47 protein-coding genes (1 of these 47 cut by a window edge) are annotated in these 57,671 nt (G+C 69.9%); 25 read left to right on the top strand and 22 right to left on the bottom strand.

Annotated features, from left to right (window positions below; all coding sequences use genetic code 11):
• Window positions 1-61: 61 nt before the first annotated feature.
• From U5C87_RS03695 to U5C87_RS03670, 6 genes are read left to right on the top strand one after another with little or no spacing between them, the layout of a single operon-like run.
• Window positions 62-826, top strand: a complete 765-nt coding sequence (locus U5C87_RS03695) for a DeoR/GlpR family DNA-binding transcription regulator (protein ID WP_330475295.1) — start codon at window positions 62-64, stop codon at window positions 824-826.
• Window positions 827-879: 53 nt separating this feature from the next.
• Complete coding sequence (locus U5C87_RS03690) at window positions 880-2,307, top strand: sugar ABC transporter substrate-binding protein (protein WP_330475294.1); 1,428 nt, start codon at window positions 880-882, stop codon at window positions 2,305-2,307.
• 43 nt (window positions 2,308-2,350) lie between these two features.
• Window positions 2,351-3,232 (top strand): carbohydrate ABC transporter permease, encoded by an 882-nt coding sequence (locus U5C87_RS03685; protein ID WP_330475293.1) that lies wholly within the window; start codon window positions 2,351-2,353, stop codon window positions 3,230-3,232.
• Window positions 3,233-3,258: 26 nt separating this feature from the next.
• Window positions 3,259-4,092 carry a carbohydrate ABC transporter permease gene (locus U5C87_RS03680; RefSeq protein ID WP_330475292.1) on the top strand — a complete coding sequence of 278 codons (834 nt, stop codon included), beginning with the start codon at window positions 3,259-3,261 and terminating at the stop codon, window positions 4,090-4,092.
• Window positions 4,092-5,171, top strand: a complete 1,080-nt coding sequence (locus U5C87_RS03675) for an ABC transporter ATP-binding protein (protein ID WP_330475291.1) — start codon at window positions 4,092-4,094, stop codon at window positions 5,169-5,171. The genes U5C87_RS03680 and U5C87_RS03675 overlap by 1 nt, the downstream gene beginning before the upstream one ends.
• Window positions 5,168-6,418: a CehA/McbA family metallohydrolase gene (locus U5C87_RS03670; protein WP_330475290.1), complete on the top strand. Its 1,251-nt coding sequence runs from the start codon at window positions 5,168-5,170 to the stop codon at window positions 6,416-6,418. The genes U5C87_RS03675 and U5C87_RS03670 overlap by 4 nt, the downstream gene beginning before the upstream one ends.
• Before the next feature lie 152 nt (window positions 6,419-6,570).
• Here the strand turns inward: U5C87_RS03670 and U5C87_RS03665 are convergent, their stop codons facing one another.
• The 4 genes from U5C87_RS03665 to U5C87_RS03650 form a co-directional block, all read right to left on the bottom strand.
• The gene (locus tag U5C87_RS03665) at window positions 6,571-9,363 is read right to left on the bottom strand and encodes a hypothetical protein (RefSeq protein WP_330475289.1); all 2,793 of its coding nucleotides are present in this window, start codon (window positions 9,361-9,363) and stop codon (window positions 6,571-6,573) included.
• 111 nt (window positions 9,364-9,474) lie between these two features.
• Window positions 9,475-9,864, bottom strand: a complete 390-nt coding sequence (locus U5C87_RS03660; protein WP_330475288.1) for a tautomerase family protein — start codon at window positions 9,862-9,864, stop codon at window positions 9,475-9,477.
• Between the two features lie 169 nt (window positions 9,865-10,033).
• Entirely contained in the window at window positions 10,034-11,707 is a 1,674-nt protein-coding gene (locus tag U5C87_RS03655) for an HNH endonuclease signature motif containing protein (RefSeq protein WP_330475287.1), read from the bottom strand.
• 109 nt (window positions 11,708-11,816) lie between these two features.
• On the bottom strand, window positions 11,817-12,182 hold the full coding sequence (locus U5C87_RS03650; protein WP_330475286.1) for a hypothetical protein: 366 nt from the start codon (window positions 12,180-12,182) through the stop codon (window positions 11,817-11,819).
• A 76-nt stretch (window positions 12,183-12,258) separates the two neighbouring features.
• Between U5C87_RS03650 and U5C87_RS03645 the strand changes: the two genes are divergently transcribed.
• Together U5C87_RS03645 and U5C87_RS03640 are read left to right on the top strand one after the other, a co-directional pair.
• Window positions 12,259-15,492: a fibronectin type III domain-containing protein gene (locus U5C87_RS03645; RefSeq protein ID WP_330475285.1), complete on the top strand. Its 3,234-nt coding sequence runs from the start codon at window positions 12,259-12,261 to the stop codon at window positions 15,490-15,492.
• A gap of 65 nt (window positions 15,493-15,557) precedes the next feature.
• A complete protein-coding gene (locus tag U5C87_RS03640) occupies window positions 15,558-16,769 on the top strand; it encodes a glycosyltransferase (protein WP_330475284.1) in 1,212 nt (403 codons plus the stop codon).
• A gap of 7 nt (window positions 16,770-16,776) precedes the next feature.
• Here U5C87_RS03640 and U5C87_RS03635 read toward each other — a convergent pair whose 3' ends face one another.
• Window positions 16,777-17,799, bottom strand: coding sequence for a LacI family DNA-binding transcriptional regulator (locus U5C87_RS03635; RefSeq protein WP_330475283.1), 1,023 nt, complete (start codon window positions 17,797-17,799; stop codon window positions 16,777-16,779).
• Between the two features lie 223 nt (window positions 17,800-18,022).
• Between U5C87_RS03635 and U5C87_RS03630 the strand changes: the two genes are divergently transcribed.
• The 7 genes from U5C87_RS03630 (at window position 18,023) to U5C87_RS03600 (ending at window position 32,494) form a co-directional block, all read left to right on the top strand.
• Window positions 18,023-19,315, top strand: a complete 1,293-nt coding sequence (locus U5C87_RS03630) for an ABC transporter substrate-binding protein (RefSeq protein ID WP_330475282.1) — start codon at window positions 18,023-18,025, stop codon at window positions 19,313-19,315.
• A 9-nt stretch (window positions 19,316-19,324) separates the two neighbouring features.
• A complete protein-coding gene (locus tag U5C87_RS03625) occupies window positions 19,325-20,311 on the top strand; it encodes a carbohydrate ABC transporter permease (RefSeq protein WP_443082097.1) in 987 nt (328 codons plus the stop codon).
• Window positions 20,308-21,282 carry a carbohydrate ABC transporter permease gene (locus U5C87_RS03620; protein ID WP_443082096.1) on the top strand — a complete coding sequence of 325 codons (975 nt, stop codon included), beginning with the start codon at window positions 20,308-20,310 and terminating at the stop codon, window positions 21,280-21,282. Before U5C87_RS03625 ends, U5C87_RS03620 begins: the two co-directional genes overlap by 4 nt.
• Before the next feature lie 3 nt (window positions 21,283-21,285).
• Window positions 21,286-22,263, top strand: a complete 978-nt coding sequence (locus U5C87_RS03615) for a glycosyl hydrolase family 32 (protein WP_330475280.1) — start codon at window positions 21,286-21,288, stop codon at window positions 22,261-22,263.
• Window positions 22,264-22,645: 382 nt separating this feature from the next.
• The gene (locus U5C87_RS03610; RefSeq protein WP_330475279.1) at window positions 22,646-24,613 is read left to right on the top strand and encodes a site-specific DNA-methyltransferase; all 1,968 of its coding nucleotides are present in this window, start codon (window positions 22,646-22,648) and stop codon (window positions 24,611-24,613) included.
• A complete protein-coding gene (locus tag U5C87_RS03605) occupies window positions 24,597-27,395 on the top strand; it encodes a restriction endonuclease (protein ID WP_330475278.1) in 2,799 nt (932 codons plus the stop codon). The genes U5C87_RS03610 and U5C87_RS03605 overlap by 17 nt, the downstream gene beginning before the upstream one ends.
• A 1,634-nt stretch (window positions 27,396-29,029) precedes the next feature.
• Entirely contained in the window at window positions 29,030-32,494 is a 3,465-nt protein-coding gene (locus U5C87_RS03600; protein ID WP_330475277.1) for a TM0106 family RecB-like putative nuclease, read from the top strand.
• A gap of 649 nt (window positions 32,495-33,143) precedes the next feature.
• Here the strand turns inward: U5C87_RS03600 and U5C87_RS03595 are convergent.
• Window positions 33,144-33,845, bottom strand: a complete 702-nt coding sequence (locus U5C87_RS03595; protein WP_330475276.1) for a response regulator transcription factor — start codon at window positions 33,843-33,845, stop codon at window positions 33,144-33,146.
• On the bottom strand, window positions 33,833-35,197 hold the full coding sequence (locus tag U5C87_RS03590) for a sensor histidine kinase (protein ID WP_330475275.1): 1,365 nt from the start codon (window positions 35,195-35,197) through the stop codon (window positions 33,833-33,835). Before U5C87_RS03590 ends, U5C87_RS03595 begins: the two co-directional genes overlap by 13 nt.
• Window positions 35,198-35,369: 172 nt before the next feature.
• Between U5C87_RS03590 and U5C87_RS03585 the strand changes: the two genes are divergently transcribed.
• Together U5C87_RS03585 and U5C87_RS03580 are read left to right on the top strand one after the other, a co-directional pair.
• Window positions 35,370-36,023, top strand: a complete 654-nt coding sequence (locus tag U5C87_RS03585; RefSeq protein WP_330475274.1) for a DUF4352 domain-containing protein — start codon at window positions 35,370-35,372, stop codon at window positions 36,021-36,023.
• Window positions 36,024-36,169: 146 nt separating this feature from the next.
• Window positions 36,170-36,772 carry a PASTA domain-containing protein gene (locus U5C87_RS03580; protein WP_330475273.1) on the top strand — a complete coding sequence of 201 codons (603 nt, stop codon included), beginning with the start codon at window positions 36,170-36,172 and terminating at the stop codon, window positions 36,770-36,772.
• A 99-nt stretch (window positions 36,773-36,871) separates the two neighbouring features.
• Here U5C87_RS03580 and U5C87_RS03575 read toward each other — a convergent pair whose 3' ends face one another.
• Window positions 36,872-37,168 carry a hypothetical protein gene (locus U5C87_RS03575; RefSeq protein ID WP_330475272.1) on the bottom strand — a complete coding sequence of 99 codons (297 nt, stop codon included), beginning with the start codon at window positions 37,166-37,168 and terminating at the stop codon, window positions 36,872-36,874.
• Here U5C87_RS03575 and U5C87_RS03570 point away from each other — a divergent pair.
• Complete coding sequence (locus U5C87_RS03570) at window positions 37,152-38,189, top strand: S1C family serine protease (RefSeq protein ID WP_330475271.1); 1,038 nt, start codon at window positions 37,152-37,154, stop codon at window positions 38,187-38,189. The two genes, U5C87_RS03575 and U5C87_RS03570, sit on opposite strands and share 17 nt — an antisense overlap.
• 31 nt (window positions 38,190-38,220) lie before the next feature.
• Here U5C87_RS03570 and U5C87_RS03565 read toward each other — a convergent pair whose 3' ends face one another.
• The 3 genes from U5C87_RS03565 to U5C87_RS03555 all read right to left on the bottom strand — a co-directional run bounded on the left by U5C87_RS03565 (window position 38,221) and on the right by U5C87_RS03555 (window position 41,546).
• Complete coding sequence (locus U5C87_RS03565; protein ID WP_330475270.1) at window positions 38,221-38,772, bottom strand: hypothetical protein; 552 nt, start codon at window positions 38,770-38,772, stop codon at window positions 38,221-38,223.
• A 75-nt stretch (window positions 38,773-38,847) separates the two neighbouring features.
• Entirely contained in the window at window positions 38,848-39,915 is a 1,068-nt protein-coding gene (locus U5C87_RS03560; RefSeq protein ID WP_330475269.1) for an NYN domain-containing protein, read from the bottom strand.
• A 113-nt stretch (window positions 39,916-40,028) separates the two neighbouring features.
• The gene (locus tag U5C87_RS03555; protein WP_330475268.1) at window positions 40,029-41,546 is read right to left on the bottom strand and encodes a M28 family metallopeptidase; all 1,518 of its coding nucleotides are present in this window, start codon (window positions 41,544-41,546) and stop codon (window positions 40,029-40,031) included.
• A gap of 311 nt (window positions 41,547-41,857) precedes the next feature.
• Here U5C87_RS03555 and U5C87_RS03550 point away from each other — a divergent pair, with 311 nt between their 5' ends.
• Window positions 41,858-42,463, top strand: coding sequence for a hypothetical protein (locus U5C87_RS03550; protein WP_330475267.1), 606 nt, complete (start codon window positions 41,858-41,860; stop codon window positions 42,461-42,463).
• 21 nt (window positions 42,464-42,484) lie between these two features.
• Here U5C87_RS03550 and U5C87_RS03545 read toward each other — a convergent pair whose 3' ends face one another.
• Together U5C87_RS03545 and U5C87_RS03540 are read right to left on the bottom strand one after the other, a co-directional pair.
• Entirely contained in the window at window positions 42,485-44,374 is a 1,890-nt protein-coding gene (locus tag U5C87_RS03545; RefSeq protein ID WP_330475266.1) for a glycoside hydrolase family 15 protein, read from the bottom strand.
• A gap of 585 nt (window positions 44,375-44,959) precedes the next feature.
• Window positions 44,960-45,487, bottom strand: coding sequence for a glycine cleavage system protein R (locus U5C87_RS03540; protein ID WP_330475265.1), 528 nt, complete (start codon window positions 45,485-45,487; stop codon window positions 44,960-44,962).
• A 278-nt stretch (window positions 45,488-45,765) separates the two neighbouring features.
• On the opposite strand from U5C87_RS03540, the gene U5C87_RS03535 reads away from it, so the two are divergent.
• Complete coding sequence (locus tag U5C87_RS03535) at window positions 45,766-48,141, top strand: Ig-like domain-containing protein (protein ID WP_330475264.1); 2,376 nt, start codon at window positions 45,766-45,768, stop codon at window positions 48,139-48,141.
• 99 nt (window positions 48,142-48,240) lie between these two features.
• Here the strand turns inward: U5C87_RS03535 and U5C87_RS03530 are convergent, their stop codons facing one another.
• The 4 genes from U5C87_RS03530 to U5C87_RS03515 form a co-directional block, all read right to left on the bottom strand.
• Entirely contained in the window at window positions 48,241-48,669 is a 429-nt protein-coding gene (locus U5C87_RS03530; protein WP_330475263.1) for a hypothetical protein, read from the bottom strand.
• A gap of 10 nt (window positions 48,670-48,679) precedes the next feature.
• Window positions 48,680-49,207 carry a hypothetical protein gene (locus U5C87_RS03525; protein WP_330475262.1) on the bottom strand — a complete coding sequence of 176 codons (528 nt, stop codon included), beginning with the start codon at window positions 49,205-49,207 and terminating at the stop codon, window positions 48,680-48,682.
• 91 nt (window positions 49,208-49,298) lie between these two features.
• Complete coding sequence (locus U5C87_RS03520; RefSeq protein WP_330475261.1) at window positions 49,299-49,562, bottom strand: hypothetical protein; 264 nt, start codon at window positions 49,560-49,562, stop codon at window positions 49,299-49,301.
• Window positions 49,563-49,578: 16 nt separating this feature from the next.
• Window positions 49,579-49,833, bottom strand: coding sequence for a hypothetical protein (locus U5C87_RS03515; RefSeq protein WP_330475260.1), 255 nt, complete (start codon window positions 49,831-49,833; stop codon window positions 49,579-49,581).
• Between the two features lie 177 nt (window positions 49,834-50,010).
• Between U5C87_RS03515 and U5C87_RS03510 the strand changes: the two genes are divergently transcribed.
• Window positions 50,011-50,985, top strand: a complete 975-nt coding sequence (locus tag U5C87_RS03510) for a helix-turn-helix transcriptional regulator (protein ID WP_330475259.1) — start codon at window positions 50,011-50,013, stop codon at window positions 50,983-50,985.
• 134 nt (window positions 50,986-51,119) lie between these two features.
• On the opposite strand, the gene U5C87_RS03505 is transcribed toward U5C87_RS03510, so the two are convergent.
• Together U5C87_RS03505 and U5C87_RS03500 are read right to left on the bottom strand one after the other, a co-directional pair.
• The gene (locus tag U5C87_RS03505; protein ID WP_330475258.1) at window positions 51,120-52,067 is read right to left on the bottom strand and encodes an oxygenase MpaB family protein; all 948 of its coding nucleotides are present in this window, start codon (window positions 52,065-52,067) and stop codon (window positions 51,120-51,122) included.
• 140 nt (window positions 52,068-52,207) lie between these two features.
• Window positions 52,208-52,612, bottom strand: a complete 405-nt coding sequence (locus U5C87_RS03500; RefSeq protein WP_330475257.1) for a PPOX class F420-dependent oxidoreductase — start codon at window positions 52,610-52,612, stop codon at window positions 52,208-52,210.
• A 41-nt stretch (window positions 52,613-52,653) separates the two neighbouring features.
• On the opposite strand from U5C87_RS03500, the gene U5C87_RS03495 reads away from it, so the two are divergent.
• Window positions 52,654-53,178, top strand: a complete 525-nt coding sequence (locus U5C87_RS03495; RefSeq protein ID WP_330475256.1) for a 2'-5' RNA ligase family protein — start codon at window positions 52,654-52,656, stop codon at window positions 53,176-53,178.
• A 295-nt stretch (window positions 53,179-53,473) separates the two neighbouring features.
• Window positions 53,474-54,106 (top strand): SRPBCC family protein, encoded by a 633-nt coding sequence (locus tag U5C87_RS03490; RefSeq protein WP_330475255.1) that lies wholly within the window; start codon window positions 53,474-53,476, stop codon window positions 54,104-54,106.
• A gap of 3 nt (window positions 54,107-54,109) precedes the next feature.
• Here the strand turns inward: U5C87_RS03490 and U5C87_RS03485 are convergent, their stop codons facing one another.
• Together U5C87_RS03485 and U5C87_RS03480 are read right to left on the bottom strand one after the other, a co-directional pair.
• Window positions 54,110-54,757 carry an Hcp family type VI secretion system effector gene (locus tag U5C87_RS03485; protein ID WP_330475254.1) on the bottom strand — a complete coding sequence of 216 codons (648 nt, stop codon included), beginning with the start codon at window positions 54,755-54,757 and terminating at the stop codon, window positions 54,110-54,112.
• A gap of 134 nt (window positions 54,758-54,891) precedes the next feature.
• Complete coding sequence (locus tag U5C87_RS03480) at window positions 54,892-55,140, bottom strand: PLDc N-terminal domain-containing protein (protein ID WP_330475253.1); 249 nt, start codon at window positions 55,138-55,140, stop codon at window positions 54,892-54,894.
• Between the two features lie 155 nt (window positions 55,141-55,295).
• Between U5C87_RS03480 and U5C87_RS03475 the strand changes: the two genes are divergently transcribed.
• Complete coding sequence (locus U5C87_RS03475; protein ID WP_330475252.1) at window positions 55,296-55,646, top strand: hypothetical protein; 351 nt, start codon at window positions 55,296-55,298, stop codon at window positions 55,644-55,646.
• Window positions 55,647-55,766: 120 nt separating this feature from the next.
• Here U5C87_RS03475 and rocD read toward each other — a convergent pair whose 3' ends face one another.
• Window positions 55,767-56,972: an ornithine--oxo-acid transaminase gene (gene rocD / locus U5C87_RS03470; RefSeq protein WP_330476653.1), complete on the bottom strand. Its 1,206-nt coding sequence runs from the start codon at window positions 56,970-56,972 to the stop codon at window positions 55,767-55,769.
• Window positions 56,973-57,207: 235 nt separating this feature from the next.
• On the opposite strand from rocD, the gene U5C87_RS03465 reads away from it, so the two are divergent.
• Window positions 57,208-57,671 carry the 5' end (the start) of a cyclic 2,3-diphosphoglycerate synthase gene (locus tag U5C87_RS03465; RefSeq protein ID WP_330475251.1) on the top strand. 952 nt of this gene lie beyond the right edge of the window, so the window shows 464 of its 1,416 coding nt (coding positions 1-464); it begins with the start codon at window positions 57,208-57,210; the stop codon falls past the right edge of the window.

Below are 57,671 nucleotides of genomic sequence, written 5' to 3'. Positions count from 1 at the left end.
AAACGCGCATCGGACGCGCAACAACGCGCATTTCCGCTCATTCATGTGTCACTGTGCTTGGGTGCGCTACGCGCGGCATCGGGCCATCACCGACGAGCTACGAGACGGGGCCGTCTCCGTGCAGGACCTCGTCGCGCGTCTGGGCGTCTCGGCCGCGACCATCCGCCGTGACCTCGCCGAGCTCTCCGACGCCGGCCTCGTACGCCGCGTGCACGGGGGCGCTGCGCCGCTGACCGTCGCCGACGTGCCGGCCGAGGTGGACCGTCCCTACGAGGAGGTCGCCGACGACGCCGCGGCGGACAAGCAGGCCATCGCCCGGCGGGCGGCCGAGCTCGTGCGCGACGGCGACACGATCCTGCTCGACATCGGCACGACCACGGGAGCCCTGGCCCACGAGCTCAAGGGCCGCTCCATCACCGTCATCACGCCCAGCCTCGCCGTGCTCGACGCGTTGAGAGGCGACCCGGCCGTCGACATCGTGCTGCTCGGTGGTGCGCTGCGGCGCTCGTACCACTCGCTCGTCGGGCCGCTCACCGAGGAGGCGCTGCGCCGGGTGCGCGCGTCGACCGTCTTCCTCGGCACGAGCGGCGTCGACGCGCAGGGCTGGGTGCTCGACACGACCTCCGTCGAGGTGCCCACCAAGCGCCTCCTGCTCGAGGCCGGCGGACAGGTGGTCCTGCTCGCCGACCGCACGAAGTTCCCCGGCCAGGGCTCCATCCGCGTCTGCGACTTCGGCGCGGTGTCGACCCTCATCACCAACGCCGACGCCCAGCACCCGACCCTCGGGCTCGCCAGAGCCCACGGGACCGACGTCCTCCTCGCCTGACCCGCCCCACCGCTCTTGACCACCTTCCACCACCCCAGAGAAGGAGCTCACCGATGAAACCCACCACGACCCCCGGTGTCCGCAAGCGCGTGCTGGCCGTCGTCGCGACGTCGCTCGCCCTCGTCGGGGCCGCGGCCTGCGACCGCAGCTCCTCCGCCGGGACCAGCCCCTCGCAGAACGCCGGCGCCAAGGACGTGACGCTGACGATCACGTCCAACTCCATCGCCGGCGGCAAGAACGCCGACGAGGCCGACTGGTACGCCAAGTACGTCATCCCGACCTTCACCAAGCAGCAGAAGGCCAAGGGCGTCAACGTCACGCTGACCTTCCAGCCCTCGGGTGTCGACGACGAGCAGTACAAGACCAAGGTCGCGCTCGACCTCAAGAGCAAGGCCGGCGCCGACGTCATGGCGCTCGACGGGATCTGGGTCGGCGAGTTCGCTCAGGCCGGCTACCTCAAGCCGCTCAGCGACGTCGCGGGCGCCGGCGTGACGTCGTGGGAGGGCTGGTCGCAGATCCCCAAGGCCGTGCAGGCCAACGTCTCCTTCGAGGACAAGACGTACGGCATCCCGGCCGGCACCGACGGTCGCGTCCTCTACTTCAACAAGAAGCTCTTCGCCCAAGCGGGCCTGCCCGCTGACTGGCAGCCGAAGTCGTGGCAGGACATCATCGACGCCGGCACGAAGCTCAAGTCGATCTCGGGTGTCGACCCCATCCAGATCAACGCCGGCACGGCCATGGGCGAGGCGACGACCATGCAGGGCGTGCTGCCGCTGCTCGTCGGCGCCGGCTCGGAGATCTACGCGGACGGCAAGTGGCAGGGCGACACCAAGGCCGTGCGCGACGTGCTGACCTTCTACAAGCAGCTGCTCGACCAGGGCCTGGAGAACAAGAACTTCCAGCAGGCGGCCAAGGGCCGGGACCAGTCCTTCGCAGCCTTCGCCGAGGGCAAGGTGGGCATCCTGCTCGAGGGTGACTACTTCTGGCGCTCGGTCATCAACCCCGACAACGGCGATGCCCCGATGGCCTCGCGCAACACCGACGTCGGCTGGGCGTTCATCCCCGCCCGCGAGCCGGGCAGCGGCGTGGGCGGCAGCAACGAGGTCTCGATGTCGGGCGGTGGCGGCTACTTCCTCAACCCGAACACGAAGTACCCGCAGCAGGCGTGGGAGCTGCTCCAGTTCATCGGCTCCCCGGACGCCATCAACGCCCTGCTCCACGGCTCGGCGAAGATCACCGCCCGCCAGGACGTCAACGCGCAGGTCCTCTCCAAGGACCCGTTCCTGTCGTTCGTGTCGCAGAAGGTGCTGCCGGTGACGCACTACCGTCCTGGCCTCGCGGTCTACCCGCAGGTCTCGCAGGCGCTGCAGCAGGCCACCGCCGACATCGTGTCGGGCAAGAGCGTCGAGGAGGCAGCAAAGGCCTACGGGGCCGCGGTCGAGAAGGCCGTCGGCGGCGCCGACAAGGTGTCGTCATCGTGATGACGTCCGGGCACCTGCCCCTGCAGGGGGAGGCAGGTGCCCGGTGACCGTCACGTCCGTGGACGCGGCGGGACTGGGGCGCCGGCGCGCCGTGGGGCTCGTCGCGCCGGCGCTCATCCTCGTCACGGCCTTCCTCGTCGTGCCCGCGGTGTGGACGGTCTACCTCGGCATGACCGACTACCGGCTGACCGGCATCCAGGCGGCCAACCCGCAGTTCGTCGGGCTGGAGAACTTCAGGGCGGCCATCGTCGACCCGGACTTCCGCAACTCGCTGTGGCTGACGCTGCTCTTCGTGCTCGGCTCGGCGATCATCGGCCAGACGGTCGCCGGCTTCGCCCTCGCCTGGACCCTGCGCAGCGTGCCGCGCCTCGTGCGCGGCGGGGTCGAGGCGCTCGTGCTGCTGGCGTGGATCCTGCCGAGCTCGATCGTCGCGTTCCTCTGGGTGGCCTACCTCTCCGGTGACGGCGGCACGCTCAACGCGGTGCTCCAGACCGCCGGCACCGAGTGGCTGCTCGAGCACCCGATGGCCTCGATCATCGTCTTCAACACCTGGCGTGGCACTGCCTTCTCGATGCTGCTTTTCTCCGCCGCCCTGGGCGCCGTGCCGCCGTCGCAGCTCGAGTCGGCCCGGCTCGCGGGGGCCGGCACGTTCGCCCAGCTGCGGGACGTCGTGCTGCCGCACATCCGGGGACACGTGCTGACCAACACCCTGCTCATCAGCCTCTGGACCTTCAACGACTTCTCGCCCTACCTGCTGACCGCAGGCGGCCCGAACCACGCGAGCGAGACGCTGCCGGTCTTCATCTACAACAAGGCGCTCTACGGCGGCCAGCTCGGCTACGGCTCGGCGATCTCCTTCATCATGCTGCTCATCAACCTGATCATCGCGCTCTTCTACGTCCGCCTGCTCCGGGAGCGCCGATGAGCGCGCGGACGAGGACGAGGTCATCCGTGAGGGCGCCGATCCGGGCGCGATCGGTCGTCGGCCGCCTCGCGATCGTCGCGTTCGTCGCGGCTGCTGTCGCGTTCTGGGCGCTGCCGATGCTCTGGCTCGTGACGGCGCCCTTCGACGCCCACCCGGGCCTTGACGTCAGCTGGCCGGACTGGACGCTCGAGAACTTCCGCAAGCTCTCGGAGAACCCGTATGCGTTCTCCTCCCTCAAGAACTCCGTCTACCTCGCGGTGGGCACGATGGTCGGCGTGACCGCGATGGCGGCGCTCGCGGCATACTCCCTCTCCCGCGTGCGCATCCCGGGACGCAACACGATCCTCTACGGGCTGCTGCTGCTCAGCTCGATCGTCACGGGCACGGCGGCGATGGTGCCGATCTTCCAGCTGATGTTCGCGCTCAACCTCATCGACGACCGCTCAGGCGTCATCCTCGTGCTGACGGGCGGCCTTCTGCCAGCAGCGATCTTCATCCTCAAGGACTTCATGGACGCGACGCCCAAGTCCTACGAGGAGAGCGCCCGTGTCTTCGGCGCGACGCCACTGCAGGTGCTGCGCCACGTCGTGCTGCCCATCGTCCGACCCGGGCTCGCGACGATCGCGGTGTGGGCGCTCGTCAACGTGTGGAGCGACTTCCTCACCTCCTACATCCTGCTTCGCGACCCGACCAAGCTCCCGGCGGGCGTCGTCATGTACACCTTCTACTCCGAGGGCGGGCAGGCGAATCTGCCCCTCATCTCGGCGTTCTCGCTCGTCTACGCGCTGCCGGTCGTGGCGCTCTACCTGTTCGTCAACCGGCGCTACGGGTTCCGTTTCCATGGAGGCATCAAGAGCTGATGGCCAGCATCCACATCGACGGACTGACCAAGGTCTACCCGGGTGACGTCACCGCCATCGACGGCCTCGACCTCACCATCGAGGACGGCTCGTTCTTCGCGCTGCTCGGGCCGTCGGGCTGCGGCAAGACGACACTGCTGCGCACCATCGCGGGCCTCGAGGAGGCGACGGGCGGCTCGATCCGCATCGGCGACAGGGACGTCACGACGCTGTCGCCGGGGGAGCGCAACGTCGCCATGGTCTTCCAGGACTACGCGCTCTTCCCGCACATGAGCGTCACCGACAACATCGCCTACCCCTTGCGCATCAAGAAGGTCGGCCGCGCCGAGCGCGCCGCCAAGGCCGCCGAGACGGGTGAAGGTCTCGGGCTGTCGGCCCTCATGGACCGCCGGCCCGGCGAGCTCTCCGGCGGCCAGCAGCAGCGCGTGGCGCTCGCACGAGCCATGGCCTGCCAGCCCGACGTCTTCCTCCTCGACGAGCCGCTCTCCAACCTCGACGCACGCCTGCGGCTCGAGGCGCGCACCTTCCTCAAGCGGCTGCAGCGCGACCTCGACGTGACGACGGTCTTCGTCACGCACGACCAGAGCGAGGCGCTCGCCATGGCCGACCAGATCGCCGTCATGGAGGCCGGGCGCATCCGCCAGCTCGGCACGCCGTCGGAGATCTTCCGCCGTCCCGCCAACACGTTCGTCGCGAACTTCATCGGCTCCACGCCGATGAACATGCTGCCGGGCGAGCTGCGCGGCGGGAAGCTGAAGGTCGGCGACCGGGAGCCGGTCGACGCCGTCGACGCGGGCTGGGCGGCCCGAGACGCTCGTGACGGCGCCGTCACCGTGGCCTTCCGGCCGGAGTACGCGCGCGTCGACGAGGCCGGGTCGCTCGCCTTCGAGGGCGAGGTCGAGACGAGCGAGAACCTCGGCGCGAGCGTACTCGTCACCGCCCGTACGCCCGATGACCACCGCGTGCAGGCCGTCGTGCCAGAGGGATCCGAGCCCGAGCCGGGCACTGCGGTCCGCATCACGCCTGTGCCCGGACGGGTGCTCGTCTACGACGAGGACGGCGAGCTGCTCGCCTCATGACCTCACGCACGCTTCTGCACCTGCGCCGCGTCTGGCGCCCCGACGACCGCGCCGAGCAGCAGATCCGCGAGGTCGCCTTCGACGTGTCGAGCGAGGTCGGCGCGGTGGAGATCGAGATGACGTATGCCGCCAGGCCGGGTGCCGTGCTCGACCTCGGTCTCGTGGGTCCTCGGGGCTACGTCGGGTGGTCAGGTGGGGCACGTAGCCGTGTCGTCGTCTCACAGGGGTGGGCGACGCCGGGCTACGTGCCCCTGCCGGTGGAGGCGGGGACGTGGGCAGTTCTGGTCGGACTGCACCGCGTGCCTGCGGACGGCGTGGAGATGGAGCTCACGGTGCGGGTCGTCGACGGCGTGGTGGTGAACGAGCACCGCGCAGCCGAGCCAGGCGATCCTCCCGCCGTCGAGGCTTCGAACCGTTCGGGACGCCCGAGCCGTCAGGGCCGGCTGCCAGATCGGGACGGGATGCGCTGGCTCGCCGGCGACTTCCACTCGCACACCGTGCACTCCGACGGCGCTTTGTCGGTCGGTGGGCTGGCGGCTCTGGCGGCATCGCGGGGCCTGGACTTCCTCGCGGTCACCGACCACAACACGACGAGTCATCACGCGCACCTCCCGCACGCAGCACACGCGTACGGCATCGTGCTCGTGCCTGGGCAGGAGGTGACGCGGGACGTCGGCCACGCCAACGTGCTCGGCGACGTCGGGCTTGTCGACTTCCGCAGCGCGCCGGAGACGTGGGCGTCACAGGCTGAGAGCCGGGGCGGCGTGCTGTCGGTCAACCACCCGCTCGCGGCGGACTGCGCCTGGCTGCTGCCTGTCGGCGGCTCTCCTGCGCGTCCGGCCGTCGCGGAGGTGTGGCACTCGTCGTGGGCGCAGGTGCCGACGTGGGGCGCGCCGCTCGCGTGGTGGCTCATGACTCCCGGCACGGTGCCCATCGGGGGGAGCGACTTCCACCAGCACGGCCACGACGGACCGCCCGGCTCGCCGACGACGTGGGTGCTCGCCGACGGTGACGACGTTATCGGCGCCGTGCGAGCCGGACGGACTGCCGTCAGTGCGTCGGTCGACGGATCGGTCCTGGTCCGCGACGGCGACGAGCTCGTCGCCGTCGACGCGGGGGGGCTGCTGCTGACCGGGTCCGGTCGGGCGCGGCGTCGGGTGCTCGGTGACCGGTTCAGGGTGTCGGGGTGGGAGGGGCCGTGCTGGCTCGAGGACGAGGACCGGGTCGTCCACGCCCTCTGCGGCTGATGGGCCGCGCGGCCCACGGCTGATCGCCGAGCGGCCGATCGACGCCCAGCACACGCCCCGTCGCACGTCGAGTGCACAGTTCCCGACGCATCTTCGGAGGGATCCCGGCGTCGGGAAGTGGGCACTCGACGAGGTGGGGGTGGCGGTGAGCGTCAGGTCGACACGGGTGCGCCGATGTCGACGCGGACGGTGGCGATCTGCCACGGGCGCAACGGGAGGCGGGCGCGACCATCCGCGACCACGGGGAGGTCGGCCGCGTCGCCGAGCTCGACGGGCCGGCCGAAACCGTCGACGGCGAGGCCCGCAGTGACCGGGACGGCGTCGGAACCCAGCACCGCGACGGTGGGCTGGTCCGAGCTGTTGACGACCCGCACCTCGACGGCGGTGTCGGCGTCCGCGCGACGCCGGAGCGACACGAGCTGGACGCCGGCACCGAGCAGGCTCAGGCCCTCGATCGACGGCAGCGGGCCGCCCACGGGACCGGTGCCAGGGGCCACGACCACGGGGTGGAGGTAGGCCTCGGTCGCCTCAGCCACCCCCGCAGCCGCCCACGAGTTCCGGTGCGGCATCACCGCGAGGGACAGGTGGCAGGGGCCGAGCACCTGCGCCTCGGGCGTCGGCAGCTGCGGTCCGGCCGGTTCGCTGCGGTAGGGGTGCACGTTGCGGCTGAGGTAGCCGATGGCTCGCAGCGCCGTGACGGCGATCTCGGTGCCACCATCCTGCGAGTCGACGACCTCGTACTCCACCGTGCGGCCGAGCAGGACCGCGACATCTCCCGCGTCGACGAAGCGCTCGGCCGGGAAGGTCGGCAGCGGGTGCTCGCCCACCGGACCTGCCTCAGCGGTGCGGCCACGCTCGACGACGGCGAGCTGGCCCTGGGCGTGCGACACTGTCGCCGGCTCGGCGGTCGGGACGTGCAGGCGCAGCCGGTGGTCGCGGGTGACGTTCTGCCAGTCGAGGCGGAGTCGAACGAAAGGCTCGCCGGCGCGGAGCTCGACGTGCATCGCCACCGTGGTGGGCTCCGTCTCATCCGACCGCCCGGCGAGGTAGCTCGTGACGGGCAGGTCGTAGCGGCGGTCGACGCGGAGGCTCCCGACCACCGGTCCCTCGCTGCTCAGCGCCGTCACCGACACCTGGGTCGGCTCGCTGACGAGCACGTCGTGCGCCGGCGGTGCGTAGTTGTAGGAGTCGCCGGGGTCGCCTCCGTCGACGAGCCGGCCGACTCCGCAGAGGGTGACGCCGTCCGCAGTGACCGTCAGAGTGCCGTCGGTGTCGACGCGGACCTGGACGAGACCGTTGTCGAGCACGCGCCCGCCCCGGCGTATGCCGTGTGGCCCGATCGCGTCCGTCGGTTCGGTACGCGTCAGCTCACCCACGCGGATGGCCGTCCAGCCGAGGGCTGGGGTCGGGATGACCGCGGCCAGGCGGCGTCGCGGCTCGTCGGCAGTGACGACGTCCCATACTGCGTCAGGCCCGGACTCTGCTGCGGCAGTGCTCAGCTGGGCTTCAGCGGCGATCGCGTCGAAGTCGGGGTCACCGTGGTCGGCGAGGTGGAAGGTCAGGCGGCGCTCGCCGGGGGCGAGCTCGATGCGGCTCATCTGCAGGCCGAACAGCTCGCGGTCGTGCACGCGGTGCATGAGCCGCGGCAGGTCCGCCGCCGCGACCGTCTCCCGAGCCAGCTCGACCGGCGGGCGTGAGACCTCCTGCGCCGGGACCACCCGGCCGCTGGGCAGCTCGAAGCCGACCTCGGCCCACTGCTCCGGCACCGGCAGGGTCAGCTCGATGACGTCGTCACGCTGCGCGGCAAGCGGGTTCGCGACGACGACGGACTCGGCCGGGCTCAGCGCCTGGGCCCAGGCCAGCGCGCGGTCACGCACTGCCTGAGCTGCGTGCTCGCCCTCTTGCAGCCGTGCCAGGACCTGGACGGCGGTCTCGTCGACGCCGCACCCGGTCACGGAGTCGTGGCACGAGGAGTCGACGACCCGCCGCCACGCCATCGCCAGGTAGTGCGCCGGCAGCGCCTTCAGGTGCAGCGCCGCGAAGGGCTCGGCGTAGCGGGTCAGCAGCCTCTCGGTGCGGGCCATGGCCTCCTTGAGGTGCCACCTCACCGACAGGACGCCGGGCAGGATGTTGGCACGGGCGTGGCTGCGCAGCTCGCCGTCGACGACGCGCAGCTCCTCGCGCGGGTGCCGGGCCTCGGCGAGGTAGTCGGTCAGCGTCGCGACCCGCACGCGCGGACCGTCCGGGTCGCTGTCGACCTCGGCAACCTCGCTCATGAGGGAGGGGAGCGGGGCGGCATGGTCGGTGCCGTACATCGCGAGGAAGTCCCCGGCATACCAGTGCGACTGGGTGGCGAGGCGAGCGGCGAGTCGCTCGGCAGCGGCGCCGCTGCCGAAGACGTCGGCCGCGTTGCCGTAGCTGTTGGCGAGGAACTCGGTGCGGATGCCGGTGCCGTCGGGGGAGCGCCACCAGAACTCGTGGCTGTCGACCTCGGCCGGGACGCCACGCCACACGACGGCCTGCTCGATGCCGACGTGGCGGAGCAGCTGAGGCATCTGCGCGCAGTGACCGAACATGTCGGGGAGGTAGCCGATCGGCATGACCGACCCGAGGCGCGAGGCGTCGGCCCAGCCGATCTCGAGGTTGCGGATTATCGTCTCGCCCGAGCAGAGGAACTCGTCCATGAGCACGCGCCACGGCCCGATCGCGAGCTGGCCGCGGGCGACGAGCGCACGGACGGCCTCGGTCTGCTCGGGCCGGACCTCGAGGTAGTCGTCGACCGCCGCCATCTGGCCGTCCATCGTGAAGCGGAAGTCCGGCTCGCGCTCGGCCCGGGCGACGACGTCGTCCATGAGGTCGACGAGGCGCAGGCGGAAGCGCTGGAACGGCTCGTACCACTCACGGTCCCAGTGCGTGTGGGGGACGAGCCACACCGTTGCGGTCATGGCTCACGATCATGTCAGCCGCAGTGCCTGTCGTCGTGGCGAGCAAGGCCCCGAGCCGGAAGCGAGTCGGAGGGAGATCGCGCTCGGGTCAGGGCTGGCCTGACGTTCGGTTCAGAGGTCGCCCTCGAGGAACTGGGCGCGGCCGAGCCCGAACGACCAGTCGGCGGGCCTGTTCTCGACGACGGAGATGACGAGGTCGGTCGGCGCGAGGCCGCAGCGTGCCTCGAGCTGGTCGGCGAGCGCGGCGTAGACGGCCTTCTTCTGCTGCTCGTCGCGGCCCTGCTGGGTGATCTGGATGACGACCACGTCGTCGGTGCGCTCGAAGCCGAGTCCGGTGTCGAGGGCGATGATGCGTCCGGGCCGGTGCTCGTGGATGACCTGGTAGCGGTCGCGCTCCGGAGCCGCGAAGTGCTCGACGAGGACGTCCTGGACGGTGTCGGCGAGGCGGCGGAGGTCGTCGTCGGACCGTCCTTCGATGACGTCGATGCGCACGAGTGGCATGGCAGCTCCTGAGGTGAGGGTGCTCCATACGTACCCGACGCTCCTGCGAGCGGCTCCCAGCATCCAGTCCCAGCGGCGAGCCCAGGCTGTCCCGTCCCAGCGTCCAATCCAGAGCCACGGGGCAGCGCGACGCCCCCGCCCGCGTGGGGCAGGGTGCGGGGCGCGCCGGTCAGGTGTGCCAGGTGACGCCGAGCGAGGTGACCGTCGCCGTGAGGTCGCGCTGATGGACCTCGGTGTGGTGCTTGCGGCACAGCAGCGCGCCGGTCTCGAGCGAGGTGGGTCCGCCGCGGCTCCAGTGGATCGTGTGGTGGACGTCGCACCACGTCGCGGGCACCGTGCAGCCCGCCCACGTGCACTCACGGTCGCGGGCGATGAGTGCCATCCGCTGCGCCCGGGTGTAGAGGCGCTCGCCGCGGCCGACGTCGAGCGGCTCGCTGTCGCCGCCCAGCACCATCGGGATGATCTCGGCGTCGCAGGCCATCCGGCGCACGACGCCCGGCGACAGCACGTCTCCCGACAGGGTGATGCCGGTGCCCGTGGCGCCCGCTGCGTCCTGACGTCGGAACGCTTCAGGGACGTCGTCGTGGAGGTCGGACCGGAGCGTCTCGAGGTCGATGAGGACGACGACCTTGGCCTTGTCGGTGGTGGCCACGCCGGCAGCCGAGGCGACGCCGCGCTGGACGATCTCGAGCAGCGCGTCCATGCGGCGCCGGGCCGGCGTGCGCTCGTCGGGCGCGATGGTGCGGCCCTTGTCGTCCTTCTCGGGGTGCGGGACGGAGAGCGGGTCGATGGCTGACTTGAGGATGGCGGCGCCCTCGGGGTCGAGCACGCCGCGCAGCCCGACCATCCCGGTGGCGTTGGGCTGGGTGAACCACAGCCCGCGGGCGTCGCGCCGGCCGCGGTCGAGGGCGTCCTCGTCTCGGGGCGGCCTGACCTGCTCGGTGTGGTGGCGCACGAGCCGGCCCAGCTCCTCGGGCCGCAGCTGCCGGGCCTGGTCGGTCAGGTCGTCGAGGGCGATGCGCAGGTCGTTCGGGTCGGCGACCGGAGCGGTGCGCGCGTCGAAGTCGACGATCTGGGCGGCGTTGCCGACGGTGACCTGCTGGGTGGTGACGAGCAGCCGCAGCCGGGACCAGCGCGGGTCGGCCAGCGCGGTGCCGACGGCCACGAACGACTTCGCCTGGCCGGCCGTCAACGAGGCGTCGTGGCTGCGCAGCCAGTCGGCGCGCGAGAGCCCGTCGGGCGCGTCGACGCCACGCGCCACGAGCTCGGAGACGACGTTGACGAGCATCACCTCGTGGTTGCGCCGCTGGCGCGCGATGAGCTCGGCCGCCGCAGTGAGGTCGGCGCTCGCATGATGGTCGAGGGCGAAGCCGACGAGCGCGTCGAGGGCAACCGCCTCGTGCCGGTCGCTGTCACCGGACGTGTCGTCGTGGGCGGCTGCCTGCTCCTCGACGGCCTCGATCCAGGCGGGGTCGTCGATCATCTCGCGCCACTCCGCCTCGGTGAGCGGTCGCATGGGGCCGGGGTCCAGCGCCTCGAGGCTCTCGGCCGACCACCCGGCCCACGGGCCGTGCGCGGCGGTGACCGGACGCGACTCGGGTGCGACCCGACGGGCACGCCCGCGACCCTTGCCTGTACCTGCACCTGCGCCTGCACCCGCACCTGCACCTGCGCCTGCGCCTGCACGTGCGGCCGCACAGCGGTCGTCCGTCGCAGTCGCAGGAGTCTCCGTGAAGCGCTCCCAGAAGTCGCGCGCAGACGTGCCGCCGGTGGTGCGCTGCCGCGCCTCCAGGTCGGCGAGCCGGCTCCTCAGGAGCTCGAGCACGTCTGCGTCCTCTGCCATGAAACGACACTACGGGCGACCACCGACAGTCCCCCGAGCGAGTCGCAGGCGCTCGGGGGCACCCCAAAACGGACGTCCCCGATCGGCCCCCGTCTCCGCCCCGGCGGCCCTATCCTTGGCCAGCCGCACCATGGTGGGCGGCTCGGAACAGGGGAACCATGCCCACTCTGCGTGCTGCCGTGGCTGCCGTCGCGGCGTCCTTGGCGTTGACCACCGTCGTCGCGTCGCCGTCCCCCGCAGGGTCGATGGCGATGGCGTATGCCGTCCCGCCCGCGGGTGCCCCCACCTCGCTGGGTGCCCCGTCGCCGAGCGTGTCACCGAGCGTCTCACCGAGCGTGTCACCGAGTGCCGGCTCGGTGGTGACCCCGTCGACGACCGGATCCGGGGCCGACGCGGCGAAGACCAGGCGTGAACGCTCCGGCACGGCGGACCCGACGCCCGCACTCTCGACCACCACGTCGTCTGCGACTCCCACGTCAAGCAACCTGAAAACCACTGCGCCGCAGAGTGACTCACCGAGCACGAGCGGGACCGCGGCACTGCCAGGTGCGATGCACGCCCTGCCCGCCCACCGCCTGCTCGACACGCGTTCGGGACTCGGCGCTCCCAAGGCACCGGTCGCGTCGGGCTCGGGCGTCTCGTTCCAGGTGGCCGGGCGCGAAGGCGTGCCCACGACGGGAGTCGGCGCCGTGGCCCTCACCATCACGGCCGTGTCACCGACGGGCGCAGGGTTCGTCACGGCATACGCAAGCGGTGAGGCGGTGCCGACGGCGTCGTCGCTCAACTACGCGACGGGCGACATCGCGGCCAACCTCGTGGTGACGCGGCTGTCGGCGGACGGGCGCGCGGAGCTGCACGTCGGCGGCTCGGGCTCGGTGCAGCTGCTCGCGGAGGTCGTCGGCTGGGTCGACGCGGGCGACGCGACCGAGCCGGGGGCATACGTCCCGCTGGCGCCGCAGCGGCTGCTCGACACGCGCAACGGCACGGGCGCCCCGAAGGGCATCCGCACCGGCGGCTCCACGGTGACGCTCCCGGTGGCCGGTCGCGGCGGCGTCCCGGCCGACGGCGCGGACGCGGTGCTTCTCAACGTCACGGCGACGGGCGGTACGGCGGCCGGCTACCTCACCGTGGCGCCGACCCTGACGGGTGCGGTGACGACCTCGAACCTCAACTACTCGACCGGTCAGGTTCGGGCGAACCTCGTGCTCGTGCCGCTGTCCGACGCGGGCACGGTCGACGTGCGCGTCACGAGCAGCGGCTCGGTGCACGCCGTCGCGGACGTCGTCGGCTGGTTGCGCGCCCGCACGCCGGGCGCCCCCGAGACGACCCTCGCCGACGGCATGACGACGGCCGTCGCACCAGTCCGCCTGCTCGACACGCGCACCGACGGCGGCGGACAGGTCTCGAACCATGGGTGGGCGTCCGTCGTGGTGACGGGCAAGGGCGGCGTTCCGTCGAGCAACGTGCACGCCGTGCTGCTCAACGTGACGGCGACGCGGGCGACCGCACAGGGACGGGTCAGCGTGCTGCCCTCCGTGAGCAACATGCCGACCGGCTCGCAGGTGCAGTTCACCAAGGGGCGCAACGACGCGAACCTCGTGCTGGCGCCGGTCGGGGCGGAGGGCTACGTCTCCCTGATCGTGCAGTCGTCGGGGTCGGTCGACCTCGTCGCGGACGTCGTCGGCTACGTCAACGGACCACCGGTGGACAGCATCGGCCCCGGCCCGCTGACCTCGTTCGTCATGACGCAGCCGACGCGGACGTCCGTGACGCTGACGTGGCAGAACCCCACCGATGCCGACTTCGCGGGTGTCACGATCCGCCGCGTCGTCGACGGCCCCGCGACCGGTGACATCTGGGAGGGCAGTGTCGTCGCGGAGACGACGGGCACGAGCTTCACCGACACCAACCTGACGCCGGGCACGACGTACGGCTACTCGCTGTGGCCGCACGACGCGTTCCCCAACATCTACTCGGGCACGACGGCCTCGGCGACGACGACCCCGCTGACGTGGGAGACACCGGCGCGCGTCGCGCCCTTCGTCGGCTCCCCGCAGGCACTGTCGTGCGTCGGCACCTCGTGGTGCCTGGCGGGCGACTCCTCGGGGCAGGTGCTCACCTGGAACGGCTCGGCCTGGAGCGCGCCCAAGCGGGCGCTCGCCGTCGCCGACGGCGACGAGGACGGCGGCTTCGGCACGCTGTCGTGCGTGTCGACGTCGTTCTGCATGGCGGTCGCCGGCCACGGAGGCGTCGTGACGTACCGGTCCGGCGTGTGGAGCGCCGTCTCGCGGCTGAAGACCTCGGCAGGTGGGTCCATCACGCTGACGAGCGCCGACTGCACCTCGACGACGTTCTGCGTCGCCGTCGGCCAGGCCGACGACTGGAGCGCGTGGGTGGCCCGCTTCAACGGCACGTCGTGGACGACCCCGGCGAAGCTCAGCGGGTCGGCGTCGCGGGTCGACTGCGTGTCGTCGACGTTCTGCATGGCCGTGGGTCAGGACATGAGCTCCGTCGGGTGGGCCGCGCGGTGGAACGGCAGCGCGTGGATGTCGACGAGGATCCAGCCGGCCGGCTCCTCGACGTACGACGTGGCGTGCACGAGCGCGTCGTTCTGCATGGTGACCTCGGGCGGTGGGCGCTCGGTCCGCTGGAACGGGTCGACCTGGACCACGGTGGCAGGGCTCGACCCGAACAACCGCTTCGACGGGGTGCGGGTGTCGTGCACCTCGGCGACGTTCTGCATGACCGTCGACACCATGGCCTCCGAATGGTCCCGGTGGAACGGCTCGTCGTGGACCAGGCCCGCGAGGATGGCGCCGATCTGGGGCTTCGCGCTGGCGTGCCGTGGGGCGACCTGTCTCGGGGTCGACAGCCGGGGCCGCTACACACGCTTCAACGGCACGTCGTGGGGCAGCCTCGCGACCTTCGACGTGACCCGCGGCGGCATCATGGACCTCTCGTGCGGAGCCGCCGGCAGCTGCCTGGCGACGGACGGTCGCGGCAAGGCCTACCGGCTGACCGGGTCGACGTGGGGCGGGGCGGTCTCCATCTCTGGGCGCCGTGACACCGCCGCGTGCGCGGGGACGACATGGTGCCTGACGACCTCGCCCGAGCAGGAGACGTGGCGCACCCTGAGCGGGACGACGTGGTCGCCGGACACCGCTGCTGCTGCCACGCCCAGGGGTCTCGGCGAGCCCGAGTGCCCGGTGGCCGGCTGGTGCGTGGCCTTCGACAGCATCGGCCGCGTGACCACCTTCAACGGCTCGTCGTGGAGCGCGCCCACGTCCGTCTTCTCCACCCCCAACGCGGCGGGCTGGACCGACGTCGACTGTTTGAGCAGGACGTTCTGCCTGGCCGTCAACGGGGTCAACGGCTACTGGTCGAAGTGGAACGGCTCGACCTGGTCGGCCCCCAAGGACCTCGTCGCCGGCAGCGACCGGAGCGCCGTCGTGTCGTGCGCGACGACGACGATGTGCCTCGCCGTCGACGAGGGTGGGTCCGCGGTGCGCTTCGACGGCACGAGCTGGAGACCGGTGCCGCCGTCCCAGACGTACGACCTCTCGAACGTGGTCGACCTCGCCTGCCCCGTCACGACCTTCTGCGCGGCCCTGCTCCACGACGGCTCGGTCGCGAGCTTCAACGGGGCCTCGTGGAACCAGGCTGCGCAGGAGACCGGCCTCTACGGGGTGTCGGGGAAGCCGTTCGACGAGCTGCGCAAGCTCGAGTGCACATCGACGTATGCGTGTGTCGTGGCAGGTCAGGTCAAGGTCGTCACGTCGCACTGACCTTCCGTCCCCCGGGGTGCCGGCGTTTCGCCTCGGGGGCCGCCGGCCGGTGGGATCGTGGAGCGATGAGGGTGCTCTTCGCGGCGCTGCCCGCGCACGGACACACCTATCCGCTCGTGCCGCTCGCGACGGCGTTCCAGGGCCTGGGCGCCGACGTCCTCTTCGCCACGGGGTCGCAGTTCGAGGGTCGGCTGCCCGTGCCGACCGTCCTCGGTGCCGAGCCGGGCTGGCGCTTCGCGGACGCGCACGCCGAGGCCTTCTCGACGATGCCCAAGGGCCGGCCGCCGACCGACGACTTCGCGCGTGTGCTCTTCGTCGAGGCCGCGGCCCCGCACCTGCTCGAGCCGACCTGCGCGGTGGCCGAGGAGTGGCGGCCTGACCTCGTCGTCGTCGAGCAGACCGACGTGGCCGGCATCGTCGCCGCGCGGCGGATCGGGGTGCCGACGGCGGTCTTCAGCGTCGTCGGGTGGGGGCCGCGCTGGGACGGCGTGTATGCCGCGGCGCTGGAGCGGTGGGGAGCCGAGCTGCGCGGCACGGACGGCTCACCGGTCAGCTCGGTCGGCGAGGCGGCGGACGTCTATCTCGAGGCGCACCCCGCGTTCCTGCGCGTGGCGGGGGAGGGCTCCGACGACGCGGCGTTCGGCTCGCACCCGCCCTTCCCGACGCGCGAGATCGCACCGCACGCGTGGTCGGAGCCCGGCCCGCGGGTGCCGGACTGGCTGACGAGAGAACGGCGCCCGGACGATGCGCCGCGGGTGCTGCTGACGCTGGGGACGATCTTCGGCAACAGCGAGAAGCTGCTCGCCGTGGCCGACGAGGTGGTGGCTGCCGGCTGCGAGGTGCTCGTCGTCACCGGTCGCCCCGGATCGGCTGACGAGGTCGGCCACGAGCACCCGTCGGTGCACGTCGAGTCGTTCGTCGACCAGGTGGCGGTGCTCGGACACGTCGACCTCGTCGTGCACCACGGCGGCTCGGGGACCGTGCTCGGCGCCGTCCAGCACGGGCTGCCGCAGGTCGTCGTGCCCCAGGGCGCCGACCAGTTCTGGAACGGCAACCGCCTCGTCGAGCAGGGCGCGGCGCGCGTCGTCCTTCCCGGCGCCGCACCGGGCAGCGTCCGCGACGCGGTGACCGCGCTCGTCGATCCCGCTGCACCGGAAAGGGCTGCCGCCCAACAACTTCGGGCTCAGCTGGACCGGCTGCCCCACCCCGACGAGGTGGCGGCCGACCTCATGCGCCGTTGGGCGCCTCGAGCCGACGAGAGCGCCGACCGACCGTAGGAGTCGGTCAGGTGAGGGACCGGATGGACTCGCGCACCTGGAGCGGCATCTCCACGAGGCGCTCGCCCGGCGACTCCTCGGGCTGGAGCAGCAGCTCGAGAGCCTGTCGCCCCATCTGCTCGTAGGGCAGCCGCGCGGTCGTCAGCGCCGGCCGCATGTAGGAGGCGATCTCGTCGTCGTCGAACGAGGCGATGGACACGTCGTCGGGCACCCGCAGGCCGCGCTCCGTCAACGCCTGGTGGGCGCCGAATGCGACGCGGTCGTTGAGGCAGAGCAGCGCCGTGACCGGAGCGTCGGACTCGAGGACCCGCTTCGTGGCGTCGTAGCCGTTCCACGGCTCCCAGAACTCGATGTCCTCCACGGCGACTGGGCTCACGCCGGATTCGTCGAGCGCTCGCTGGATCCCCGTGAAGCGCCGGTTGATCGTGACCGACACCCGCGGATCCGACCGGGCGACAGGGGCGTTGCCGATGATGGCCAACCCTGCAGCATGGCCGGCGTCGAGGAGCTGGCGGGTGACGGCATACCCGGCCTGCTCCTCGTCGGGGAGGACCGCGACAGGCACTTCAGGGTTGACGCAGTTGACGGTGACCGCGCGCATGCCCGCCGGCAGCGGTGGGAGGTCGACGAGCCGAGCCGAGAGCGCGCCGAAGATGAGGCCGTCGACCTGGCGGTCGACCATGGCCTCCATGGCCTTGCGCAGCTGCTTGGGGTGCTTGAAGGTCTCGGCGATGAGGACGCCCCGGTCCTGCTCGTCGGCGGCGTCGAGCAGCCCGCGGATCATGGGTGAGGCGAAGCGGGTGACCGTCACGTCGTCGGAGATGAAGCCGACGGTGCCTGTGGTGCCGAGCCGCAGCGACCGTGCCTGGGCGTTGGGGCGGTAGTCGAGCTCGCGCGCGGCCTCGTGGATGCGGGCGACCGCATCGTCGGACAGGCGCGAGCCGGGGCGGTTGTTGAGCACGAGGCTCACCGCGGTCTTGGACATGCCCGCTCGCGCGGCGACGTCGGCGAGCGTCGGTCGCTTGTTCACTGTGATCGGTCCCTTCGCGTCGCGTCGTCGCGACAGTGCGTATGCCGTGTGGCCCCTGCCCGCGGCACCCGGCGTCAGCCTACCCCACGGTAGCGACGTCGATTTCGCATCACCGCTGGTGAAAAGGATTTAGCAACCTCTTGCGCGATCGGCGCCCAAGGCTCTACGGTCTCGTGCTGAAAGGTTTTAGCACTGGCGCTGACCTTCCCACCACGGAGGACCGATGAAGCTCACCACCACCAAGCGCGTCGCCGTCGGCCTGCTGGCCGCGGCGCTGCCCCTGTCCATGGCCGCCTGCACCAAGGGCAGCAGCTCCAGCTCCGGCGGCGCCGGTGGCGAGCTGACGATGTGGACGCACAACGCCGGCAACAAGGCCGAGCTCGCTGCGATCACGAACATCGTGAACGACTACAACAAGAGCCAGAGCAAGTACAAGGTCACGATCCAGGCCTTCCCGCAGGACTCCTACAACCAGTCCGTCGTCGCGGCCGCGGCCTCCAAGAAGCTCCCGTGCATCCTCGACATCGACGGCCCGAACGTGCCCAACTGGGCCTGGGCCGGCTACCTCGCCCCGCTCGAGGGCATGGACGACACCCTGTCGAAGTACCTGCCGACCGTCCTCGGCAAGTTCGACAATAAGACGTACTCCTACGGCTACTACGACGTCGCGCTCGTCATGGTCACGCGCAAGTCGATCCTCGACAAGTACGGCATCCGCGTCCCGACCGTCGACCAGCCGTGGACCAAGGACGAGTTCACCGCGGCGCTGAAGAAGCTCAAGGCATCGGGCGACTTCGCGAACCCGCTCGACATCGCGACGAGCTTCACCGGCGAGTGGTGGCCCTACGCGTACTCCCCGATGCTCCAGAGCTTCGGTGGCGACCTCATCAACCGCACCGACTACAAGAGCGCCGACGGCGCCCTCAACGGCCCCAAGGCCGTCGAGTGGGCCACGTGGTTCCGCAGCCTCGTCACCGACGGGCTCGTGCCGCTCAAGTCCGGCGCCGACCCGGCGAAGGACTTCATCAACGGCAAGTCCGCGATCCTCTACAACGGCACGTGGACCGCGGTCGACACCCGCAAGGCCTTCGGCAAGGACACCCTCTTCCTCCCGCCGCCGGACCTCGGCACCGGGCCGAAGATCGGTGGCGGCTCGTGGCAGTGGGGCATCTCGCAGAACTGCTCCGACCAGGCCGGCGCGCTCGACTACATGAAGTTCGCGGCGCAGGACAAGTACGTCGCGAGCGTCGCCCGCGACACGAACAACATCCCGGCCACCGACGCCGCCGCGGCCCAGGTCAAGGGCTACGAGAAGGGCGGGGAGAACCAGCTCTTCCTCGAGTACGCGAAGAAGTTCGCCGTGCTGCGCCCCGTGACGCCGGGCTACCCGTTCATCGCGACGGAGTTCACCAAGACGGCGCAGGACATCCTCAACGGCGCGGACCCGAAGCAGGCCCTCGACCAGGCCGTGAAGGACATCGACGCCAACCAGAAGTCCAACGGCTACTTCCAGTGAGTGACTGACATGACGACCATCACTGCGGCCGAGGACGCCTCGGCGGCGACGACGCGAAGGGGCCGGCGGCGCAAGGGCGCCGCCGGCACCCCCGGGACGCCCGGCTCCGCCGGCAGGTCCGTCAGCGGCTCGCGCTCCTCGACGACGACGGCGCTGCTCATGCTGCTGCCGGCGGGGATCCTGCTCATCACGTTCCTGCTCATCCCGATCGGCCTCACCTTCGGGCTGGCGTTCACCAACGCGCGGCTCATCAGCCCGCGGCCGGCGGAGTTCATCGGCGTCGACAACTTCGTGCGCCTCTTCGAGGACGACACGTTCTGGGCGTCGCTGCGCAACACGATCATCTTCGCGGCGGTCATCGTGCCGGTGCAGTCGGCGTGCGCGCTCGGGCTGGCGCTGCTCGTCAACGTCAAGATGCGCGGGGTCAACTTCTTCCGCACCGTCTACTTCCTGCCGGTCGTGACGTCGATGGTCGTCGTGTCGATGCTGTGGCTGTTCATGTACCAGAAGAACGGCCTCATCAACCAGGTGCTGCTGAAGTTCGGCATCGACGGGCCCGACTGGCTCGGCGACCCGCACACGGCGCTACTCGCGATCATCCTCATGTCGGCGTGGCAGGCGATGGGCTTCCACATGGTCATCTGGCTCTCGGGGCTGCAGACGATCCCCGGCGAGCTCTACGAGGCGTCCGAGCTCGACGGCGCCGGCACGTGGGAGAAGTTCCGCTACATCACGTGGCCCGGGCTGCGGGCGACGCGGACCTTCATCCTCATCACGATCACGATCTCGGCGTTCGCGCTCTTCACCCAGGTCAACATCATGACCCAGGGCGGCCCGCTCGACTCGACGTCGACGGTCGTGCTCATGGCGGTGCGCACCGGCTTCCAGCAGCAGCAGACCGGCTACGCCTCGGCGATCTCGCTCGTCTTCTTCGTGCTCGTGCTCGCCGTCACCCTCGTCAACCGCTACTTCACCCGAGACAAGGACGCGCGATGAGCACCGCCACCGCACCGGACTTCGGCCGGGGTCCCAGCTCGGGCCTCGGGTCGGACCACCTCGCGCACGTCGCCGACCCGACCACGACGGCACCGCGCCGTGGGGACTCGGGACGACACGGCATACGCAAGCCTCTCGGCGTGCTCGCCCGCATCGTGCTCTGCCTCGTGTTCGGGCTGCCCCTGCTGTTCATGTTCGTCAGCAGCTTCAAGCCGGACCTGCAGATCTTCGACGACCTCGGCAGCTGGAAGGCGTTCCTGCCCGTCGGCGACATCTCTGCTGACAACTACACGGGCGTCTTCGGGCGAGTTCCCTTCGCGCAGTTCATGATGAACTCCGTCATCATCACCGTCGTCACGGTGGTGCTCGGAATCGTCGTCAACTCGATGGCGGCGTTCGCCCTGGCGCGCATCGGTTTCCGCGGCGCGGGCGCGGTGCTCGGCATCATCCTCGCGACGCTGATCGTGCCGTTCGAGACGCTCGCGCTGCCGCTGCTGTGGTGGTCCAACAAGCTGCCCTTCCTCGGGCCGGACGGCTTCAGCGAGGGCTGGCTCGACACCTACCAGGTGCAGATCGTGCCGTTCATCGCCAACGCCTTCTCGATCTTCCTCTTCTACCAGTACTTCGACTCGATCCCGAAGGAGCTCGACGAGGCGGCGAAGGTCGACGGCGCGGGGTGGTTCCGCATCTACCGCAGCATCGTCATGCCGCTGTCGGGGCCGGCCGTCGCGACGGTCGCGATCCTCACCTTCCTGCCGATGTGGAACCAGTACCTCTGGCCGCTCATGTCGGTGCAGACCGAGGAGTTGCGGCCGGTCATGGTCGGCATCGACTACTTCAAGCAGCTCAACACCTCGTGGGGGCAGATCATGGCGTACGCGTCGATGATCACCGCGCCCGTGCTGGTTTTGTTTGTGGCTTTCCAGCGATCGTTCATCAACTCCATCGCCTCCTCCGGCGTGAAAGGCTGACTCGTGTTCAAGCTCCCCGAGGCGTGGGTGTGGGACTTCTGGACCGTCGACGACGGCGAGCAATACCACCTGTTCTTCCTCTACGCGTCGCGTGCTCTCAAGGACCCGCACGCTCGGCACTACCGGGCGTCGGTCGGTCACGCGGTGTCGTCCGACCTCGTCCACTGGGAGCGAGTGGTTGACGCGCTCGTGCGCTCGGACGCGCCGGCCTTCGACGAGCTCGCGACGTGGACCGGGTCGGTCGTGCGGCACCCGGACGGGCGCTGGTTCATGTTCTACACGGGAGCGCGCCTCAACGAGGTGGGCGCGAACGTGCAGTCGATCGGGTATGCCGTGTCGGCCGACCTCATGACGTGGGACAAGGCGCCGGGGCCGGTGCTGTCGGCCGACCCGCGGTGGTACGAGACCTTCGCCGACGGGAACTGGCACGACGAGGCGTTCCGCGACCCCTGGGTGCTGCCTGACCCGGACGGGGACGGCTGGCACATGCTCATCACGGCGCGCGCCAACCACGGCGATGTCGTGGACCGTGGCGTGGTCGGGCACGCGTGGTCGGCCGACCTGGAGACCTGGGAGCTGCGGGAGCCGCTCTCGTCACCGGGGCAGGGGTTCGGGCAGCTCGAGGTGCTGCAGCCCTTCGTCGTCGACGGCCGCGACGTGCTGCTCTTCAACTGCATGGTCGGTGACATGCCGGAGGCCGCTCGGGCCGGTGGGGTGACGGGCGGCGTGTGGATCGCGGATGCGAAGTCGCCCCTCGGGCCCTACGACATCGCCGGCGCCCAGGTCATCGACGACCCGTCCCTCTACGTCGGCAAGTTCGTCACCGAGCGAGAGACGGGGGACACGAAGCTGCTCGCGTTCGTGCACGACCGCGACGGCGCCTTCGTCGGCGAGATCACCGATCCGTATGCGGTGTCTTGGGACGGTGACCGGCTGGCGCTCACGCCTTCGCAGAGTCCCGGGCACGCGGCGAGCAACTGAGGCGCGCTGCGCCGCAGTTTGCGACCGCTGCCGGACCGCAACTGACGAGCGCTCCCGTGTCATAGCGGCCCGACGGGCTCCCACGGATAGGCCCGCACGCCGCACCAGTCACTCATGCTGTCAGCACACCCGCGCTTCGATCAGTGCGCATCGCGCCCCCGAGTTCTCCCGCAGATGCCGAAGCTCGCTCGCCGGCAGACCGAGCTGAAAAAGCTGCCAGTGTGCTGCACTACAGTCTGCGGTCCGTCCATGGCGGTACAAACCACGCCGACGGCTGTGGAGGGAATCTTCGCTCGTGTCGGTCGTCGTCGGTAGGGTTCCTGTCGAGCCAGAGCCGACTCTTTCGTCTGGTTTTTGCCAGATCGAGGACCAAGGTAGGGGTATGACAGACGTTTCACAGGTGCCAGGCGCTACACCTGACCCGCAGCAGGAGTTGCTGTCCGTGCTGGCGGAGTTGGTTCCTGGGGCCTTCCCCGACGGCAGGCTGGACGCAGGTCTCTTGCTCGATGCGCTAGGTGCTTCGCACACATCTGGAGCGTCGTTCTCGTTCACCTGGCCGGGTATCGAAGTCGCCCGAGCGCACGCCCGCGCGGCCACGACGGCGACGCTAATACCTGACCCCGACGCTTCGTTGAATTGGGACACGGCCCGCGACGTCTTGATAGAAGGCGACAACCTGCAGGTACTAAAACTGCTCAAGTCTGGCTACAGCGGCGCGGCCAAGCTGATCTACATCGACCCGCCTTACAACACCGGCGACACCTTCACCTACAACGACGACTACTCGATCCCAGAGAGTGAGTACCTCCGCACCTCGGGACAAGTCGACGAACAGGGCAACATCACCACGAGCAAGCTGGAAAAAGCCGGCAAGAAGCACGCGCCGTGGCTCACGATGATGTTCCCGCGGCTTGCTGTGGCACGGCACCTACTCAAGCGCGACGGCGTGATCCTCGTGTCGATCGACAACAACGAAGTCCATCATCTCCGACTGCTTCTCGACGCAGTCTTCGGCGCCGCCAATTTCGTCGACATGTTCACCTGGCGGGGCGCACGAAAGGGTGACGCTAAGCTGACCGGTGGCGGCCAAGACTACATCCTCGTCTACGCCCGTGATCGGGCGTGGCTCAAGGCCAACGACGTCCGTTGGCGGGAGCGCAAGGAGGGCCTTGGGCCGATCTACGCCAAGGTCGATGAGCTGCGTGCCCAGCATGGCACCGATTACGCAGCCATGACCAAGAACCTGCGGGACTGGTACAAGTCACTGTCGGATGAGAACCCGTCGAAGGCTCATGCCCACTACAACCGGGTAGACGAGCGTGGCATCTGGTTTCCGGACAACATCTCAAGCCCGAACTACCGGGAGAACCTTGTCTATGACTGGAAGGGATACAGCCCCCCAGACAACGGATGGCGCTACGAGAAGGCCAAGATGGCAGAGTTGGACGCCGACGGTCGCCTGATCTACCCCAAGAACAAGTCCAAGCGTGTCCAGATCAAGGCCTACCTCCACATGCGCGAGCACTGGGCACCACCCTCGGTGTTCTATCGCGACCGCCGTGCCGCATCGACTGCCCTGGACGAGCTGATGGGTGCCAAGGTGTTCGACGACCCGAAGAGCACCGACGTGCTCGCGCGCCTTATACACTCGCTCACCGGCGACGGTGATCTCGTCATCGACTTCTTCGCCGGCTCTGGCTCCACGGGCCATGCAGTGTGGGAGCAGAACCCGAAAGACGGGAAGACCCGCACCTGGGTGCTCGTGCAGGTGCCGGAGAAGCCCGACGATTCGGAGGAATCCGGGAAGAACGCCCGGAAGGCCGGCTACGAGACCATCTTCGAGGTGACCGCCGAGCGTCTTCGGCGTCAGGCGAAGGCCATAGGTGACGACTTGCTGGGCTTTCGGGTGTTCCGTTTGCGCAAGACCAACCTGGTCATCGAGAAGCCGATCGTTGCGACGACTGGGATGACTGGACAGGAGTACGTGCAAGAGGCGCTCGTCGTCGCACAAGCATCGCCCGTGGCGATTGGTGCTCCTGACATGGCCGTCGCATGGGAAACAGTGCTCAAGGCAACCGGAACCCGGCTAGATGCCAGAGTTGTCACCCACGATGTCGACGGGATCGTCGCCTTCGAGTTCACACCAGCTGACGATGCAGGCACTGGCCGACTATTCGTCTCGCTTGACGCGTTCACGGTGGAGACCGCCGACAAGCTCAATCTGTCGCCTGACGATACGCTCATCCTGCGTGGCGACAAGGTCGACGATGCCACCACCCTGACGCTCGCGCCACGCCTGCAGAAGAACCTTGTGCTCCTCGAGCGGGTGGCCCGTGAAGTTTCGCTTTGAGGACCAGCCACATCAGGCGGCCGCGATCAAGGCGGTCACGGACCTCTTTGATGGTGCGCTGACGCCTCCACTCGGCGGACTCGCCGGTCAGCCGCCGGGAGCAAACGGTCACGCCGGCTTCACACTCGAACGCGACACGCTCAGCGACCAACTGGCGGTCGTGACCGAACGTGAGGAAGGCGTCGACAAGCAGAGTGGTCTAGAGCTCCTGGAGGTCGACGACGACCTGCAAGGCGCGTCGCGCGACTTTCCTAACTTCTCGGTCGAGATGGAGACGGGCACCGGCAAGACCTACGTCTACATTGCGACCGCGCTGCAGATGGCGCAGACCCACGGCCTGCGCAAGTTCGTCATCCTCGTCCACTCGGTCGCGATCCGCGCCGGAGTCGTCAAGACTTTCGAGCAGACCGAGGAGCACTTCCGCGCCAAGTTCCCGGGGCTGCAGTACCGCTGGGGTGTGCTCGGCGAAGGGCCGGCGCTCGATGACTTCCTCGAGCCAAGTAGCACCGTCCAGTTCCTCGTCGCCAGCGTTCAGGCTATCGACAAGCCCGACACCGGCGTCGTCTATCAGGAGGCCGAGCAGCCGCAGTTGTGGGGCGAGTCGGGCAGTGGCATGAACTCGATCTCCAACGCTCGCCCAGTGGTGATCGTCGATGAGCCGCAGAACTTCAAGACAGACCTGCGCAAGAAGGCAATCGCCACGCTCAACCCGCTCGTCGCGCTCCGGTACAGCGCCACCCACGCTGAGAAGTTCAACCTCGTGCACCGGCTCGGGCCGAAGGCTGCGACCGAGCTTGGCCTCGTCAAGAGGGTCTCGGTGAAGGGCATCTCTCCCGGCGATTCCGGCAAGCCCTACCTGCGCGTCGACAAGGTGCGGCAAAAGGCGAAACGGCTCTTCGGCGACGTGATGATCGACATAAACTCGGCCGACAGTCCAAAGCGAACATCCGTCGTGCTCCAGAATGGAGACGATCTCTACGAGATCTCGAAGGGGCTCGCTCCATACCGCGGCATGGTGGTCGATCGGTTCGAGCGCAAGCCTGACCGCATCGTGTTTGAGAACGGCACGGTTCTCAGGGTTGGCGAAGAGATAGGGGTTGACCGGCTCGCCCTCTGGCAGGACCAGATACGCCACACCATCCGAGCCCACATCCATCGTCAGGACCAGATCGACGGCATGGGCTACGACGTGAAGGTGCTCTCGCTATTCTTCGTCGAGCGCGTCGCCGACTACTGGCCGGTTGAGGAGCAGCCGGCGCCGGTGCTTCCGAGCATGTTCGACCAGCTGTACCGCGAGGAATGGCAGCGCGCGGGCAAAGATGGTGATCTTTGCCCGGATCCGGCGACCCTGCGAGTGCACTATTTCCCGTCAACGAAGTCGGGCATTTACAAGGACGCCAATGGCGGCTCTGCCAAGGCACAGGAGGAGCAGGCGCGCGCCTTTGAAGAGATTGTTGCCAACAAGGAACTCATCCTCACTAAGGACAACCCGCGCGCCTTCATCTTCTCCCACTCCGCACTCAAGGAGGGCTGGGACAACCCCAACGTCTTCCAGGTCGGCTTTCTGCGGCACAGCAGTTCTGAGGTCGAGCGACGCCAACAGATCGGGCGCGGGCTCCGTCTCCCCGTCGACGAGGACGGTCGCCGAGTTACAGACCCGACCATGTGCCGCCTGACTTTGGTCGTCGACGAGACGTTCAGCGAGTTCCGCGAAGGACTCAATCGGGAGTACGTCGCCGGAGGTTCCGGGCCAGGCCCTGCCCCAGATGACGCGGACAACACCGTCACGGTGCGCCGTCGTAACGACAAGTTCCTCAGCCCGGAGTTCAAGGAGCTGTGGGAACGTATTCGATACAAGGCCCGGTACCGCGTAACCATCGACGCGGCAGTCCTTTCAAACGCCGTTGCTGCGTCCGAGCATCTTAAAGCCATCGAATACTTGGCCAAGCGTCGGAACATCGTCCAGTCGGCCGAACTCGTCTATGACGACGCGGGCAAGGTCGTTACGACTGACACCGAAGTCGCAGAGAGCGCAGGCATGTCGATCACCATCGTCGGCCAGCGGCTGCCAGATCTGGCTCGTCTCATCGAGGACCAACTCATCTCCACCAAATTCCCGCTGCAGCTCACGCGCCCAACCGTGGCTGCGATCATCGCCGCCATCCCGAGCGAGCTTCAGGCTCGCGCGATCCATGATCCCGAGCGCTGGGCTCGCATCGTGGCTCTCGCCATCCGCGCCGTCACGATCGAAGAGATGGTCAAGCACATCGGCTACGAGCCCGACGCCGAGAAGGACTGGTGGGACGCCGAGGTCGTCTTCCTCGAGACCGAAGAACTGAACCCGGCGCCTCCTCGCGGGGGAGTCGAACCGAAGAACGGCGTTGTTCCGGCACCCGAGGGCGGCACTAACCTCTTCGATCACGTCATCTATGACAGCCACGTCGAACGGGACTTTGCCACCCAACTTGAGAACAACACGGATCACATCAAGTTCTTCACGAAGTTGCCACGCCGCTTCAAGGTGCGCACACCGGTCGGGGAGTACTCACCGGACTGGGCGATCGTCTACGACTCTGACGGCACCGAGCGCCTCTTTCTCTTGCGCGAGACCAAAGGCACGACCAGCCTCGACGATCTCGAATGGGACGAGGCCATGCGAATCCGCTTCGCTCGTCGCCACTTCGAGAAGGCGCCGGTCGGTCCAGTCGACTACTACTTCACGACAGCGGAGGCAGGACTCCGCGTCGACGTCGAATGGACGGACGGTCAGGGGCACGCGTAATGGTGCGCTTCGGGTTGGACGGGAAGAGGTCTATCTGACGCCGGATTTAGCGTGCCTTCGAATCGCTTTGCATGACCCCGAGTCAATCCACCAGGACTGGGTCTAGACGGATGACCTGCGCCGGCCGGTCAAGCAGGTCATGGCCCTCGCGACAGGACTCGTACGAACGGGCTTCGAAACGCAGAACAGCTGTCACCTGCTGGCCAAGCTTGGCTTCCAAGTAGGCGGCAGCGCCGCGATGCCAGCGGGCAGCCTGGCGTGGGCTTAACCTCCCAGAAGAGCGACCGTCGGGATCGATTGTCCTGGATTCCGAGGCTCCCCGGAATTGCCAACATTGACGCACGATCCTGGCCTCTACGGACCCGACTTCCAATCGACGACGCGGGCCTCGGCACGCTCTACGTCGGGGAGTCAAAGTCCCTGACTCGTCGAGCCAGCAACTACCGCAAATGCCGAGACCGACTGCTCTACCCAGCGCACCAGCCGCGCATCCACAAGGAACTCGTCGAGCGCCTTCCGCGCGGTTGCACCATCGAGTTCGCCATCAACACCGAAGTGCGCAGTAACAACGCCACCGTCGACTTCCGCCGCGCGGCAGCGCGTCGCTTCGCGGAGAACGTGGCCGTCTTTATCGCTTAGACCACTCCGGGAACTCGTGCTCTGAACGTGGACGACGAGCTCACGAACAGGGCAGATTAGAACGTCTCATGAGGCTAGTATCCGCGCGTCAGCAATGCTGCCCTTTGAACTCGCGATCCGCGGAGTCGTGCCTCGTTGTCAAAAGCCTCAAGATGCCGCCGGCGTGCTCATGAAGGAGTGCCAGCTGCTCGTCGGACACCCGGCCGACTGGTGTCATAACCAGGACGAGCGGCAGGTGCCCGCGAGAGGAGAGTTGCACGGTGAACGCCTGTACTCGCGAGTCGTTCGTGGCCGGTAATGTGAGCGTGCACCAGCCATAGACAGCGCGCAGACTATCGTGGTACCCGGCTCGGACGACCAGAACCTTGGCGCACGCCTGGCTGACGGCATCGGACAGTCGGCCGCACCAGCCTATCGAGGGCGCCCCTTGATTAGCGGGCTCGCGGGTCGCCCAAGCCAGTTCGTGGTCCAAAATAGGAAAGGTGCTTCCAAGCGTGCTCGTCACGGTCGGCGGCCGCTGGTGTGAAGCCGGAGGCCCGAGGGCACACCAATGTGCCCTTCCCCCTCCTCGTATTCATAGCGGCTCATCAGTGCACCCTGAGAACGATGCGCTCCGGTGGACCTGCTTCTGGTCCAGCAGTGTGAGCTGACAGGCGCCGTGGGCGTCGGTCAGCTTGATGACCAGCTGGCGGGTCAGGTCGAGGCTGAAGTTGATGGTCGCCGTCTCGCAGCTCCTGACCTTGAGGTCGGTGCCTTGGACGTCCCGTCGATATAGCTAGCGCTATATCTGGCGTTGACCCCGGGTCTAGGTCGCCTTGGCCGCATCGCTGCATTTGAAGATCGCCACGAGTGAATCGTGGCACCTCGACCGACTCGAAGGCTCAAACCGTCCGGCCGAGGAGGTAAGCACGCACGAATTGGGCTCTTGTGGGGGCGAACCTCTGTGGATGTCAGTCGGCGGAACTACAGTCTGGAGTCCAGCGAAGGGAGTGCCTGTGTTCCTCTCGAACAGCGACATCCTGTGGTCGGCCAGCGACCTCACTAAGGCAGCGGAGTGTGAGTTCTCCCTGCTCCGTCAGCTCGACGTGAAGCTGGGACGAATGCCCGTGCCCGAGGCTGTCGGTGACCCCCTCATGGACCGGATCGCCGAGATCGGCCTTGAGCACGAAGCTCGCGAGCTGGCCCGCCTCAGCAAGGGTCTGACGCCCTATGACGTGGCCACGGGCGGTGGCGTCTGCCTCATCGACTATCCAAAGCCTTATACGCCTGCGCTGCTTGCCGAGCGTCGCGACGAGACCCTCGCCGCACTCGAGGCTGGAGCCGACCTGGTCTGCCAAGCGGCGTTCTTCGACGGCAGCTTCCACGGGTTCGCTGACTTCCTCGTGCGCGACGACAACGCCTACCGCGTGTGTGACGCCAAGCTCTCTCGCCACGAGCGGCCCAAGGCCCTCCTCCAGCTCGCGGCATACGCCGAACAGCTCACCGCGGCCGGCATCCCGCTGACTGACGACGTCGAGCTGCTGCTCGGCAACGGCCGTCAAGTCAGGTTCCCATTGCGCGATCTGGCGCCGGTGTTCCGGGAGCGCCGGCGGCGTCTGCTGGACCTTCTTCACGGGCACCAGGCAGCGGAGTCGCCGGCCAAGTGGGGTGACCCGGGTGTTCTTGCGTGCGGCCGCTGCGAGGTCTGCAGCGAGGAGGTCGCAGCGGCCAACGACCTGCTGCGGGTCGCCGGGATGCGGATGACCCAACGGCGCAGGTTGATGGATGCCGGCATTACGACCATCGACCAATTGGTGGCTGCTAGCCCGGGCGTCGACGGCATCTCCGCCTCGACGTTCAGCACACTCCAGGCGCAGGCTGCTCTCCAGGTCGCCGGTGGCACTGAGGGAGCGCCCGTCACCGCCGACGTCTTCTGCCCCGACCACCTCGCCGTCATCCCTGCTTCGTCTCCTGGCGACCTATTCTTCGATTTCGAGGGTGACCCGATGTGGAACGACGGGAACCCCGACTGGTGGGGCCTGGAGTATCTCTTCGGTGTCACCGAGGTGCCCGAGCCCGGCGCGGATTCTCCGTTCACGCCGTTCTGGGCCCACGACCGAGCGCAGGAGAAACGCGCACTCGAGGACTTCATCGAGTTCGTCCGCGTCCGCCGCGAGAAGCATCCCGACCTGCACATCTACCACTACGCGGCGTACGAGAAGTCCGCACTCCTCCGGCTCGCGGCCAAGCACGCCACCTGCGAGGCCGCCGTCGACGAGCTGCTCTCCGCAGGCGTGCTGGTTGACCTGTACTCCGTCGTGCGTGGCGCGATTCGGGTCTCCGCCCCGTCCTACAGCATCAAGAAACTCGAGCCCCTCTACATGGGCGACGATCTGCGACAGGGCGATGTGACCGACGCGGCGGCATCGATCGTTGAGTACCACGCCTACTGCCAGTCCCGGGACAGCGGCGACGATGAGGGAGCCGCGAAGCTGCTGGCCGCAATTTGCGACTACAACCGCTACGACTGCGAGAGCACCCGCCAGCTGCGTGACTGGCTGCTCGGGCGGGCCGCCGAGCATGGGGTGACGCCGCGCGTCGCAGAGGTCGCGGAGACGAAGCCTTCCGAGCTTGAGTTGACGCAGCTCGAGGTCCAGCTGCGTGAAGGATTGTCCGAGACGGCTCGGACCCCGGACGAGCAGGCGCGGGCGATGCTTGCCGCAGCGATCGGCTATAACCGGCGCGAACACAAGCCTTTCTGGTGGGCCCACTTCCAGCGCCTCTCCTCGGCGCTGACCGACTGGCGCGATGAGCGCGACGTATTCGTTGTGGAGTCTGCCCACGTAATCACAAATTGGGCGAAGCCGACCCCGCGGTCGAATCCACATCGCCACGTGCGCCTTGTCGGCCACTGGGGCGCGGGCAGCGTGGTGCGAGACGGCGACCAGGTCAGCGCCGTCTACGCGAACCCCGTAGATGAAGCACACGACGTACCCGCCAACGCATCACTGGGCTGCTCGCGTAGCGGAGTCAGGGTCGTTTCCTCTGGGCATGACGTCGACGGCCGCGATGTTCTGGTGGTCGATGAGACGTTGACGAAGGATTGCGGGCCCTACGACCAGCTTCCCGATGCCGTCGTTCCCGGACCGCCGCCAGGCACTGGTGGGATCGACGCGGCTGTCCAGGAACTGGCCAAGGAAGTGCTCACGCGCGGACTGCACCCACAGCCCGGGCTCGACGTCCTGCGCCGCATGCCACCCCGCCTCGGTAGCGGATCCCTACCGCGCGGTGCGGGTTCGGTGGACGACATCTTCGACGCTGTGCGGGAAGTGGATCGCTCGTACGTTGCGATCCAGGGGCCGCCGGGCGCCGGCAAGACGTACGTCGGATCCCACGTCGTGGCTCGGTTGGTGCGCGACCATGGATGGAAGGTCGGGGTCGTCGCGCAGGGCCACGCGGTTGTGGAGCACATGCTCGACGCGATCGTGCAGGCCGGGCTGCCTGGCTCAGTGGTCGCCAAAAAGGTTGGCGACGTCGCTGGGTCCCGCGCCTGGACCGGGATCAAGGACAGCGGCTACGCGAAGTTCCTAGAGGAGAACGCGGCCGGCTGCGTGGTCGGTGGCACCACGTGGGACTTCGTCAACACTAAGCGGATAGACCGGGGCTCGCTGGATCTCTTGGTCATCGACGAGGCCGGTCAGTTCTCGCTCGCGCACACACTGGCCGTCTCGGTGGCCGCGAAGAGGCTGCTTCTGCTTGGTGACCCTCAGCAATTGCCGCAGGTCATTCAAGGCGTCCACCCCGAGCCCGTTAACGACTCAGCGTTGGGATGGCTCATCGGTGGGCACGCAACGCTACCTGAGAACTTCGGCTATTTCCTCGACCTCACTTGGCGCATGCACCCTGACCTAGCTGAGAAGGACTCGAAGCTCTCGTACGAGGGCCGGCTCCGAGCGCACCCTCGCACGGCCGCACGCGATCTAGTAGGCGTGGAGCCCGGCCTGCGCGTCGTACGTCTGGACCACCAAGACTGCTCCGTCGAGTCCATCGCGGAAGCCGAAGAGGTGGTCCGCCAAGTCGAGAAGCTGATCGGTACACCCTGGACTGCGCCCGACTCTTTCGAGGGCACGCGACCGCTCATTGCCGAGGATTTCCTCGTCGTCGCGCCCTACAACGCACAAGTGCACGCGATTCGCCGGGCGCTGGACGAGCGTGGTTTCGCTGAGGTACTGGTCGGCACGGTCGACAAGTTCCAGGGCCGAGAAGCCGCCGTTGTTATCGTCTCGATGACTGCATCGTCGATTGCCGACGTACCGCGTGGCATTGACTTCCTGCTCGATCGCAACCGCGTCAACGTCGCGATCTCGCGGGCGCAGTGGCTGGCCGTTCTCATTCGCAGCGATCGCTTGACCCAGTTCCTGCCGACGTCCGCAACCGGACTGCTCCAGTTAGGGGCATTCGTCGGGCTGTGCGAGGAATGAGCGACGAACCCGGAACCCCTATGGGAGGTCGGCCAGGGAGATGCCAATCGGCAGTCAAGCAGTCGGCGTCATCCCACCCAAAAATGGGTGCGATGAACCACTCCCGCGCAACGGTTGCCCGTCGTGCTGGCAATCGTGTTGTCGCGAAGAGTCAGAGCATTCTCGGAGTAACTTGCGATTAGTCGGTGCAACTAAACCCGCCCGGCCAGCAGCTACAGCGGCGGTGCATGAGGAGGTTGTCCTCGTCTCCGCGGGGTATATGTGCAGGCCCGGGAAGCGGGCTTCTCCATGAAGCACCTCAGGCAGATCGCCCCCCGCCGCTCGAGCGGAGGGGCGGCGCGGGGACGATCCTGCACCTCGAGCGCCCGGGTCACGAGCGTCGGTGTCGCGTCCGCCGGGGCGTCGGCGTCCTAGTGCCGGTACCACTCCAGGCGTGACGGCGCCGCGTGCATCTCCCCCTATAGCCAGTCGTGGATCGGGGTGTTCCCGTAGGCGCGCAGCGACGCTTCAGCGCTTCAGCGCCGCCTCGACCAGTTTGCCAAGCATCGGCCAGACCGCCTTCAGGGGTCCGCCACCCTGGGGTGCAGGCAGGCAGGCAGGCAGGCCGAGTCGAGCAGCGCGCCCACACCTGACCGGCGGATAGCCGCCCTTACGACAACGACTGAGGACGGCCGCTATAAGCACGATCGGCGATGACTCCGGCTTGGACGCGGTTGTCGACGCCGAGCTTGGTGAAGGCGCTCTGCACGTGTGTCTTGACCGTCGTCTCGCTGACGTAGAGCTCCCGGGCTAGGTCGCCGTTCGAGAGTCCCCGCGCCAGCCCCGAGACGACGTCGCGCTCTCGCGCCGTCAGTGTCGCCATCAGTCGAACCGCTTCCGTGCGTTGAGCCGCAGCCGGGTCCTCACGCACCTGGGTGAAGAGCTGAGCGGCCGTCTTCGGTGACACGGCCCCGAGCCCGCCTGCCACGTTGCGGATGCCGCCGCAGATCTCCTCCGGCGATGCCGTCTTGAGCAGAAAGCCGTCAGCACCGGCGCGAATGGCCCGTTGAGCCACGTCGTCGTGGTCGAAGACGGTGAACATCAGCACCTTCGGCGCCTGAGGCCTTGCCTTGACCGCTGCGATCGTCTCGATGCCGCCCATCCGGGCCATGCGGACGTCGAGCACGATCACGTCGGGGCGGTGCGCTTGCACCGCGGCGACGACCTCGTCGCCGTCGCTCACCTCAGCCACGACCTCGAGGTCCGACGCCGCGCCGAGCATGTGCCGCAGGCCCATCCGCACCATCGGGTCATCGTCCACGAGCATCACGCGGATCGCGCGCTCCGAGCCGCCGGCGTTCACGTCGTCCATCGGATCCCCTTCGTCGTGTCGGCTTCGGGAGCGCGCCACGGCAGGCGGATCGACACCCGGAAGGCCGCGTCGGGGTCGACGCCGGCCTGCATGTCGCCGCTGTAGTGCTCCACCCGCTCGCGGATGCCCGTCAAGCCCATCCCGGCACGCGCACCGCCGTCGGCAACCGCTGCACCGTGTGGTCCCACGGGCGGTGGCAGGTGGTTGGCCGTCGCGATGACGAGGTGGCCCTCGGCCGGGCTGCCGGTCACGGACAGTCGCACGCTGACCGTCGAGGCGTGCTTGCGCGCGTTCGTCAGCAGCTCCTGGACGATCCGGTAGGCGGCCTGGGCGATGTGCGGGTCGAGTGCCTCGCCGTCCTCGACGTAGACGGTCGCGACCAGCGGCATGCCGGCTGTCACCGAGTCGTCGATGAGGGCTCGGACGTCGCGCAGCGTCTTGGTCGGCGCTGCGACGTCGGGGTCGTCGGAGCCGCGGAGCAGGTCGAGGAGGCTGTGTAGCTCCGCCACCGAACGTGCCGCCGTCTCGCGCACCACCTGCGCCGACTCCTTCATCTGCGCCGTGGCAGCGCGCGGCTCCGCTGCAGCGGTTTGCGCCTCCGCCGCCGAGGCGTCGGCCATCGCCTGCAAAGCACCGGCGTGCACGGAGAGGATCGACAGGTTGTGGCCGAGGCCGTCGTGGATCTCGCGCGCCAGCCGCTCGCGCTCGACCTGACGGGAGACCTGGTCCGCCAGCGACGAGACCACCTCACGCTCCTCGGCCACGACGACAGCTGCCGTCCGCAGCTGCGCCCTCGTCCGCAGCCAGGCACCGATGCCGACGAAGAGCGCCACGAGCACCACGGTGAGGACCACCACGACGAACCACCCGACGGGCTCACCGTCGGCCGCAAAGAGAGTGCCCCAGAACGAGACCGGCTGCGGCGTCCATCGCAGGTCGCGCGACACGGCCAGGAAGGTCGCCGCTACCACGAGCGCGGCCAGCTTGTAGGCGTCGGCAAGTGGCCGGCAGATCACGACCGACATCAGGCCGATGAGGGCAGCCGTCGGGCCGAGCTGGACGACCGTGGCGGCGCACCCGACGAGCGTCAGCACGACCGGCCACCGCTGCCGCCAGGCCACGGCGACCATGAGCGCCATCCCCAGCAGCGCGATGAACATGCCGACACCGCTCGCGGTGTCGGACATCGAGACCGGCAGTCCCTCGGCAGCCCGGCGACGACCGTCGAAGCCGCCCGACGCATACACCGCGTCCACGAGCAGAAGGAAGCCAAGCCCCACTGTGCGCAGCCGGCGCAGCCAGAGGTCGCGGCGCGAGAGGTCACGCACCCACGGGGGCAGGCTGGACGGCATACCCGAAAGGTAGGGCACGGTGCCGACCACGGCCTCCACCGACCGGGCAGATCGCCCGTCCCGATCTCATCCTTTCGGTCAGCCCGCTCGGTCCACTCGGCCGAGGCGGCCGCCGGCGTCCACGCGAGACGGTCTCCCCGCATACAGCAGACCGATCCCAGGGAGACACGCCATGAGCACCAACCAGCCGAACGACCCGACCCAGCAGCCCAACTGGCAGCCGCCGATGGTGCCCGCGCCGCCCGTCCCGGCGGCGCCGCGCAAGAGCTGGTTCGCCCGGCACAAGATCATCACGGGGCTGCTCGCCCTCGTCCTCATCGGCGTCGTCGCCAGCGCCGTCAACGGGGGAGGCTCGGGCTCGCCCACGACTACCTCGCCCTCAGCCGCCGGTGGACAGGGTGGCGACGCGCCCGCCGCGGACACCCCGGCCGCCGCGAAGGTCGGCCAGAAGGTCCGCGACGGCCAGTTCGAGTTCACCGTCACCAAGGTGCAGAAGGGCGTGAAGTCCGTCGGCGACCAGTACCTCAACGAGAAGGCACAGGGCCAGTTCGTCCTCGTCAACGTCACGGTGAGCAACATCGGCGACGCCGCGCAGACGCTCTCGGACTCCTCGCAGAAGGTGCGCGACGCCAAGGGGCGCGAGTTCTCCAGCGACACGGCGGCCGCGATCTACGTCAAGGACAACAAGGTCTTCCTCGAGGAGATCAACCCCGGCAACACGGTCAAGGCCACCCTCGTCTTCGACATGCCCAAGGGCACCGAGCCGGTCAGCATCGAGCTGCACGACTCGCCCTTCTCCGACGGCGTCACCGTCCAGCTGCGCTGAGCGGTCGTATGCCGTGTGGTGGGCGCCGCGTGGTGAGGGGGCGTGGCGCCCGCCATGGCACGAGCAGTTTCGCCAAAACGGGTCCAGCGGTCCCGCTCGACGTCCAAGATGAGCCTTTTGCACCGATGAGAAAGCGACGACGCCACGTGACCGACCAGGGCCAGCCCACCCCCGCCCCGACCGAGCCGACCATCCAGCTGCCGCCGCCGGCACTCGGCCAGCCTCACGCCTGGGCCGCCCCGGCACCGCAGCCCCAGCCGCAGAAGCGCAGCAGGAAGCACCTGATCGGCTACCCCGTGACGGCACTCCTGGCGCTGGGCATCGGTGCCGCAGGAGGGGGAAACGCTGACGCGTCCGCGCCGGCGACGGCCTCGCCGACCGTGGTGGTCACCCAGACCGCCCCCGCGCCGGCGCCCGAGACCGTCACGCAGACCGTGCAGGCAACCGTGACCGTGGCCGCTCCCGAGAAGAAGCCGGCTCCTGCCGCGGACTCGTCTGCCAACCAGGCGGCGAAGCCGGCCAGCAAGATCACGGTGCCCGATGGGGTGGGCATGAACTACCAGGACGCTCAGGACCTGTGGCGAGCAGCGGGTCTGCTCGTGGCCCCCGCCGAGGATGCGACCGGCGCCAACCGACTCCCGGTTCTCGACTCCAACTGGGTCGTGCTGGCTCAGGACCTGAAGGCCGGAAGCAAGGTCCCGGCCGATTCCATGATCACCGCCACCGTCAAGAAGTACACCGACGGCTGACATCGGTCCCAGGGTCTTTCGCCTGAGACCGCGACCCGCGCGACCGAGGTGCGGTGTTGCATGCGGCATCCACGTGCGCAACACCGGCATCCCGGACCCTCAGCTCCCGGCATCATGACCAAGCAGGGGTCGTGCGACGGGAGGCACCATGCGAGCGCTCCATCTGGTGGTGGCGGCCGGAGTCGTCGCGCTTTGCGGGCCGGTGGCTGCCTGCTCGACGAAGGTGCCAGCGACGTCGTCGGCCACGGTCACGAACGGCGCCACGAGCCAGCCGCAACCGGCGACGGTCACGGTGACGGCGAGCAGCCCGCCCACCTCGACAGCCGAGCCGCCCGGCTCGACGCCGACGACGACCGCGAGCCCCGCCGGATGGGCCGAGGTGGCGAAGCTGGCCAAGCCCGCCGTCGTGCGGATCGACGTCGTCACGTGTGACGCCAGGTGGATGGGCTCCGGCTTCGTCGTGGGGGACCACCTCGTCATGACGGCCAACCACGTCGCGGCGGGCGCGTCCGCCATCACCCTGCAGTACGCCGAAGGGGTGACTCGCGCACGCGTCGTGGGGTTGGATCCGAAGACCGACTCCGCCCTGCTCCGCACCGATGACCCGATCACGGACAAGGCGCTGCCGCTCGCTCGTGCCCTCCCGGACCTGGGCGAGTCGGTCGGGGTGCTGGGATTCCCGCTGCAGACCTACGAACTCCGCTTCACCGAAGGCTCGGTCAGCGGCCTGCACGAACCCGTCAGCTACGACGGCGGCCCGGAGATCGACGCCATGGTCACCGACTCGGCCATCAACGGCGGCAACTCCGGCGGGCCCGTGCTGGACTCGAAGGGAGAGGTGATCGGTCTCGTCTCGGGTCACCGGCTGTGGGTGACAGGGGACCGCTCGCCCGAGCCCGCCCAGGGGCAGGGGTATCTCATCCCCGGCCCCGATCTGGCCACCAACCTCGACCGCTGGCGCTCGCAGCCCGACCAGCCGTTGGCGGACTGCGGCGACCCGTACGACGCGGCCGGGGCGGAGCGCACCATCGATGTCAACGTCGCCTCCGACGACCGTGTGGCGCCGGACATCGCCCGGTCCCTCCTCGTTCACGGCGAGGCGATCAACACCGGCAACTACGACGCCGCGTGGCAGGTCTTCACACCCCGCATGCAGCGCAGGCTCCAGAGTGTCGGGTCGTGGTCCGCGGGTCTGGGCACGTCCTACTGGAAGGGCATCTCGATCCAGAAGGTGACGGGCGCTGCCGACGACGCCAAGGTCGTCCGCACGATCCTCCGGACCGAGCAGTCCGCAGAGAACGGGCACGACGGCCAGACCTGCAGCGTCTGGGTCATCGACTACGGCATGGTCCGCGTGGCAGGGGCATGGCTCATCAACAGTGCCAAGAGCCCGAGCGGCCCACCGACCGCTTGCTGACTCGCCCGCGAAAGGGCGAGGCAGCCTCACGTCACTCGCAGTTGGCGCAGACGCCTGAGACCGGCATCTCCATGAAGCAGGTCGGGCAGACGGCGCCTCGCCGTGGCTCGACGGCGGCGACGCGGGGGCGGCGTTCGCGAACCTCGCGTGCCCGCGTGCTCAGGGTCGGCTTCGCGTCGGCGGGCACGTCGGCGCCCCAGTGCCGGTAGCACTCGAGACGTGCGGCCGCCGCGTGCGTCTCCCGCTCGAGCGGGTCCTGGATGGGTGACTCGCCGTAGACGCGCAGCACCTCGTCGTAGCCGGCGCCGACCTGTCCGTCGTCCTTGTGCACGACGAGCGAGGTGAGCGGCGGCTCGCTGCGCACGTGGTTGACCTTGACGATGTCGGAGACCAGCCCGCCGATCCAGTTGCGCATCGCCGACTTCGTGTGGAGCGACGAGCGGCGCTGCACCTCCTCCGCCAGCTCGGAGTAGGTGATGACCGCGTTGTAGCGACCCGCCGTCTCGACCAGCACCTCGTAGGCGTGCTTGGCCCAGTAGGGCTGCGCCACCTTCGGCGTCACGTAGGTCTCGTGCTCAGACACGGCAGGCAATCCATTCCTCGGGTTCACGCGGACACCCACCAGTCTCCACCCGCCCGTGCCGCGGCTCCCAGCCGGTCAGCGGTCGAGCTGCCTGACCTGCTCCCAGAAGTGGTCGCGCAGCAGGAAGCGCAGGTGGTCCTCCACGTCGTAGCGGTCCAGCCGCGCCGACAGGTCGAGCAGCAGGGCCCGGTCGAGGTCACCCGGGATGAACGGCTTCTGGCTCATCAGGCGGGTGCGGTCGGTGGCGCTCGCGGTGATCGACCACGTGGCGATCACCCCACGGCACACCTCATCGATGAGGTCGAGCTCGCGCTGCCCGACGACGGGCGCGACCGCGGGACGCTCGCCCGTGGCGATCCCGTCGCTCGCGCTCGACCAGACGAGCCGGCCGGGCGCCGCGGCTGCCGGGGCAGGCGAGTGCGGCACCTTGCCCGCCAGCACTGCCGGCGTGGGGCGGGGCGCGGCAGCCGCCGGCTTCGGCTCCTCGGGCACTGGGCTCGCCGGCACCCGAGGACCGGGCAGCGGCACCTCCACCGCAGCAGCCACCCCAGCAGCAACCGCCGGCAGCGGCACCTCGGTCTCGGGCTGGAGCTGGCGCACGTGCACCGTGTCGTCGACGACCGCGCCGTCGAGCACGATGAGGTCGTCGGCCTCGCGGATGAGGTGCCGTGAGACGGCGTGCGGCTTGCCCGAGCGGTCCGGGACGGCCATGAGCACCACCTGCATGCCGTGGCTCTGCGCCTCCTCGACGGCCTCGCTCAGGTCGTCGTCGCCGGACAGGAGGTAGATGACATCGACGGAGCGGTTGCGCCCGTGCGCCGCGAGGTCGAGACCGATGCGCAGGTCGACGCCCTTCTGCTCACCCTGCGGCGACGTGCGTCCGAGCCGCAGCTTGACCCGCGGCAGCATGCCGATGGCCTCCTGCGTCGAGTCGGGGTTGCCGCCGGGGCGGTTGCCCGAGTCGTACCAGTGCAGCCGCAGCAGCGGCAGCCCGCTCGCGACCTCGGCGTCCTTGATGAGACGCGCGACGAGGTCGGGATAGCTGACGACGATCCCCTTGCGCAGCGACGTCCCCGTCACCCGCGTCGCAGCGGCCGCGAGCAGGTAGCCGACGTCGACGTAGAGCGCGCAGTAGGACCGCATGGGGTCACGTTCTCACGAGACGCGCCGCTTCTCACGGCGCCCGACCGACAAGCGAGCGTATGCCGTCAGGCGGGCTGACGGCATACGCTCCCTTGCGCTTCCCGACCGAGAGGTCAGGAGGTGGCGAGCACGTGGTCCTTGTCCACGGGCGGGCGGAAGTTGCCCTTGGACTTCGTGCCGTTGATGAGGTTGGTGCTCATCCCGTAGCTCAGCGTGGCGTAGGCGACGGCGTCGCTGTTCTCGGCGAGGGCGGTGTCGTTGTTGTTGGCGTAGGTGTCGCACGCCTGGTGGTAGCAGGGGTCGTAGGCCTGCCCGGCCGTGCCACCCCAGATCGCTGCCTCCTCGGGCGTCTTGATGCCCTCGGCGCCGGTGAAGAGGCCTCCCGACGGGACGCCGTTCGCGATGAACGCGCCGTAGTCCGAGCGGCCGCTGAAGTCGGTGCCCTTGAACGACAGGCCGCGCGAGGTGAAGTAGGCCTCGAACGTCTTCTCGATCTGCGCCGACCCGGCAGGTCCGGGACCGGCGCCGACACCGTCGGAGTCGTCACCGTCGTAGATGAAGAAGACGTGGTTCGGCGAGCCGATCATGTCGAAGTTCAGGTAGAGCGCGATCCGGTCGAGCTCGGCCTGCGGCAGGGTGTTGACGTAGTAGGTCGAGCCGACGAGGTTCGACTCCTCGGCGCCCCACCAGGCGAGGCGAATCGTGTTCTGCGGCTTGACCTTCGACAGGTTCTCGGCGAGCTCGACGAGCGCCGCCGACCCGCTGCCGTTGTCGTTGATGCCCGGACCGGCGTTGACGGAGTCGAGGTGGGCTCCGGTCATGACGACGTTCTTGGTGTTCTTGCCCGGCAGCTCGGCCAGCACGTTGTAGGTCGTGGCGATGCCGCGCAACGTGTCGGTCTTGAGGTGCAGGAGCAGGCCCGGCGTGGCGGCCAGCTCGAGCCCCAGCGCCTGCGTGATGCCCACCGCCGGGAAGTCCGCCGTGTAGGTCGCGCCGAGCGTGCCGTTGAGCGGACCGGCGGCGTTGTTGTAGATGACGATGCCGACGGCTCCCGCGGCTCGCGCGTTCTCCGCCTTGAGGGCGAAGGTGCAGGTCAGGGTCGCGGTCGAGCCGCCGCGTTGGACGAGAGCGATGGTGCCGGCGGAGAAGCCGGCCCAGTCCGACGCGTCGCAGCCGGTGACCGCGCCGGACGGTGTGCTGATGGCTGCGGTCACGTCACCGCTGCCCGAGTAGGACATGATCACGTGCTCCAGCGGGCCGGCCGGCGGCGGGGCGACCCGCTCGAGGACCGACGGCGACAACGAGATGAAGGTCTGGAAGTCGAACGCCTGCCGCGTCACCTTCCAGCCGGCGGCCTTGACGCGCGCCTCGACGTAGTCGACGGAGGCGTTGTAGCCGGGCGAGCCGGACACGCGCGTCGAGCCGTTCGCGTCGGCGATTGCCTGCAGGGCCGCCTGGTGCTCCCGGACCCCGGCGAGGTCCATGCACTCGAGCAGCAGCGGGATGTTGTTGTTGACTCTCGTGGCGCAGGCGGGCGAGGCCGCCGTGGCGGTGGTCGTCGACGCACCGGCGGCGGCGACGAGGGCGGCTGAGGCGATGACAGCCGCGACACGGGTGGTGCGCAGTCGCATGGTGAGGTGCTCCTTCGTGGGATGACTGCGAGGGGTCGCGTGGCCCACGGCGGTCCGCCGGTGCACGCGGAATGCATTGCTGCGCAGGACAGCTCGAGGGTCAGGGGCGCCCTCCACCCTCGGTCGACCCCATGGCGAGGGGGACCGTGACGGCGCCGCGGCGATCGGTGCGCATCAACTGACCTCACATCCGAGCGGATGAAGACCCCGATCTGCTGACGGTAGCGGTCAGCGCGCCGCACGTCACCACCTCGACGGCACCCGGCCGAGGCGTCACGATGGAGCCTCGGGACGTCGACGGTCGAGGAGCCATGGTGGAGCCGATCACAGAGCCCAGCAGGATCAACTACTTCTTCGGCCGTCTGCTCACGCCGGAGGACTTCCAGCAGGAGCAGCAGGCCATCCGCGCGCGGCACTGGCTCCACAACCGGCTGCTGCACGGCTTCGGCATCGTCACCGGCTTCGACGTCACCGTCGACGCCGAGAGCATCGAGGTGTCGGCGGGTGTCGCCATCGACGCCCTGGGTCGTGAGGTCATCCTCGTCGAGCCTCGCTGCCTACGCCTCGACCCCGACCTCCTCGGGGCGGACAACGGGGCGTCGGTCGACGTGGTCGTGGCGTGGGCCGAGGAGCCCGACGGCGAGGTGCCGGGGCCGGACGGGCCGGTGCCCGCCCGGTTCGTCGAGCGTCCGGTCGTGGCGGTCGCGTGCGATCCGACAACCGTGGTGCCGGAGCACGCGATGCCGCTCGCCCGGCTGGTGCGCCGCGGCGACGAGGTGGTCGCGGACCGTTCCGCGCGCCAGCCCTTCGTCCCCGCCTCGACGCACGGCACGCGTGACCGCCCCAAGCGCCCCGCCCCCACGCCCCTGGCCGTGCCGGGCGGGATCAGCGATCTCGTCGGCGACCAGAGCCGGTGATCGTCTGCCTCGGCCCGCGGCTCACATGTCCTTGTCGGGGGACTCCTCGGTCGCGATGACGTGCATGACGGCGTTGATGAGGGCCAGGTGGGTGAAGGCCTGCGGGAAGTTGCCGAGGTGGCGTCCGGTGTGGGTGTCGATCTCCTCGGCATAGAGCTCGAGCGGGCCGGCGAAGCTGAGCAGCTTGGCGCACAGCTCGTGCGCCCGCTTCGTCTCGCCGATCTCCGACAGTGCGGACACGAGCCAGAACGAGCAGATCGTGAAGGTGCCCTCCTCGCCGGCGAAGCCGTCATCGGTCTCCTCGACGCGGTAGCGCAGCACCAGCCCGTCCACGGTCAGCTCGTCGGCGATCGCCAGCACCGTCGCCCGGATGACCGGGTGGTCCGGCGGAAGGAACCGCACGAGCGGCGCCAGCAGCAGCGATGCGTCCAGGGCGTCCGTGCCGTAGTACTGCGTCAACACGCCCCGCTCGTCGACGCCGTGCTCGAGGATGTCGGCCTTGATCTCGTCGGCGGCCATCTGCCACTCGGCGGCCTGCGAGTCCTGGCCGATCTCCGACGCCAGCCGTGCGCCGCGGTCGACGGCGACCCAGCACATGATCTTCGACGACGTGAAGTGCTGCAGCTCGCCCCGCACCTCCCAGATGCCGGCGTCCGGGGACCTCCAGTGCTTGAGCGCCGCCTCGACCTGCTTGCCGAGAAGCGGCCAGATGCGCCCGTCGACGTGGTCGGCCACCTTCGAGTGGAGGTAGACGGAGTCCAGCAGCGCGCCCCACACGTCGTGCTGGACCTGGCTGTGCGCGGCGTTGCCGATGCGCACGGGCCGCGACGCGGCATACCCCTGCAGGTGGTCGAGCGTCGACTCCGGGAGGTCACGCTCCCCACCGATCCCGTACATGATCTGCAGGTCGTCGTCCCGCTCGGCCACGTCGGCGATGAACGAGAAGAAGTCCACGGCCTCCCAGTCGAACCCGAGCGAGTACATGCCCCACAGCGCGAAGGTGGCGTCACGGATCCACGTGTAGCGGTAGTCGTAGTTGCGCTCGCCGCCGATGCTCTCCGGCAGTGACGTCGTCGCCGCGGCCGCGATCGCCCCGGTTGGCGCATACGTCAGACCCTTGAGGGTCAAGGCACTTCGCTGCAGATAGCTGCGCCACGGGTGGTCGGGGAAACGCCCGCGCGCGAGCCAGTGCTGCCAGTGGTGGGCCGTCCACTCGAGCCGGTCGTGCGCCTCGGCGCTCGTCGTCGGCGGCGGCACCGCGGCCCACGACAGGGCGATGAAGCGCTCGTCGCCCTCCTTGAGCAGCGTTCGCGCAGAAGCCTGCCCGCCCTCGAAGCCCAGCCGCAGGTCGGTCGTGAGCGTCAGCGACACGTCGGACCCGTCGGCCTCCGCCCGGCCCTGGTGGTAGTCGTCCTCGGAGTACGTCCAGCGCACCGGCCGGCGACCGTAGTCGAGCACCGGCTCGCACTCCATGACCGTCTGCACCTCGCCCGACACGCACCGGATCGTGCGCAGCAGCGTGTGCTCCGCGTCGTAGTCGGCCGGCGTCCGCCGGTGCTTGTGCGACACCCCGTCGTCGTGGTGCCACGGACCGATGAGCAGCACGTCGCGCACGATGATCCAGCCCGTCGGCGTGCCCCAGCTCGTCTCCAGCACCATCGTGCCCGGTAGGTAGCGCCGCGCCGTCGGCACGCTGACGTCCGACGGGCCCAGCCGGAAGCGGCCCGCGTGCCGCCCGAGCAGCGCGCCGAAGACGCTGGGGGAGTCCATCCGCGGCAGGCACATCCAGTCGACGTCGCCGCCCGGCGCGACGAGCGCCGTCACCTCCCCGTCGGAGAGGAAGCCGTAGTCGGCGATCGGGACCGCCTTGGTGTGGGTCATCGGGGTCGCGAGGTCGCTGGTTGCCTGCATGACCTCAGCGTGCGCGTGGCCCGCGGCCCCCGCAAGGGCGAGCGTCGGCACGGAGCGCCGACACGGAGCCTCGACAACGAGCCCCGACACGGAGCCTCGACACGGAGCCCGACACGGGGCCGCCGCGGCCCCGGCGCACGGCTGCGTCCAGCCAGGGAGGGTGCGACCGGTGCCGCGGCGACGATGCGTGCCCGGTTCAGGGCGGTTCTGGGCTCACGACGCCGGCGGGCTCGTGGACGCCCCTGTGCCTCCAGTCTCCCCCGGGCGACCGGGTGCCGCCGCGGTTTGGCGTTTCCCGCCGGGCCCAGTCCGTCACGGCGGCCAGGAAGACGGCCCGCAAGGAGTCTGCAAGTTTTGCGCAAGCAATCCCGAATCGGGACGTATCACCTCCTCGCGTGGGCTCCACTGATGGGAGTCGTCACCGACGACAGAGACTTTGGCGGTTGGCCCGTTGTGGTACGTGAACCGTCTGGGGGCCCGAGCTCGCATCGCGAGGCGGGCCCCATTGTCATTCCCGCGGTGACGTCCCGGAGTGGCCCCGGGGTGCCGTCCCGGGGTCGGCGCCGTGCAGGCGCGACCCCGCCGTCAGGCGACGGCGATGTCGACGAGCAGCTCGGTCGCGAGGCGCTCGAGGTCGGCGCGCAGCGCAGCCGTGTCGGACCCTCCCGGCACCCGCACGACGACGTGCGCCTCGAAGAGCAGGCCGCCGGCCATCGGGGCCTCGCGCGTCTCCGTGGTCATCGTCTCGATCGACAGCTCGTGCCGACTCAGCACCGACGACACCTCGCGCACGATGCCGGGGGAGTCGTTGCCGAGCAGGTCGACCTTCAGCCGCTGGGCGTCGGCATCGTCCGCCACGCCACCGGCAGCGGCGCCCTCCACGCCGGGGTGCGAGGTCACCTCGAGCAGCCCGTCGAGCGCGTGCAGCGCGTCCGTCAGCTCCTCGACGCGCTCGGCCGGCACGCCGACGACGACGATTCCCGCGAACTTGCCGGCCAGCTCGGCGAGCTGGCTGTCCTCCCAGTTGCCGTCGTGCGCGGTGACGACGTCCGCGAGGGCACTGACGAGGCCGGCGCGGTCGTCGCCGATGACGGTGAGCACGAGTCTGGGCACGTGGTCAGCCTACTGACCCGACGCTGCCCGGGGTCGAGAGCGGGACGACGGGACGACGGGACGTGCGAGCGAGACGGGCGAGACGAGCGGCTCCCGGCTTCCTGTCGTTCTTCCTGACCCGCCGGATCTCGCCCCAGTCGAAGTAAGGTGGCAATCGGGACCACGCCCGCACGGTCGACTGCCGTGGGGGCGCGCTCTGATCGGAGGTCGCGATGTCGCGCGCCAGCGCCAGGTCGAGTCCTGCCGCCTGCCTCCGCACCCTGCACCCCGTTCGCCCGATGAACCTCGGGCGCCCGCTCCACCGTGTCGCCGCGGCGTGCGCGCTGCTCCTCGTCGCCGCGGTCCTCGGGCCGGCCGGCTCGGCCGCTGCCGCGTCCTCCGTCCCGACGAGCGGCGAGCTGACCTCGGCGTGCGCCGCCAAGAGCAGTGGCCTGCTGCGTGCTGTCACCTCCCCGAGCGAGTGCCGGAGTGACGAGACCAGGGTGACGGTCAAGCCGGCGCGGGTAACCGTCTGCGTCCAGCCGTCCGGGTGGATGCGGCTGGCCGCGCGGCCCGCCGACTGCGCGGCGCCCGCAGTCACGCTGGCTCTGCCGCCGCGGTCCGGCACCGCCTACTTCTGTGCCACGCTCCCGGCCGGCACGCTGCGCAACACCACGATCCCCGGCAGCTGCCTCGATGACGAGGTGCAGCTCGAGGTGACCCCCGACGACGCTGCGCCGGCCGTCGCCACGACCTCACCGACCAACGGCGCCACCAGGGTCGCGACGGACGTGAGTCCCACCGTCACCTTCAGCGAGCCCGTGACCGCTGCGAGCTCCGCCTTCGACCTCACCTGCGACAACACGCCGATCCCCTTCACGCCCAGAGGACGTGGCGGGACCACCGTGACGCTCGACCCCACCGGCCTGCTGCCCGCCGGGGCCGCTTGCACGGTGACCGTCTTCGCCGCAGGCATCAGCGACGTCGACACCCTCGACCCGCCGGACAACCCCGTCGCGGACCGCACGTTCACCTTCAGGACCGATGCGGCCCCCTCCCTCGTCTCCTCGATGCCGGACGCCGACAGCGCCGGCTTCGTCACGGGAAGCGACCTCGTGCTCGCCTTCAGCGAGCCCGTCGACGTGGCCCCTGGCGCCTTCACGCTGAGCTGTGGTGGCACGAAGGTGCCGTATGCCGTCACGGGCTCACGCAGTGCCGTGGTCCAGATCGACCCGGATGTCGACCTCCCGCAGACCGCGACGTGCACCCTGTCGGCGCCCGCCAGCGCGATCACCGACGTCGACACGCGCGCCGCGATCACCGCCCCGGTCAGCATCACCTTCACGACCTTCGACGCCGCCCCCTCCGTCACCGCGACGACGCCGAGCGAGGGTGCGACCGACGTCGCGACGGCCGCCGACGTCACCGTGACCTTCTCCGAGCCCGTCACCCTCGACCCGGGTGCCCTCACCCTCGCGTGCGCGGGGGTCCCGGTGGCGATGGCGCCGCCACGGACGACCGACGACACCACCTTCACCTTCTCTCCGACCGGCGCCCTGGTCGCCGGTGACGCCTGCACGGGCACGATCGACCGGACGAAGGTCGACGACGGCGACGCCGTCGACCCGCCCGACCACCCCTACCTCGACCACACGTTCTCCTTCACCGTCGACGGTCCGCCGGCTGTCCTCTCCACCGATCCCAGCGACCAGGCGACCGGTGTGCTGCCGGGACGGCCGCTCACCGTCACGTTCTCCGAGCCCGTCAGCGTCACCCCCGACTCGTTCGCGCTCACCTGCGACGGCGCCGCGGTCCCCGTCAGGCTGGGTGGCGGCGACACGGTCGTGACCGTGACACCGACGGGTGACGTGCCGGGGACGGCCACCTGCCGCCTCCGTGTCGTCGCGAGCACGGTGCACGACAAGGACCTCGGCGACCCGCCTGACGCGATGACGGCCGACGTCAACGTCGGCTTCACCACGGCGGACGCCGCCCACGGCGCTCCCACCGACCTCGCGCTCCGCACCGCGAGCGTCGCCGAGAACCTGCCTGTCGGCTCCCTCGTCGGCACCTTCTCGAGCACCGACCCCGACCCGGGCGACACCTTCACCTACGCCCTGGTGACCGGCGCCGGCGACACCGACAACGGGTCGTTCACCGTCGGCGGCGACGAGCTGCGCACCGCCGCCGTCCTCGACCACGAGGCGAAGTCGTCCTACGCGATCCGTGTCCGCTCGACCGACGCGGCGGGCAACGTCCTCGACAAGGCCCTCACGGTCACGGTGCTCGACGTCAACGAGCCCCCTACCGCCGTCACCCTCTCCGCCTCGTCGGTCCCCGAGAACCAGCCGCCCGGGACGACCGTCGGCACGCTCGGCGCGCTCGACCCGGACGCCGGCCAGACGCATACCTTCGCGGTGGTGTCCGACGGCTGCGGCGGCACCTACGCCGACGGCTCCGCCGGCTTCACGGTCAGCGGCAGTGCGCTCGTCACGAGGGCGCCGCTCGACTTCGAGACGAGGTCGTCCTACAGCGTGTGCGTCCGCGTCACCGACAGCGGCACGCCGGCCCAGTCGTTCGACGCGCTCCTCACCGTCACGGTGGGCGACGTCAAGGAGGGTGCCCCGGGCGGCGTCAGCCCGACGCCACCGGCGACACGCTCGCCCGTGAGGTGACCGCAGGCGTGCCGCCGACAGGACGCCGGCGGCGCATCAAGGACCGACCACGAGGCGGCACACGGAGGGAGGTCCGTGTGCCGCCCCGTGGCGGAGCCCCTAGCTGTCCAGGGTGGCGTCGGCGACCGTGATGGCCCACTCCTGGCCCGAGCCGGCGCGGACGGTGAGGGTCTCGGTGTGTCCGTCGGTGAGGTAGCGCAGCCGGGAGACCTGGCCCGTGCACGGCACCGGCGTGTCGGACTTCGAGGCGGTCGAGGCCACGACCACCTCCTCACCCCCGCGGCACACGAGGTAGGCGGTGTAGCTGCCGTCCGTGGTGAGGGCGCGGGCGCCCCGTGAGCTCCCCTGTCCGGTCAGGCTGGCGAGGACCGCCTCACCGGCCGCTGCCGCGGGTGGCGTGACCGAGGAGTCCACCTGCTCGGCGGGGGCGGAGGGTGCGGTCGCCGAGGTCGGTGACGAGGCCCCGGCGCAGCCGGTCAGGAGTGCGGCGCACGCGGCCACGACGATGAAGGAGCTCACGGAGCGCATCGAGCCCTCCTCAGCGAAGGCGCCAGGCGAGGATCGCCGGGGCGGTGACGTAGAAGGTGTAGTTGGGCAGCTGGTTCATGCCGCTCGCGCCGGTCCGCAGCACGGTGCCCTTGTAGAGGTAGCTGCCACGGTCGCAGTAGCGGGTCGTGTAGGCCGGGACCGAGACCGTCGTGGACGAGCCGATCACCGTGGTCACTGAGCCCGTCACCGTGGCCGACACGGACGCGTCGACCGAGGCGACGAGGAAGGTCTTCACCGAGGCGCTGACCGAGGCGGTGGTGCTCGCCGAGTAGGTGCTCGACGTCTCGACCTTGCAGGTCAGGCTCGCGGTGCTGCTCGTCGTGTTGATGACAGCATCGGTGTAGAGCGCCTTGAAGCCGGAGCCTGCGGTGCTCGTGACCTGGTAGCAGTAGGTCGTCGTGCCGCTGGACTCGCACTTGGCGGTGGCGGCGCTCGCAGGTGCCGCGGCTCCGGCGCCGATGGCCGCGACGGTGACGGCGACGGCGGCGCCCTTGGTGAGCAGCTTCGAGAACGACATGGCGGATCTCCTTCTGTGTGAGGGGTGGCCGAGATGGCCGAGTTGGGTGGTGCGGGAAACTCGGGTGTGGATCCTGTGGGCCGGGGCCGCTTCAGGGGCGGCCGGTGGGGTCGGGGACCCACCAGGGCGGGTCGCCGCCCAGGGCGTCCACCGCGGCGCACAGCTCCTCCTGCCGGGCGAGGGCGTGGGCTTTGCTGCGGGCGGTGACGAAGACGCCGATGTCGATGCGGTCGGCGCGGGCCTGGGCCCGCGCATGCTCGACGAACGGCATGCGGGTGATGGCTGCGGTCAGCAGCTCGCCGGCCTCCGCCGCGGACGTCTCCGGTGAGGCGAGTGGCCCCGGTCGGAGCGTCACGGACAGGAGGTACATCTCATCGACTCCGGTTCGAGCCCCACTCGAAGCCGCCGGCGACGACGACCCCCGAGCCCTGGCCGGCGGAGTGGGTGGCGGAGTGGCTGGACGACGTCTGGGCCGACCCACCGTGGGCGGTGCCGACGGTGGCGGCTGCGCCGGCCCCGAAGGCCGCGGCGAGGCACAGGGCGGCGGCCGCGGCCATGGCCGAGAGCGTGGTGGAGAGAGCGGCGGAGAGGGAGGTGCTGGTGGTCGGAGCGGGCGACTGCTTCATGGTCTGCGTTCCCTTCCTCGGGGTCTTCTGCTGAGGTGAACGTTGCTCCTGAGCGAGGCCGGCGGGAAGGGATATGCTCTGGCCGCAACGGGCCTGTCCGCTTGCGGACACGACCGGGTGGGGCGGCCGAACGGGGGTCCGCAACGTCCGCGGTCACGGCCCAGACAGGGGTGGGGCATGGACCTCGACGACGACGCGGCCGCGGTCTACCGCGCGATGCTCGACGACCACACGCAGACGGTCGCGGATCTGGCAATCGCCTTGTCGCTCAGTCGTCCTCGGGTGCGCAAGGCGCTCGACACGCTCGCCGACACGGCCCTGCTCCAGCCGGCCGGCGCCGACCCGATGGTCCTCGTCCCCACGCCGCCGCGGGTCGGCATGGCGAGGCTTGTCGCGGAGGCCGAGGTGGCGCTGGCTGCGCAGGCCCGACGCGTCGCGGCCGTGCGCTCGCTCATGGAGACGATGGCCGCCGAGCACGACGCCCACCTGCACCGCGAGGCGCTCGTGCACCACCGCACCGTCGAGGCCGTGCGGGACCGGCTCCAGGAGCTGGCGCTCGCGGCGCGCACCGAGTGCGTCTCGCTGAACCCGGGGCGCGCGCACAAGCCCGATGCGATGGCCGCCAGCAAGCCGCTCAACCAGCTCGCCCTCGAGCGGGGCGTCGCCATCCGCGCCGTCTACCAGGACAGCTTCCGGCACGACGCGGCCACACTCGACTACGCCCGGTGGCTCACCGAGATCGGCGGCCAGGCTCGGACGATGCCCGAGGTGCCGATGCTCCTCGTCGTCGTGGACCGTGAGGTCGCCCTGCTGCCGCGCGTCGTGGGCGACCCGTCGCAGGGCGCGATCGAGGTGCGGTCACCGGCGCTTGTCGCCGCCCTCGTGGACCACGTAGAGATGGTGTGGCTGCTCGCCGAGCCCTTCGGCGAGGCACGCCGGCGCGAGGCGCCGCTGACGAGCGCCACGAGCCGGCAGCTGCTCCAGATGCTCGCCTCCGGGGCGACCGACGAGTCCGCGGCCCGGCGCCTCGGCCTGTCCACGCGGACGGTCCGACGGCTGATGAGCGACTTCATGACCCAGACGGGGGCGACGAGCCGGTTCCAGGCCGGCGTCGAGGCGGCACGGCGGGGCCTGCTCGACGCTCGGGACTGACGAGCGACGACTCCGCGCGCCCGCGGGAGGCGACCACACGGCATACGTGATCACGGCGTGTGACGGAGAGGGTAGGCACCGGGCCGGGGGCACCCGCTTCTTGAACGCCTCCCGGCCCGGTCAAAGGTGGCCGCTCAGCTGGCGGCCTGGACCCCGACGAGTTCATCCGGCTCGTCGGGGGGTCTGTGGGTGTCGTCCGGAGGGACGTCGGACGGGCGGCGCTCGGCGAGGCCGGCCATGCCCCAGCGCACCGCGGCCGTGCCGAGGTGGCCGAGCGGACGCGCCACGAGGCTCGAGACGACCCCGGGCAGCGGGATGCCGAGCATCTCGCGCGCCCATCCGGGCAGGAGCGAGACCCCGCCGGAGGCGAGGGTGCCGTAGCCGGGGCGGGCGTAGTAGGGCAGCGGCGGGTCGAGCAGGAGGAAGCGCGCGGCCTCGCGGGCAGCCGGGCTGGTCTCGAGCTCGGGCCGGTAGGACTGCAGCACCGCGCGCAGCTCGGCCACCGACGTCGGCGGGTCGATGACCCCGAGCCGGGCGGCGGGGATGCCGGCCTGCGCGACGTAGACGTCGGCCTCGTCGTCGGTCAGGGGCGTGTCGCCGAAGGTCTGGTAGCCGCGCAGGAACGAGTCGATCTCGGCGACGTGCACCCACATGAGCAGGTGCGGGTCACCGGCGCGGTAGGGCCGGCCGAGGTGGTCCTTGCCGCGCACGCGCTCGTGGATCGAGCGGACCATGGCGATGGCCTCCTCGGCGTGCTCGATCGTGCCGAAGGTCGTCGTGGCGAGGTAGTGGCTCGTGCGCTGGAGTCGGCCCCACGGGTCGCTCTTGTAGCCGCTGTGGCCTGCGACCCCGGCCATGGCCATCGGGTGGAGCATCTGGAGCAGCAGCGAGGTGACGCCGGCGGGGAACATCGAGGCGTCCGCGTGGACCCGCCACACCGGGTCGTCAGGGGTGAACCACCGCTCTCCCTGGGCACCCCAGATCCGCTGCGCACGGGCCGGCGCGTCGTCGCCGGCGACCTTGCTGCGCAGCATCCTGCCGAGCTGGCGCTGGACCAGCCGGGTGCCTGCGGTGGGACTCATGGCTGCCAACATAACCGCGGGACTTCCGACCGGGGAAACGATCTGTCCAACCTTTGTCAGAACTTTCGAACACGTGTCCGAGCGTGGCTCAGAGCTCCAAGCCCGCCACTGTCGAAGGTCGGTCGAGGGTGAGGTGACCCTCAGGCGAGGGTGATCCGGATGCCCGCCCGCGGCGTCCGGGGACGGATGCGGTCGGTGACGACGGCGAGCGCGTCACCGAGCCGCGCCATGACGTACTTGCGGCCCAAGGCGCGCTTGACGGCGGCGACGCCCTCGGGAGTGCGGTCGACGACGGCCGTGCCGGCATACGTCGGTGCGCCCTCGGGCACCCGACCACGCAGGTCGCACGGGCGCAGCTCGACCCGCGCGGTGTGCGCGAGCCGCTTGAGCTTGCCGCTCGGGTCGACGGTGACGACGACGAGCTCGGCGCCGTCGAGCGCGACCCACACCGGCGTCGACACCGGCTCGCCTGACCGGCGGAAGGTCGTCAGCGACACGTAGCGGTTGGCGTTGACGACGTCGAGGTCGCTCGGCAGGGGGCTCACCGGGCCAAGCGTAGGCGTCGCCCGCGTGAGCACAATGGGCCATGGCGCTCGCGCTGTGTCTGCTGCTCGACCCCCGGTCCGACCGGCTCGTCCGCACGCTGTGGCGGGCGCTCGAGGACGAGGGCGTCCCGACGCTGCTCACGCACACCCACGGCCGCCACGTGCCCCACCTGTCGTATGCCGTCCTGCTGGCCTGCGACCCCGGCGCGGTGCGCTCCGCCGTGGACGGGTTGCGCGACGCCGGTCCCGTCGAGGTCGCCGTGCAGGGGACCGTCGTCTTCCCGCGCGGCCGGGCGGCGCTCGCCGGCTCGACGTCGGCCGGGCTCGCCGTCCGCCAGGCCGCGGCGGTCGAGGCGCTGCACGCGACCGGTGCCACGATCCACCGCCACTACGAGCCCGGTCACTGGCTGCCGCACGTGTCGGCGACGACCGGTGTGGCCGGGGTCCGGCTGCCGGATGTCGTCGAGGCCGTCTCGGACCGGCTGCCGCTCATCCTCCGGTGCGACCGCGCTGCCCTCATCGACACGACCGACGGGACGACGTGGGAGCTTCCGGGCGTGCCATGACCAGGTCGGGATGGTCACCGGATAGTCCATTCGTGCCATTCGTGCCATTTCCGTGAACCGCGCCGCCACCGGCGTGTCACTCTGGCGCGGTCGCCCCGGGGCGGGACACTCGTTCCCAGGAAGACCGAGACTTCGGCGGTTGGCCCGTTGTGGTACGTGAACCGTCACTGGTGGCCCGGACTTGCGCACGCGAGCCGGGCACCATTTCTGTCCGGGGTCCTGCGGTGGTCCCGGTGACCTCGTCGTGTCGCGGATCAGGCCGTCCGGCAACGGGATCCGGACTACCGTGGAGCACATGAGGCGAGTCCTCCCACCGCTGGTCGTGGGTGCCGCCGCGCTGTCTGTCGTGACGCTGCGGTGGTCCGCGCTGCACTGGGGCGCCACCACCGAGGAGACGCGCGAGCTCCTGCCCGGTGACGAGATCCTGCGCGACCCCGGCCTCGTCGCCACGCGGGCCATCACGATCGAGGCGCCGCCCGAGGAGGTCTGGCGCTGGGTCGTGCAGATGGGGTCCGACCGCGGTGGCTTCTACAGCTACGACGGCCTCGAGAATCTCGCCGGCTGCCACCTGCACAGCGCCGACACCGTCGTGGACGCCTGGCAGCACCTCGAGCCCGGCGACCTCGTGCGCCTCCACCCGAGGGTCGCGCTCACGGTCGCCGCCGTCGATCCCGGCCACTCGCTCGTGCTGCATGCGGCCCCAGCCGTGGCCGGCGTGCCGGACGCCGCCCCCTACGACTTCACCTGGTCGTTCGTGCTGCGCCGACACCCGCACCGCGCGACGCGGCTCATCACGCGCGAGCGTTTCGCCTACACCCACCGCTGGTCGCCGCTGCTCGTCGAACCCGTCTCTGCCGCAAGCTCGCTCATGAGCCAGAAGATGCTGCGCGGCATCCGCGACCGTGCCGAGCGCGCGACCGTGTCGTAGGCCTCAGGTGCTCGACCCGGTGCCGGTGCGCACGTTCCACGTCGCCGAGATGGTCTCGCCTGCCCCGCCGGTCGCGCTCTGGAGGTAGATCGAGAAGCGGATGCTCCCGTAGGCGAGAGCGAAGTCGTCGACGATCGAGCCGTCCTCGCCGGCCTTGACGTCGTAGGAGGCGACTGCCACGTCGCGGAGCTCGACCTCGAGGTAGGTCCTGGGGCTGTCGCCGCGCGTCACGCCCTGGAGCAGGGCGCGGGCGCTCCGTCGGCCGCTCACGGTGCTCAGGAACAGCCGCGGACTCTGCGACCCGCCCTGCGCGGTGAGGGACACCGTCTCGATCCTGGGCTTGCTGGAGGACCAGCCCGACGAGGTCAGCACTGCGCTGTTGGTGGCCCCCGTCGACCAGTCGTTCACCGGGATCCATCCAGGGTGGCCTGCATCGACGCTGTCGCCGGGGATGCCGTCGAGCTGGAGGAAGAAGGCGCCCGACGTCACGCCCGCCAGGGCGGCGACCGTGTCCATCGTGGGCAAGGTTGCCGCGGTGGCCGACTCGCTGCTGCCCAGCGCGATGGCGCCGGTCAGGCCGCCGAGACCGAGGGCCCCGGTCTTGATCGCTCCGCGTCGAGTGGTGGTGAATGCATCGTTGCCGTCGACCATGACTACCTCGCACTGATCAGGTGGCCCGGAATGGCCACGGGATCCGATCGTGGCGCGAAACCTCAACGGCCGCAGGCGAATCCGAATCCAGATCCACGACACATCAGGGAGATGTCACCCGATGTCGGCCGATGTCAGGACACAACCTTCGACACGGCCCGGCGACCGCGGGTGAAGTAGGCGATCGGCCCGACCCAGTTGATCGCGATGATCGCCGCCCACTTCGCCTTGCTCCCGGCCACCTCCTCGGCAGGACGACGGGCCAGGTCGGCCCACGCCGCAGCGGCGAGCGACAGCTGCACGCAGCCGACCATGATGACCGCGGTCCGCTGACCGCTCGTCAGGTCCGACCACTTCTTCCTCGCCGTCAGGTTCTTCGGCATGACCCCTCCTCAGGTCGCGATGGATCCTTCCCTCGGGACTAGCAGGTGCGCGCCCGGTCCGTCGAGCGATGTGACGCACGAGACGCCTTGGGCCAGAGCCACTCCCGCATCCCGGTGTCACGCTGGAGAGGACAGGGAATCGGTTGGGAGTCCTCATGAAACGTGCCCTCGCCGTCGCGACCGTTCTCGCCGCGCCGCTCCTCCTGGCACCCCTCACGACCGGGGCCGCCGGCGCCGCCCAGCCGCGGATGTACCACACCATCGGCTCCACCTCGGCATCGGCGACGCTCTCGTCGACGGCGGGGTGCGAGCTCACCGAGGTGTTCGTCTCGTCGAGCAAGGCCATGTATGCCGCGCAGCCCGGTCCCGTGGGCAAGCAGGGCCTGACCGCCGTGTTCGTCCGCGTCTCCGACACCTGCTCCACCGATCAGACGAAGTGGCACTGCATCGAGGTGCCGCGCCCCGGCGTCGAGGGCTTCTTCCCCTGCTTCGGCTTCCCGGCCTGAGCTTCACGCGCACCACGGGCGCACCGCGGCGCAAGGGCAGGAACGGCGCGCGGGCGGGGACGGCATACGGGCCCCCCGCCCGCGTGCACCGCGCCCAGCGAGGGCTCTCAGTGAAGGCTCTCAGCGCAGGATGGCGGCGAAGGCGTCGAGCAGGATCTGGATCTCGACCTCGCCGACGACGAGCGGGGGAGCGATGCGCACCGTCGAGCCGTGCGTGTCCTTGACGAGGACGCCGCGCTCGAGCAGCCGGTGCGACGCCTCGCGCCCGGTCATGAGCCGCGGGTCGAGGTCGACGCCGGCCCACAGGCCACGGCAGCGGACCGCGTCGACACCGTGCCCGACGAGCTCGCGCAGCCCGCTGTCCAGCAGCGCCCCGAGCTGCCGCGCCCGCTGCTGGAACTCGCCGGTGGCGAGCAGCCCGACGACCGCCTGGCCGACGGCCGCGGCGAGCGGGTTGCCCCCGAAGGTCGACCCGTGGCTGCCCGGCGTGATGACGCCGAGCACGTCCCGGTCGGCGACGATCGCGGACACCGGGACGATGCCGCCGCCGAGCGCCTTGCCGAGCACGTAGACGTCGGGCACGACGCCCTCGAGGTCGCACGCGAAGGTCGTGCCGGTGCGTCCGAGGCCCGACTGGATCTCGTCGGCGACCATGAGCACGCCCCGCCTGCGGCTCAGCTCGCGCACGTCGCGCAGCCAGCCGTCGGGCGGCAGGATGACGCCGCCCTCGCCCTGGATCGGCTCGAGCAGCACGGCGACGGTGTCGTCGGTGATGGCCGCCTCGAGGGCCTCGACGTCACCGAAGGGCACGGTGTCGAAACCGGGCGTGTACGGGCCGTAGTGGTCGTGCGCGACGGGGTCGTCCGAGAAGCTGATGATCGTCGTCGTGCGGCCGTGGAAGTTGCCGGCCATGACGACGATGCGCGCCCGGCCGTCCGGCACGCCCTTGACCTCGTAGCCCCAGCGCCGCACCGTCTTGATCGCCGTCTCGACGGCCTCGGCGCCGGTGTTCATCGGCAGGACGAGCTCTTTGCCGGCCAGCGCCGCGAGGTCCCGGCAGAACGGCCCGAGCCGGTCGCTGTGGAAGGCGCGGCTCGTCAGGGTCAGCCGCTCGAGCTGCGCCTTCGCCACCCCGACGAGACCCGGGTGCAGGTGCCCGAAGTTGAGGGCGGAGTAGCCGGCCAGCGCGTCGAGGTAGCGGCGCCCCTCGACGTCCGTGACCCAGGCCCCCTCGGCGTGCGAGATGACGACCGGCAGCGGGCTGTAGTTGCTCGCCACCCAGTCCTCGGCGAGGGAGACGTGCTCGTGCGTGGGGGTGCCGGGGATCGGGCCGCTGTGCTCGCGGGCCCCGGGTCGTGCGGCCGTGTCGCTCACCCCTCGATCGTGGCACCGCGCCTCGTCGACGGCGCCGGAAAGTGACCGGAAACGTGGGGTGATCCCGCTCTCGGACCGCCGCCGCCGCGACGCCCCGGTGGGACAGTTGAAGAGGCGGGTCCCGCAGCCAGGACTACCCGCAGAGGGGTGTGTCGGTCACGTCGGCGTCCCAGCCGTGGAGATGGCCATGAGCACGTCCCTGACGAGCACGAGCACCGCCCCCGTCCACCGCACCCGCGTCGTCATCCTCGGCGCGGCCGGACGCGACTTCCACGACTTCAACGTCGTGTTCCGCGACGACCCGACCTACGAGGCCGTCGCCTTCACCGCCACCCAGATCCCCGACATCGAGGGCCGTCGCTACCCGCCCGACCTCGCGGGATCGCTGTATCCGCAAGGCATCCCGATCGTCGCCGAGTCGGAGCTGACCGACCTCGTCGAGCGCGAGGGCGTCGACGTCGTCGTCTTCGCCTACTCCGACGTGCGACACGAGCACGTCATGCACCTGGCCGAGCGCTGTGTCGCGGCCGGCGCCGACTTCCGGCTGCACTCTGCGCGGCACACGATGGTGCGCAGCACCCGGCCCGTCGTCGCCGTGACCGCGGTGCGCACGGGCGTCGGCAAGAGCCAGACGACCCGCTACCTCGCCCG

The organism is Terrabacter sp. C0L_2 (genome assembly GCF_036352015.1).
Taxonomy (GTDB): Bacteria; Actinomycetota; Actinomycetes; order Actinomycetales; family Dermatophilaceae; genus Terrabacter; species Terrabacter tumescens.
Note: the sequence above shows the minus strand (reverse complement) of the source record. Positions and strands in the feature narration are given on the sequence as shown.

Excerpts from the sequence above, each read along its gene's own strand:
- U5C87_RS03690 (WP_330475294.1), top strand. The coding sequence starts at position 880 with ATGAAACCCACCACGACCCCCGGTGTCCGCAAGCGCGTGCTGGCCGTC.
- U5C87_RS03675 (WP_330475291.1), top strand. The coding sequence starts at position 4,092 with ATGGCCAGCATCCACATCGACGGACTGACCAAGGTCTACCCGGGTGAC.
- U5C87_RS03670 (WP_330475290.1), top strand. The coding sequence starts at position 5,168 with ATGACCTCACGCACGCTTCTGCACCTGCGCCGCGTCTGGCGCCCCGAC.
- U5C87_RS03665 (WP_330475289.1), bottom strand. The coding sequence starts at position 9,363 with ATGACCGCAACGGTGTGGCTCGTCCCCCACACGCACTGGGACCGTGAG.
- U5C87_RS03660 (WP_330475288.1), bottom strand. The coding sequence starts at position 9,864 with ATGCCACTCGTGCGCATCGACGTCATCGAAGGACGGTCCGACGACGAC.
- U5C87_RS03655 (WP_330475287.1), bottom strand. The coding sequence starts at position 11,707 with ATGGCAGAGGACGCAGACGTGCTCGAGCTCCTGAGGAGCCGGCTCGCC.
- U5C87_RS03645 (WP_330475285.1), top strand. The coding sequence starts at position 12,259 with ATGCACGCCCTGCCCGCCCACCGCCTGCTCGACACGCGTTCGGGACTC.
- U5C87_RS03640 (WP_330475284.1), top strand. The coding sequence starts at position 15,558 with ATGAGGGTGCTCTTCGCGGCGCTGCCCGCGCACGGACACACCTATCCG.
- U5C87_RS03630 (WP_330475282.1), top strand. The coding sequence starts at position 18,023 with ATGAAGCTCACCACCACCAAGCGCGTCGCCGTCGGCCTGCTGGCCGCG.
- U5C87_RS03625 (WP_443082097.1), top strand. The coding sequence starts at position 19,325 with ATGACGACCATCACTGCGGCCGAGGACGCCTCGGCGGCGACGACGCGA.
- U5C87_RS03620 (WP_443082096.1), top strand. The coding sequence starts at position 20,308 with ATGAGCACCGCCACCGCACCGGACTTCGGCCGGGGTCCCAGCTCGGGC.
- U5C87_RS03610 (WP_330475279.1), top strand. The coding sequence starts at position 22,646 with ATGACAGACGTTTCACAGGTGCCAGGCGCTACACCTGACCCGCAGCAG.
- U5C87_RS03595 (WP_330475276.1), bottom strand. The coding sequence starts at position 33,845 with ATGGACGACGTGAACGCCGGCGGCTCGGAGCGCGCGATCCGCGTGATG.
- U5C87_RS03590 (WP_330475275.1), bottom strand. The coding sequence starts at position 35,197 with ATGCCGTCCAGCCTGCCCCCGTGGGTGCGTGACCTCTCGCGCCGCGAC.
- U5C87_RS03585 (WP_330475274.1), top strand. The coding sequence starts at position 35,370 with ATGAGCACCAACCAGCCGAACGACCCGACCCAGCAGCCCAACTGGCAG.
- U5C87_RS03560 (WP_330475269.1), bottom strand. The coding sequence starts at position 39,915 with ATGCGGTCCTACTGCGCGCTCTACGTCGACGTCGGCTACCTGCTCGCG.
- U5C87_RS03555 (WP_330475268.1), bottom strand. The coding sequence starts at position 41,546 with ATGCGACTGCGCACCACCCGTGTCGCGGCTGTCATCGCCTCAGCCGCC.
- U5C87_RS03550 (WP_330475267.1), top strand. The coding sequence starts at position 41,858 with ATGGTGGAGCCGATCACAGAGCCCAGCAGGATCAACTACTTCTTCGGC.
- U5C87_RS03545 (WP_330475266.1), bottom strand. The coding sequence starts at position 44,374 with ATGCAGGCAACCAGCGACCTCGCGACCCCGATGACCCACACCAAGGCG.
- U5C87_RS03535 (WP_330475264.1), top strand. The coding sequence starts at position 45,766 with ATGAACCTCGGGCGCCCGCTCCACCGTGTCGCCGCGGCGTGCGCGCTG.
- U5C87_RS03530 (WP_330475263.1), bottom strand. The coding sequence starts at position 48,669 with ATGCGCTCCGTGAGCTCCTTCATCGTCGTGGCCGCGTGCGCCGCACTC.
- U5C87_RS03525 (WP_330475262.1), bottom strand. The coding sequence starts at position 49,207 with ATGTCGTTCTCGAAGCTGCTCACCAAGGGCGCCGCCGTCGCCGTCACC.
- U5C87_RS03515 (WP_330475260.1), bottom strand. The coding sequence starts at position 49,833 with ATGAAGCAGTCGCCCGCTCCGACCACCAGCACCTCCCTCTCCGCCGCT.
- U5C87_RS03510 (WP_330475259.1), top strand. The coding sequence starts at position 50,011 with ATGGACCTCGACGACGACGCGGCCGCGGTCTACCGCGCGATGCTCGAC.
- U5C87_RS03505 (WP_330475258.1), bottom strand. The coding sequence starts at position 52,067 with ATGAGTCCCACCGCAGGCACCCGGCTGGTCCAGCGCCAGCTCGGCAGG.
- U5C87_RS03495 (WP_330475256.1), top strand. The coding sequence starts at position 52,654 with ATGGCGCTCGCGCTGTGTCTGCTGCTCGACCCCCGGTCCGACCGGCTC.
- U5C87_RS03490 (WP_330475255.1), top strand. The coding sequence starts at position 53,474 with ATGAGGCGAGTCCTCCCACCGCTGGTCGTGGGTGCCGCCGCGCTGTCT.
- U5C87_RS03485 (WP_330475254.1), bottom strand. The coding sequence starts at position 54,757 with ATGGTCGACGGCAACGATGCATTCACCACCACTCGACGCGGAGCGATC.
- U5C87_RS03480 (WP_330475253.1), bottom strand. The coding sequence starts at position 55,140 with ATGCCGAAGAACCTGACGGCGAGGAAGAAGTGGTCGGACCTGACGAGC.
- U5C87_RS03475 (WP_330475252.1), top strand. The coding sequence starts at position 55,296 with ATGAAACGTGCCCTCGCCGTCGCGACCGTTCTCGCCGCGCCGCTCCTC.